Below are 55,033 nucleotides of genomic sequence, written 5' to 3' on the forward strand. Positions count from 1 at the left end.
GCTTCAAGATCATCACCGGCCGCGGGGTGAACGTCCTGCCCGGCTTCCAGACCGCGCGCCGGCTGTCCCTGGACACCCGCGGCGTCAACCTGCAGGTCTCCTGCGTGACCAAGCAGGGCCTGCCGGTCACCGTGCGGGCCGTCGTCATCTACAAGGTCGGGGACGACTTCGCCTCGATCGCCAACGCCGCCCGCCGGTTCCTGGACCAGCAGAAGGGCATGAACGACACGATCCACGAGCTGTTCTCCGGGCACCTGCGCTCGATCGTGGGCGGGCTGACCATCGAGGAGATGATCCACAACCGCGACGCGCTCACCGGCGAGGTGCGCCAGTCGTCGGCGACGGAGATGATCAAGCTCGGGCTGATCGTGGACTCGCTGCAGATCCAGGAGATCGACGACGAGTCGGGCTACATCAACAACCTCGGCAAGCCGCACGCCGCCGCGATCGCCGCGTCGGCCCGCATCGCCGAGGCGCAGCGCGACCAGGAGGCCGCCGAGGTCGAGCAGGTCTCCGCGGCGAAGAAGGCGGCCGCGGTCCGCGAGAGCCAGATCCAGCAGGCCGGTTACCAGGCCGAGGTCGACCAGGCGCGGGCGAAGGCGTCGCAGTCGGGTCCGCTGGCCGAGGCGACCGCGCGCCAGGAGGTCGTCGTCCAGGAGACCCGCGCCGCCGAGCTGGAAGCGGCGCTGGCCGAGCAGCGGCTGCAGTCGCAGGTCCGCAAGCCGGCCGACGCGAAGGCGTACGACACGCGGACGACGGCCGACGCCGCCCGCGACGCTTCGATCGCGAAGGCGCAGGCCGAGGCGAAGGAGACCGAGCTGCGCGCCGCGGCGGACGCGACCCGCGTGAAGACGGCAGCCGAGGCCGAGGCGCAGGCCACGAAGGCCCGCGCGGAGGCGGCGGCCGGGGCGACCCGGGCGACCGGTGAAGCGGAAGCGGCCGCGGCCAAGGCCCGCGGCCTGGCCGACGCGGAGGCCGCGAAGGCGAAGGGTCTCGCCGAAGCGGAGTCGGCCCGGGCGAAGGGCCTCGCCGAGGCCGACGCCATCAAGGCGCGCGCCGCGGCGCTGGCGGAGAACCAGGAAGCCGTCGTCGCGCAGCAGCTGGCCGAGCGCTGGCCGGAGATCGTCGAGGCGGGCGCGAGCGCGTTCGGCAACGTCGACCACATGGTCGTGCTCAACGGCGCCGACGGCATGTCCGACATGTTCGCCAAGGCGCTGTCGCTCGGCGGAACCGGTCTCGGCCTGGCCCGGCAGCTCATGGACGCCATGGGCAAGCCGCCCGAGAAGGAGCTCGACGAAGCCGCGCGGAAGAACGGCGAACTCAAGCTCAGCGACTGAGGAGTCACGGAGCGTACGGCTCTTGTGTCCCGGATCACGGGAAGCAAGAGCCGTACGCCCGATCGGGGGCGGCAATTCGCGTGATGTTGTCCTACCGTGGGCGCATGGTGCCGGACTGCGTGTCGGGGGCCGTCCGATGAGCTTCTTCACCGGCGGTCCTCGTGAGCGTCCCCTGTTCCCCGTCCCGGAGCAGGAGCTGTACGCGTTCAACGGCAGGCACTGGACCGACGCCCCGCGCGAGTACATCGTCCCGGCCGTGCTGCCGCTGGCGCAGCCGCTGGGCCGGTCCGACCGGACCATCGTGGCGCTGCGCTCGGTCGAGGTGTGGCCGCAGGCGTTCACGCTGCGCGTCACGGTCTACTCCCGGGACAGCCTGGTCGACGACCCCGCCGAGGGGCTGATCGACCACCGGCGCAAGCCGGACTACAACGGGCTGCTCTTCGGTGTGCTCTACGCCGACGGCAGCCGGGCGAGCTCCGAGACGGTCTCGGTGCCGTCGGCGTCCGAGCCGGAAGAACCGGTGCTGCGGGCGCAGCCCGTCGGCGGCACGCGCTTCGCCGTCGAGCACGAAGTGTTCCTGTGGCCGCTGCCCCCGGCCGGCCCGCTCAAGCTCGTTGTGCAGTGGACGGACCGGACCATCCCGGAGACCCGGACGACGCTCGACGGCGGCGCGATCCGGGCCGCCGCGAAGGACGCCGCGGAGATCTGGCCCGGGCTCGGCAAGCGGCAGGCGAACGGCCTGCCGGTGCGCCGCGTCGGCAAGCAAGTGGCACTGACCCCCGATTGGGGGACCTCGGTGGTGCGGGCGGAGCAGCCCGAACCCGCCCCGGGTGAGTGAACTCCCGCTGATCTGTGACCCCGGGCACCGCGGCCCGGGGTATCTCGAATGGATGAACGGGGTGAGTAGTTAGCGTCGTGGAAACACTTCGACCACCCGGCCGTCATGTCGGGCTGGTGCAGTGGAATCCCTCCTCCTGACGCACGTGGCCGTGCACACCCGCGAACCAGGGAAGGTCGCTCATGGCAGCCTCGCCGCTCAGCGCACTCGACGTCGCTTTCCTTTGCCTGGAAAGCGAAACCTCCCCGATGCACATGGGGGCGGTGCTCACGTTCACCGCCCGCGGGCCGGTGGACGCCGGTGCGCTCACGGCGATCCTCGCCGAACGGGCGGCGCGGCTGCCGAAGCTGCGCCAGCGGGCGCGCGCGGAACTGTTCCCGCCGGGTTCCGCCAGCTGGACCGAGGACCCGGGATTTGTTGCTGCCGACCACATTCACCACGTCGTGCTCAGTTCGCTGTACGAACCGGACCCCTTGGCGGCGTACGCGTCGCGGTGGATCGCGGAGCCGCTCGACACCGCCCGGCCGCTGTGGGACCTCACCGTCGTGACCGGACTGCCGGACGGCAAGTTCGCGCTGCTGCTCAAGCTGCACCACGCGCTCACCGACGGCGCCGGGGCGTACGCGGTCGCGGCCGGGCTGCTCGACGGCGTCAAGCTGCCGGAGCGGATCCCCGCGCAGCGCCGTCCGGCACCACGCTCCACTTTGGACACGGTGAAGGACGCGCTGGGCACGGTGTGGGACCAGGCGAACGAAACCGCCGGGATCGCCTCGTCGCTCGTGCGGGCCGCGCGGCCGCCGCTGTCCCCGATTTCGGCGCCGACGTCCGCCGAGCGGCGCCTCGGGTTCGTGCGGCTGCCGCTGACCGAGCTGCGCCGGGTGCGCCAGGCCCACGGCGGCACCACGAACGACGTCGTGCTGGCGGTGCTGTCCGGTGCGCTGCGCGAGTGGCTGGTCAACCGCGGCCACCGCGCCGACGGCCGCACGCTGCGCGCGCTGATCCCGGTGAGCGTGCGCGGCCGGGCCGACGGGCAGCTCGGCGGCAACAAGCTCTCCGGCTACCTGTGCGACCTGCCGGTCGGCGAGGACGACCCGGTCGAGCGGCTGCGGGTGGTGCGCCGCGCGATGACCCGCAACAAGGCGGCGGGCCCCAGCCGCGGCGCCGGCGCGCTGCCGCTGCTCGCCGACCGCGTCCCGCCGCTGCTGCACCGGCTGGGCACGCGCACCGCGGGCCTGGCCGCGCCGATGCTGTTCGACCTGGTCATCACCACGGTCCCGGTGCCACCGGCCCGCCTGTCGATCGACGGCGCCCGGCTGGCGGCGATCTACCCGTTCGTGCCGCTGGCCCCGCGCCACGCGGTCGGCATCGCGGTGGCCACCTACCGCGACTCGGTGCACGTCGGCCTCCAGGCCAACGGCAAGGCGGTGCCGGACATCGGCTCGCTGCGCGACGCGGTGCTGAAGTCCGCGGCCCGCCTGCTGGACGCCTCCTGACCGTCAGGGCGTGACGCCCGGCCCGACCACCTCCAGGAACGCCAGTGCCTCCGCCCCGCGGGAGCCGGGCGGCGCGGTGTAGAGCACGAGGTGCTGGTCGTCGCCGGGCAGGTCGAGGGAGTCGCAGTCGACGGTCACCTCTCCCACCACCGGGTGCCGGAAGGTCTTGGTGAGCACCGGCGTCGCCTGCACGTCGTGCCGCTCCCACAGCCGGGCGAAGTCGGCGCTGCCCGCCCGCAGTTCTTCGACCAGCCCGCGCACCGCCGGGTCGGCGGGGTAGCGGGCCAGCGTGGCGCGCAGTTCCATGACGACGGTGAGCCGGAACTCGGCGGCGTCGGAGATCCCGTACGGCGGCTCGGCCGGCCCCAGGAACGCCTTGCGGGCGAGGTTGCGGTGCTCGGGAGCGACGTCGCCGAAGTCCTCCATGAGCGCGGCCGCGAGGGCGTTCCACGCCAGCACCTCGAACGTGGCGGAGATGACGATGGCGGCCGTCTGCGGCAGCCGCCGCAGCAGCGCGAGGATGCTGGGGCGGACCTCCCGGCGGTGCAGGGCACTGCGGACCGGCGCGGTGCCCGCCAGCACGTGCAGGTGCTCGGACTCGGCGTCGGTCAGCCGCAGCGCGCCCGCGATCCCGGCCAGGACCTCGCCCGACGGGCGCGGCGCCCGGCCCTGCTCGAGGCGGACGTAGTACTCGGTGGAGATGTGCGCGAGCACCGCGACCTCTTCCCGGCGCAGTCCCGGCGTTCGACGGCGCGGCCCGGCGGGCAGGCCGACGTCCTGCGGCCGCAGCCGCTCACGACGGCTGCGGAGGAACGCGCCGAGCTCTTGCTTGTCCACCCGTCCAGTATGCGGACGGCGTACCGCCGGATCCTGGTACGGCTTGTGCCTGCCTCCGGCCGCCGCAGCGGGGCAGCGTCGGAACCATGACGAACACCAGCCACCCCGCCCCGATCGGCCTGCTCACCGGCAAGGTCGTGCTCATCACCGGCGCCAGCCGCGGCATCGGCGCGGCTGCCGCCCGCCTCTTCGCCCAGGAAGGCGCCGCCGTCGTGCTGGCCTCGCGTAGCACCGAGCCCCTCGAGCGGATCGCCGCCGAGATCCGCGACGCGGGCGGCACCGCCGACGCCGTCGCGCTGGACCTGGCCGACCCCGCGAGCATCCGGGCCGCCGTCGACCGCGTCGAGCAGCTCCACGGCCGCCTCGACGGGGCGTTCAACAACGGCGCGGCCATCCAGCGGCCCGGTCCGCTGGAGACGACCGCCGAGGAAGAGATCGACGAGCAGTTCGCGGTGAACTTCCGCGCGCACTGGACCGCAATGACCGCCGAAGCCGCGCTCATGCGCCGCGGCGGTGGCGGGGCGATCGTGAACACGTCCAGCATCGGCAGCCGCCGCGCCAACCCCGCCCTGCCCGCCTACGGCGCCATGAAGCGGGCGCTGAACAGCCTCACCGAGACCGCGGCCGTCACCTGGGGCCCGCAGGGCATCCGGGTCAACGGCCTCACGCCCGGCGGCACGGCCACGGACATGATCGACGCGTGGGAAGCCGCGACCCCGGGGATCGTCGAGCAGATCACCGCGTCGATCCCGCTCGGCCGCATGGCCGAGCCCCGCGAGGTCGCCGAGGCGGCCGCGTGGCTGCTCAGCGATCGCGCGGCCATGGTGACCGGCGCGATCGTCCCGGTCGACGGCGGGGCCGGGGCCTAGCCGCGGAGCATCTCCGCGACCAGGAACGCCAGCTCCAGCGACTGCTGCGTGTTCAGCCGCGGGTCGCAGGCGGTCTCGTAGCGGCCCGACAGGTCGACGTCCGAGATCTCCTGCGCCCCGCCCAGGCATTCGGTGACGTCCTCGCCCGTCAGCTCCACGTGGATGCCGCCCGGGTAGGTGCCCAGCTTGTTGTGCACCTCGAAGAAGCCTTGGACCTCGTCGACGATCCGGTCGAAGTGCCGGGTCTTGTAGCCGGTGGACGACTCGTGCGTGTTGCCGTGCATCGGGTCGCACTGCCAGATGACCTTGTGCCCGGACGCCTCGATCTTCTCGACGATCGCCGGCAGCACCTCGCGGACCTTGCCGTTGCCCATCCGGGAGATGAGCGTCAGGCGGCCCGGCTCGGAGCGCGGGTCGAGCCGCTCGACGTATTCCAGCGCCTGGTCCGGCGTGGTCGTCGGGCCGATCTTCAGCCCGATCGGGTTGGCCAGCAGCTCGGCGAACGCGATGTGCGCGCCGTCCAGCTGGCGGGTCCGCTCGCCGATCCAGAGGAAGTGCGAGGACAGGTTGTACAGCTTCGGGTCGGCCGCGTCCGCGTTGTCCAGGCGGAGCATCGACCGCTCGTAGTCGAGCAGCAGCGCCTCGTGGCTGGCGAAGATCTCCGTCGACTGCAGCGACGTGTCGGTGACGCCGCACGCCGACATGAACCGCAGGCCGCGGTCGATCTCGTTGGCCAGTGCCTCGAAGCGCTGCGCCGCCGGCGACGCGGACACGAAGTCCTTGTTCCAGTCGTGCACCTGGTGCAGGTCGGCCATGCCGGCGCCGGTGAGGGCGCGGACCAGGTTCATCGCGGCGCCCGCGTTCGCGTAGGCGCGGATCATCCGGCCCGGGTCCGGCACGCGCAGCTCCGGCTTGGCGACGAGGGAGTTGATGATGTCGCCGCGGTAGACCGGCAGGCCCAGCGCGTCCGTCCCGGCCGAGCGCGGCTTCGCGTACTGGCCCGCGATGCGCCCGACCTTGACCACCGGCAGGCTCGCGCCGTAGGTCAGCACGACGGCCATCTGCAGCAGCGTGCGCAGGTTGGCCCGGATGTGCGGCTCGGTGTTGGACTCGAACGTCTCCGCGCAGTCGCCGCCCTGGAGGAGGAACGCCTCCCCGCGGGCGACCATGGCCAGCCGGTCCTTCAACCGGTCGATCTCGGCCGGCACGGTGATCGGCGGCACGCTCTCGAGCACGCCGCGGACCCGGCGGGTCGCGTCCGGGTCGGGCCACTCCGGCTGCTGCGCGGCCGGGCGGGCCAGCGCGTCGTCCAGCCGCTCCCGCAGACCGGGCGGCAGCGGCGGCAGTTCGGGCAGTGTGTCGACGGGGACGTCCACAGTCCAGTTCACGGACACCAGGATAGGGTTTCGGCCCTTGCGCGCTTCGCCCGGTTCACCGTCCCCAGGTCGTGAGCGGGAAACCGGGCCGGAACCCCGTTTCCCGCCCGCGACCGGCGGTCAGCCGCGCGGGACGAGCCGGACGACCGACCCCGTGCCCTGCGACGTGCCGTTGTCGCTCACGAACACCTCGTCACCCCGCACGGCCAGTCCGGTCGCCGCGGCCAGGCCGTCCGACGCCAGCACCGTCCGGCTGCCGTTCTTCTCCACCCGGGTCAGCACGCCGGGCGACGGCGGCGCCGCGATCCCGTCCCGGGCGAACGTCAAGGCCAGCAGCCTGCCCTCGCGGTCGAACGCCAGGTCGGTCAGCGCCGTGAAGCCGTCGGCGTGGATCTTCGGCGGCTGCCCCGGCACCACGCGCCACACGCGCGCCGCGCCCACCGCGATGCTGCTCAGCTCGGACACGTAGAGCGCGCCGTCGGGACCGACGACGACCGACGTCGGCACGCTCTGCACCGGAATCTGCGTCCCCGGCGGCAGGCCGAGGAACGGCGGCGCGGTGACGAGCTTCGGCGGGAACACCGCGAGCACGCTGATCCGGCCCCGGCCGTCGACGTAGAGCAGGTCGTTGCCCGCCGCGTCGGCGACCGCGAAGCCGTCGCGGTAGCGCGTCATCCCGAACGGGTTCGAGTCGATCACCGGCGTGTCCGGGCTCGCCCCGGCGCCGTGGTCGGGGTTGTTCTTCGCCTCGAACGCGGCGAAGTCCGGGCCGGGCTCGACGTGCGGGCCGAAGGCGAACGACAGCTTCCCGAGCAGCCGCCCGTCCGTGCCGAACGGGTTGGCGCCGGTCGCCGGGTCGATCAGCACGTCGCCGGCCAGCAGGGCCGGAATGCCGTGGACGAACGCGACGTCCGTCGGACCGGCGACGGCGGCTCCGCCGGGCGCGGCCGCGGACGGCAGGCCGGTCAGGATCCGGCGGACCCCGCCGTGGCCGTCGAGCTGCGCCACCGAGCCGCTGAGCCCGAAGCAGGCGGGCCCTTCCGGGCCTTCGACGCACTTGCCGGTGCCGCCCGCGCCGGCTTCGGCGACGTAGAGCCTGCCGTCGTGGACGGTCAGGTGCCGGGGGTTGTTCAACCCGGTGGCGACCGTCTTCAGGCCGCCCTGGCCGGCATCGGCCCCGGGCGCGGCGACGACCACGGCTGCGGCCGACACGGCCACCACCGCGGCCCGCACGAGTCTGGACATGACTTGCCACCTCTCCGCCCGGCTCCGTGATTGATCCACAGTGGACCCTGGAGACCGGGCGGAGTGATTGTGCGCCCCGGCAAGGGGAAAACCGCCAATGAAGACCGGTCGGGTGAACGAGTCCGCCCCATGGGGCAGCGGACATTTTCTCACCGGCAGAAGCGATCCACCGCGGGGAAAACCCCATCCCGCAGATATCCCAGCACGGTGGCGTTCCCGCACGCGTTGTCCCGCGTGAAGACGCCGTGCCCACCCGCGGCGACGGTCACCATCCGCGCCCGGTTTCCGAACGCCGCCCGCGTCTCGCGTGCGCCCGAAAGCGGGGTCGCCGGGTCGCGCTCGTTCTGCACCAGCAGCACGTTCGCCGGCCCCGGACCGCCGACCCGCACCGGGGGTTCGGCCCGCTCGACCGGCCAGAACGCGCACGGGTTCACGTTCGCCGCCGCGGGACCGAACATCGGGTGCCGCGCCCGTTCGCGGTCGACCGCGCGCTGGTAGTAGCCGAGCTGTTCGGGCCAGTCCGAGTCGTTGCAGATCACCTGGAGCTGCAGCGCCGCGTGGTTGTCGCCGTCGAGCGGCCCCGCGGCGACGCGCGCGGTGCCCGCCCACTCGGCGGCGAGCGCGGGGAACGACGCGTCGTCGTAGAACGCGTTCCACGTGTCCGAGCGGAACTCCGGGCCCCGCACGGCGGCCAGCTCGAAGAACTTCGCCGTCACCGCCGCGGGCGTCCGCCCCAGGTGGTAGACGTCGTCACGGGCGGCGGCCCACGCGGCGAAGTCCGGGAACCGGTCGTCGAACCCTTCGGCGAAACGCTGGTTCGCGCGGACGTCGAGGCCGGCCGGGCCGAGGACGCTGTCGAGCACGATCCGGTCGCCGCGGTCCGGGAACATCGACGCGTAGGCGGCGCCGAGGTAACTGCCGTAGGAGACGCCGTAGAAGGAGATCTTGTTCTCCCCCAGCGCTTCACGGATCCGGTCGAGGTCGCGCGCGGTGTTCGCGGTCGTCATGTGCGGGAGCAGGTCCTTTGTGGACGCTTCACCACACTGCTTCGCCACGACCCGCGCTTTCGCCGCGGTGGCAACGACATCCCGGGGACCGTTCGCGTACGGGCCCAGCACGGCGCCGCGCTGCTCGGGCGTCATCGTGCACGTCACGGGCGTGCTGTAGGTGGTGCCACGCGGGTCGAACCCGATGACGTCGTAGGCGTCCGGCAGGCCGGAGCCGCCCATCCGCTGCACCAGTTGCGCGGGCATGGCGAGGCCGGGACTGCCCGGGCCGCCGGGGTTCATCAGCAGGACGCCGCGCCGCTTGCCGGGGACGCCGGCGTGCCGCGAGAGCGTCAGCTCGATGGTGCGCTCCGGGTGCGCGTAGTCGAGCGGCACGCGCAAGGTGGCGCATTCGAGCCCGGCCGTGGGCGACGGCGACATCCCGTAGTCCGGACACGGGCTCGTCCACTTCAGACTCGGCGACGCGTCCGCCGGAGGTGCCGCGAGCAAGGGCAGGAAAGCCAGGAGTACCAAAGATTTCCGCATCCCCCGAGCCTGGCCCGGCGGAGGCGCGCGGACGTCAGCCCAGGGGCCGGACCCGGAGGTCCTCCCCTGGGCTGACCGTGCTCACGCGGCTTGCGCGCGGTTGTACAGGTTCTGCGCGTCGGTGCCGAAGTACGGCCCGAACATGTAGCCCGGCAGGAAGGTGTAGCCGAAGCTGTTCACCGAGGCCTGCACGCCGGTTCCGGTGCCCTCGTTGAACGACAGGAACCACGGCCCGCCGCTGGAGCCGCCGGTCATGTCGCACCGCATGGCGTGGTCCTGCGTCAGCAGGAAGTCGGTGAAGGTGCTGCCGCTGCAGTAGATCAGCTTCGTCCCGTCGTACGGCGAGGCGGCCGGGTAGCCGAAGGTGTACATGCTCTGGTTCTTCGGCTGATTGAAGGCGATACCCTGCGCGCCGACGACGTCGGTGAGCCGCTGCCCGTTGAGCGGGTTCACGACGGCCATGCCGACGTCGTAGTTCATGTCCTCACTGGCTTCCCACTGCGGCGTGGTCAGCGTGGACTTCGCGGCCCACTGGCCGTAGGGCGCGTTCCCGTTGTTGTAGCCGGGTACGAAGACCCATTCGGTGTGCCAGGTGCCCTGGTACTTGACGCAGTGCCCGGCGGTGACGACGACGCTGCCGTTGGCGCTGGTCACGGCGTCGCCGGAGCAGGAGGCCTTCTGCCCGTTGAAGAGGAAGAACACGCGCCCGGCGGTCTGGGTGACCTTGCCGCCGCCGGTCCAGGCACCCCCGCCGTTCGGGATGCTCTGGATGATCGCGCTCTGTCCTTTCGCCACGTCCTTTTGGCTCACGCGCGGCGCTTTGACGAGCTTGTCCATCGGGACGGCCGCCCGCATGGCATCGGGCGTCCAGAAGGGTTTCGGCGCGGCCTGGGCGGGCACGCCGACCAGGGCGAATACGAGGGAGAGGACGGCGGTGACGACCGCGGCCCGGATTGTCGTGTGCTTCAAGACGCCCACCTTCCGCCGAGGTGAATTGCCGCAAAAGCGGCACAGCTACTCGAAAGTAGTTGTCACCTCACGGAGTGCACACCGCCATTCGGCCGTATCCGATACGGCCGAATGGCGGTGCAATGGGCTCAGACGACCGCGAGCGGCAACGCCGTCGGGTGGACCGGGGCCGGGAGGTCCGACGCGCCCGTCAGGTACGTGTCGACCGCGTTGGCCACCGAACGGCCCTCCGCGATCGCCCACACCACCAGCGAAGCGCCGCGGTGGGCGTCGCCGCAGACGAACACGCCCGGGGTTTCCGTCTGCCAGTCCGCGCCGCACGAGAGGGTGCCCCGGCGGGTCAGGGACAGGCCCAGCCCGTCCAGCAGCGGCATCTCCTCGACGCCTTCGAAGCCGATCGCCAGCAGGACCAGGTCCGCCGGCAGGGTCTCGACCTCGTCGGTCACCGGGATGACCTCGCGGCGGCCGGTGGCCGGGTCCTTCTGGACCTTCACCTGCTGCAGTTCGACCGCCTTCACGGCGCCGGAATCATCGCCGACGAAGCGCTTGACCGCCACCGCGAACTTCCGCTCGCCCGCTTCCTCGTGCGCCGGGTACGTGCGCAGGATGTACGGCCACGTCGGCCACGGCGAACGCTCGTCGTCCCTGGTGGACGGCGGGGTCGGGTACTGGTCGAGCTGCGTCACCGAACGCGCGCCCTGGCGGGTGGCCGTGCCGTAGGAGTCCGCGCCCGTGTCGCCGCCGCCGATGATCACCACGTGCTTGCCGCGCGCGTCGATCGCCGGGGGGCCGTCGCCCTCGACGTACTTGTTGGCCGGGACCAGGTGTTCCATCGCCAGGTGGATGCCCGCCAGCTCGCGGCCCGGCGTCGTCGTGTCGTCGCGGCCGCGCAGGGCGCCCACCGCCAGCACCACCGCGTCGTACTGCGCGCGCAGGTCTTCCACCGAGAGGTCGACGCCGACCTCGCAGCCGGTGACGAACCGGGTGCCTTCCTTGCGCAGCTGCGCCAGGCGGCGGTCGAGGACCTTCTTCTCCATCTTGAACTCGGGGATGCCGTAGCGCAGCAGGCCGCCGAGGCGGTCGTCGCGCTCGAACACCGTCACCTCGTGGCCGGCGCGGGTCAGCTGCTGGGCGGCCGCAAGCCCGGCCGGGCCGGAGCCGACGACCGCGACACGGCGGCCACTGGCCACTTCGGACACCTGCGGCTGGACGTAGCCCGCTTCCCAGGACTGGTCGGCGATCGTCTGCTCGACGCGCTTGATCGCCACCGGCCCGCCGGACAGCGGCGAAATCGACAGCACGCAGCCCGCCTCGCACGGCGCCGGGCACAGCTTCCCGGTGAACTCGGGGAAGTTGTTGGTCGCGTGCAGCCGGTCGCTCGCCGCGGCCCAGTCGCCGCGGCGGACCAGGTCGTTCCACTCCGGGATCAGGTTGCCCAGCGGGCAGCCGGAGCCGCCGGAGTGGCAGAACGGGATGCCGCAGTCCATGCAGCGCGACGCCTGCTTGCGCACCTTTTCGTTGCGCTCGGCCGGGTCGACGTCCGCGTAGACCTCGCCCCACGAGGAAAGCCGTTCCTCGTAGGACTTCTTCGGCGGCTCTTCGCGGTCGTACTTCAGGAAACCGGTCGGGTCAGCCACGAGCGGCCTCCATGATCGCCTCGTCGACGTCGCGGCCGGCGGCACGAGCCGCCTTCGCCGCGTCCAGGACCCGCTGGTAGTCGCGCGGCATCACCTTCGTGAACGCCACCGACCGGCGCGGCCAGTCGCCGAGCAGCGAGGCCGCCACCGCGGAGCGGGTGAGATCGTAGTGCTGTTGCACGGTTTTCTTGAGCCAGGCCAGGTCGTCGGCGGTCGGCTTGAGCAGGTCCACCATGTCCTGGTTGACCTTCTTGCGGTCGACGTCGAGCACGAACGCCATGCCGCCGGACATGCCGGCCGCCAGGTTGCGCCCGGTCGGGCCGAGCACCACCGCGCGGCCGCCGGTCATGTACTCGAAGGCGTGGTCGCCGACGCCCTCGGCGACGACCGTGGCGCCGGAGTTGCGGACGCAGAAGCGTTCGCCGACCTGGCCGCGCAGGAAGATCTCGCCGGCGGTGGCGCCGTAGGCGATCGTGTTGCCCGCGATCGTCTGCGCCTCGGCCGCGAAGGTCGCCGCCGGGTCGGGGCGGACCACGATCCGGCCGCCGGACAGGCCCTTGCCGACGTAGTCGTTCGCGTCGCCGACCATGTCGAGGGTGATGCCGCGCGGCAGGAACGCGCCGAGCGACTGGCCCGCCGAGCCGGTGAGCGTGACGTTGATCGTGCCCTCGGGCAGGCCGTCGCCGCCGTAGCGGCGGGTGATCTCCGAGCCGAGCAGCGTGCCGACGGTCCGGTTGACGTTGCGCACCGGCAGCTCGATATTCACGTGGTGCGCGTCTTCCAGCGCCGCCTCGGCGAGCTGGATGAGCGTGCGGTCCAGCGCGTGCTCGAGCCCGTGGTCCTGGCCGCGCGTGCGCCGCTTGGCGCCGCCGTACGGGGTCTCCGACGGCATCTCGAAGATCGGCGCCAGGTCCAAACCGGACGCCTTCCAGTGGTCGACGGCCTCGTCGGTGTTCAGCAGCTCGGCGTGGCCGATGGCCTCGTCGAGCGTGCGGAAGCCCAGCGCCGCCAGGGTTTCCCGGACTTCTTCGGCGACGAACTTGAAGAAGTTGACGACGTGCTCGACCTGGCCGGTGTAGCGCTTGCGGAGCTCGGGGCTCTGCGTGGCGACGCCGACCGGGCAGGTGTCGAGGTGGCAGACGCGCATCATGATGCAGCCCGCGACGACGAGGGGGGCCGTCGCGAAGCCGTACTCCTCGGCGCCGAGCAGCGCCGCGATGACGACGTCGCGCCCGGTCTTCATGGCGCCGTCCACCTGCACGGTGATCCGGTCGCGCAACCCGTTGAGCAGCAACGTCTGCTGGGTCTCGGCGAGGCCGATCTCCCACGGCGTGCCCGCGTGCTTGAGCGAGTTCATCGGGGACGCGCCGGTGCCGCCGTCGTGGCCCGAGATGAGCACGACGTCCGCGTGCGCCTTGGACACGCCCGCCGCGACCGTGCCGACGCCCAGCGAGGACACCAGCTTCACGTGGATGCGGGCGTGCTCGTTGGCGTTCTTGAGGTCGTGGATCAGCTGCGCCAGGTCCTCGATGGAGTAGATGTCGTGGTGTGGCGGCGGGGAAATCAGCCCGACGCCCGGCGTCGAGTGCCGGGTCCGCGCGATCCACGGGTACACCTTGTTCGGCGGCAGCTGGCCGCCTTCGCCGGGCTTCGCGCCCTGCGCCATCTTGATCTGTATGTCGTCGGCGTTGACGAGGTACTCGCTCGTGACGCCGAAGCGGCCCGAAGCGACCTGCTTGATCGCGCTGCGGCGTTCGGGGTCGTAGAGCCGCTCGGGGTCCTCGCCGCCCTCGCCGGTGTTGGACCGGCCGCCGATGCGGTTCATCGCGATGGCCAGGGTTTCGTGTGCCTCGGCCGAAATCGAGCCGTACGACATCGCGCCGGTGTTGAAGCGCTTGAAAATCGCTTCGGCGGGCTCGACCTCGTCCAGCGGTACCGGCTCGCGGACGCCGTCCTTGAACGAGAACAGCCCGCGCAGCGTGCCGCCCTCGCGGTAGAGGCGGTGCACCTCTTCGGTGTACTTGCGGTACACCTCGTCGCGGCCGGTCTTGGACGCGTGCTGCAGCAGGAACACCGTCTCCGGCGTGAACAGGTGCAGCTCGCCCTCGCGGCGGTAGGCGTACTCGCCGCCGGTGTCGAGTCCACGGTGGACCCGATCGGTCGGGTTTTCCGGGTAAGCGCGGCGGTGGCGCACGGCCACCTCTTCGGCCAGCACCTCGAGCCCGACGCCGCCGAGCTTGGACGACGTCCCGGTGAAGTACTCGTCGAGCAGGTCCTGGCTCAGGCCGAGGGATTCGAAGACCTGGGCGGCGGTGTACGCGCCGACCGTGGAGATGCCCATCTTGGACATGATCTTCAGGACGCCCTTGACCAGCGCCTGCACGTAGTTGCGGATCGCCTTGGCCGGCTCGATCCCGGTGACCGCGCCCTGCCCGATCATGTCCTCGATGGTCTCGAAGGCCAGGTACGGGTTGACCGCGGCGGCGCCGTAGCCGAGCAGCAGCGCGATGTGGTGCACCTCGCGCGCGTCACCGGACTCGACGACCAGCGCGACGCGCAGGCGTTCCTTGGTGCGGACCAGGTGGTGGTGCACCGCGGAAACCAGCAGCAGCGACGGGATCGGTGCCATCCGGTGGTCGGAGTCGCGGTCGGACAGCACGAGCGTGCGCGCACCGGCCGCGATCGCCTCGGAGGCCTCCCGCCGCACGCGCTCGATGGCCGACGCCAGCGCCTCGGCGCCGCCGTCCACTTCGTACAGTCCGGAAAGGACACTGCAGGCGAAGCCGGGGAGGTCGCCGTCGTCGTTGATGTGGATGAGCTTGGCCAGCTCGTCGTTGTCGATCACCGGGTACGGCAGCTTCAGGTGGCGACAGGACGCCGGGCCGGGGGCCAGGAGGTTGCGCTCCGGGCCCATGATCCGCGCCATGCAGGTGACCAGCTCTTCGCGGATCGCGTCCAGCGGCGGGTTGGTCACCTGGGCGAAGTTCTGCTTGAAGTAGTCGTAGAGCAGCCGGGATCGCTTCGACAGCACCGCGGGCGGGGTGTCGGAGCCCATCGAGCCGATCGGCTCGGCGCCCTTCTCGGCCATCGGCGCGAGCAGGATCTTGAGCTCTTCTTCGGTGTAGCCGAAGGAAAGCTGGCGGCGCAGCACCGAATCGTGGCTCTGCACGACGTGGTCGCGGTCGGGCAGCTCGGCGATCTGCAGCAGGCCCGCGTGCAGCCACGAGTCGTAGGGCAGCTCGCTCGCCAGCGCGGACTTGACCTCTTCGTCGTCCACGATCCGGCCGGCCTCGGTGTCGACCAGGAACATCCGGCCGGGCTTGAGCCGCCCCTTGGCCACGACGTCCTTCGGGGCCACGTCCAGGACGCCGGCCTCGCTGGCGAGCACGACGCGGTCGTCGGCCGTGCGCCACCAGCGCGCCGGGCGCAGGCCGTTGCGGTCCAGGACCGCGCCGACCAGGGTGCCGTCGGTGAAGGTGACGCAGGCGGGGCCGTCCCACGGCTCCATCAGGCTCGCGTGGAACTGGTAGAACGCGCGGCGCTCGGGCTTCATGGTGGCGTGGTTTTCCCACGCCTCCGGGATCATCATCAGCACGGCGTGCGGCAGCGACCGCCCGCCGAGGTGCAGCAGCTCCAGGACCTCGTCGAACGACGCCGAGTCCGACGCGTCCGGCGAGCAGATCGGGAACAGCCGCGAGAGGTCGCCGTCGAGGACCTCGGACTCCAGCAGCGCCTCGCGCGCCCGCATGCGGTTGCGGTTGCCGCGGATGGTGTTGATCTCGCCGTTGTGGGCCACGAACCGGAACGGGTGCGCCAGCGGCCACGACGGGAAGGTGTTGGTGGAGAAGCGGGAGTGCACCAGCGCGATGGCGCTTTCCAGCCGCTCGTCGCGCAGGTCGGCGAAGAACGCCGGCAGCTGCTCCGGCGTCACCATGCCCTTGTAGACGATCGTCCGCGAAGACAGCGACGGGAAGTACGTGCCGCAGCCGGAGTTCGCGCTTTCGTGCTCGACGCGCTTGCGCAGGCAGAACGCGAGGCGGTCCAGCTCCAGACCCGCTTTTCCGTCCGCCGTCACGAAAAGCATGGCGAAGTGCGGCATGACCGAGCGCGCGGTCGGGCCGATGTCGGCGCGGTCGGCGTCGACCGGCACCTCCCGCCAGCCGAGGACCTCGAGTCCTTCTTCGACGGCGATGCGTTCGGCCAGCTCGACGGCCTTGCGGCGCTGCTCGGCGTCTTCGGGGAGGAACGCGATGCCGGCGGCGTAGGTGTGGTGGCCGCGCTCGTCGGGTTCGGGCAGCGCGAAGCCGGCTTCCGCGCGCAGCAGCACATCGGGCAGCTGCAGCAGGATGCCGGCACCGTCGCCGCTGGTGGGTTCGGCGCCGGCGGCGCCGCGGTGGTCGAGGTTGGTCAGCGCGGCGAGGCCGTCGGTGACGATGCCGTGGGAGCGGCGCCCGCGGATGTCGGCCACCATGGCCACACCGCAGGAGTCCTGTTCGGTCTCCGGATCGTAGAGACCCTGCTTGCCGGGAATGGCGGAGAAGATCATGAAGGGACCTCCTTCGTCGTCTTGTCGTGCGGGGCCGGGCTACCGGCCGGGGAGCGCACGGGACGACGATGGCCCGCTTGTTAGCGCGACTTTAACACCTGGGAAACACGTCAGCATCAATTCAGAGCGCCCCGGACTGCGGCGGACGGTAACGATCTGGCTGCGCGGAACGACGTAGTTCCTGATGGGTTCCCGGTAGTTCGCGGCGCTAAGTATACGTCGTGGAAACTCCGGTCAAGCCTAACGTGACCAGCCCGACCCGGCACGTTCGCGCTGTGTGCGCCGTCACTAGAACGTGTTACATTTCGCCGCATGATCCTTGACCGGTTCAAGCTCACCGACCAGGTCGCCGTCGTCACCGGCGCGGGCCGCGGGATCGGCGCGGCCACCGCCGTGGCCCTCGCCGAAGCGGGCGCCGACGTGGTCATCGCCTCCCGCACCGCCGCCCAGCTCGAGGAAGTGGCCTCGCGCGTCTCCGCGGCGGGCCGCCGCGCGGTCACGGTTCCCGTCGACCTCTCCTCCCCCGAAGCCGCGGCGGCGCTGGCGGCGACGGCGGTGGCGGAGTTCGGGCGCCTCGACCTGGTGGTCAACAACGTCGGCGGCACCTACCCGCGTCCCCTGCTGGAGACCACCGCGGAGTTCCTCGAGGAAGCGTTCCGCTTCAACGTGGCGACCGCGCACGCGCTGACCGCGGCGGCGGCCCCCGCCCTGCTGGAGACCGGCGGCTCGGTCGTCAACATCTCGTCGGTGATGGGCCGGGTCTCGGGCCGCGGCTTCGCGGCGTACGGCACGGCGAAGGCGGCCTTGGCCCACTACACCCGCCTGGCGGCCGCCGACCTGGCCCCGAAGGTCCGGGTGAACGCGATCTCGGTGGGCTCGGTGGCGACGTCGGCCCTGGAGATCGTGGTGGGCAACCCGGAGCTGAAGGCCAAGATGGAGTCCGCCACCCCGCTGAAGCGCATCGGCGAGGCCGAGGACATCGCGGCGACGGTGGTGTTCCTGGCCTCGCGCGCCGGCGGGTACATCACGGGCAAGATCCTCGAGGTCGACGGCGGTCTGCAGACCCCGAACCTGGAGCTGGGCCTGCCCGACCTCGGCTGACCGGAACTGTCGGCCCCGCCCGGTAGCGTGGAAAACGGGGGGCGGCGCCCCGACCCCGCACGTCGGAGCAGGGCCCGGGTACGACGAAGGCCACCGCCGGGCGTCCGGCGATGGCCTTCGGGAAAGCGTCAGCTCTCGTCGGTCTTCTTCGGCTCTTCGGCGGCCGGAGCCTCCTCCGAGGCGGGTTTCTCCGGCGCCGGGGCCTCGGCCGCCACCTTCGCGTGCTCCGGCTCCTCCTCTGCGGCCACCGGGGTCTCGTCCGGACCGGGCGCGTCCTTGCTCACCAGCGTCTCCGGCAGCTCCCGCGGCCCCCGCTTCGCGGCGAGCACGAAGTACACCACGGCGGCCGCGAACAGCAGGATCGACGTCCACACGTTCACCCGCAGGCCGAGGATGTGGTTCGCGGTGTCGGTCCGCATCATCTCGATCCAGCCGCGGCCGACCGTGTACCCGGCGACGTACAGCGCGAACACCCGCCCGTGCCCGAGCTTGAAGCGCCGGTCCGCCCAGACGACCAGCAGCGCGACCAGCAGGTTCCAGATCAGCTCGTACAGGAACGTCGGGTGCACCGGGCTCTCCGGCAGCGGGATGTGCCCGGTCGCGACGCCGTTGAGCAGGTTGTCCGGGTCCTCCGGGTTGAAGCGCTGGTAGACCTCCAGGCCCCACGGCAGGTCGGTGTGCGCGCCGTAGAGCTCCTGGTTGAAGTAGTTGCCGATGCGGCCGATGGCCTGCGCCACGACGATGCCCGGCGCGATCGCGTCCGCCATCGCCGGCAGCGGGATGCCCTTGCGGCGGCAGGCGATGAGCGCGCCCACCGCGCCGAGGGCGATGGCGCCCCAGATGCCGAGGCCGCCGTCCCAGATCGCGAACGCGTTCCAGGGGTTCTTGCCCTCGGTGAAGTACAGCTCGGGGTCGGTGATCACGTGGTACAACCGGCCGCCGACCAGGCCGAACGGCACCGCGAACACCGCGATGTCGATCACCGTGCCCTTGGTCCCGCCGCGGGCCGCCCAGCGCCGCTCGCCCCACCAGATCGCCACGATGATGCCGGCGATGATGCACAGGGCGTACGCGCGGAGCGGGATCGGTCCCAGGTGCCAGACCCCCCGGTCGGGACTGGGGATCGTCGCGAGGTAGGCGCTCATCACGCGGCCACCGTAGCGCTAAGGCGCCGGAGCCTCCAAGGCGGCCAGGTACCCCGCCACCAGCGCGTGCGCGACCTGGGTGACCGCTTCGTCGCGCGGGAGGAAGCGTTCGTCGTGCAGGCTGGGCACGCCCGCGGTGTCGCCGAGGCCGACGAACAGCATCAGCCCGCGGGTCGCGCCGCCGCAGTAGTGGGCGAAATCGTCCGCGCCGAACGACCGGAACTGGTCGTCGACGGCGAAGCCCGCGTGGCTCAGCCAGCGTTGCGCGCCCGCGGCCAGCGCGGCGTCGTTGTCCAGCACCGGCTCGCAGGGGCTGATCTCCAGCTCGGCGGTGCAGCCGTGCGCCCGCGCGGTGCCGTGCACGATGTCCGCGAGGGCTTCCAGCGCGCGGTCGCGGTCCTTGGTGCGCATCAGGCGGAGCGAGCCGAACGCGGTCGCGCTGTTCGGGATGACGTTGGCCGCCGCGCCCGCCTGGATCCGCCCGACCGAGCAGACGGCGCCGAACACCGGGTCGATCCGCCGCGACGCGAGCTGCTGCAGGCTCACGACCAGGTGAGACAGCGCCAGGATCGGGTCGCGCAGCAGGTGCGGGTAGCCGGCGTGGCCGCCCTGCCCGTAGAGGGTCACCTCGAACTCGTCGGTGGAGGCGTTCACCGGGCCGGGCACCGCGGCGACGACGCCGTGCGCAAGCCGCGGCTGGACGTGCGCGCCGATCACCGCGTCGACGCCGTGCTCGGTCAGCACGCCGGACTCGACGACGTCGAGCGCGCCCGGCGGCGACGTCTCCTCCCGCGGCTGCAGCAGCGCCAGGATCGGCCGGGGCACGCCGACGCGCACCGCCGCGCGGCCGACGGCGACCAGCGCGGCGAGGTGGACGTCGTGGCCGCACGCGTGCATCAGCTCGTTGCCCGACGCCCACGGCACGCGGGTGCCCTCCAGCACCGGGAGGGCGTCCAGCTCGGCGCGCAGCGCCACGGCCGGGCCGTCGCCGCCGGGCAGGCGGATCGCGCGGCCGGTCTTGGCGACGCGGACCCCGTCGCCCGCGCCGAGCGCCCCGGCGACCAGACGGGCGGTGTCCTCCTCGTCGCCGGAGCCGCGCGGGTCGGCGTGCACCGCGTGCCGGAGCTCCACGGCGGCGGGCAGTTCGTCGGCGATCGCCCGTGTCCACCGGGCCCACAGATCACTCACACGTGCTCCAAGCGGTAGATCCTCTGCGCGTTCTCACTTCCCACCAAAGCACACAGCCGGACGGCGTCCACTTCGGACACCGCGTCCGCGTCGAGCGCGGCGCGCACGAAGTCGGACAGGCCTTGCCGGAACAGGGCCGTGCCCAGGTGGTACAGCTCGGCCAGGCCGAACGCGTCGGTGGAGAAGAGGACCTTCCCGAACGGCGCGATCTCCAGCAGCTCGGCCAGGACCGCCGGTGCCCGGAACCCCGCGTTGTGCGTGATGAGCCCGGCGTCCACGAACACGTGCTCGAAAACCTGCGCGAGATACGCGGCGTTCCGGTGGTACGGGTAGTTGTGCAGCAGCAGGATCGGCACGCCGCGGTCGCGGGTGGCCCGCAGGAGCCCGGTGAGCAGCAGCGGGTCGCAGCGGTGCAGGTCGACGTCGGAGTCGCCGTAGCCGACGTGGAACTGCACCGGCAGGCCCAGGTCGAGGCCGGTGAAGACGAGGTGCCGGTGCAGCACCTCGTCGGCCAGCCGGGGGCTCCCGGTTCGCAGCCAGCGTCCCGCCGCGGCCGTCACCTCCGACGGCGACGGCCGCTCCCCCGCCAGCTCGAGGCCGACGCGGTAGGCGGCGATCGACTTGAGCCCGACGGCGGTTTTCGCGCGGTTCCCCAGCTCGTCGGCGAAGGCGGCGGCGAACCCTTCCGCGGTGGTCCCGCCGATGACGGACTCGGCGACCTGCTCCAGCCGGACGACGTCGTGCGCGCGGGTGCCCGCGAGCGCGGCGAACTCCGGGGTGGTGGTCAACGCTTCGGGCAGGAACCCGCCGTCCAGGAGGAAGTCGGTGGTGCCGGTGGCGCGCAGGAACCGCCGGGCCACCTCGGCCGCGCCCAGCTCGGCGCGGCGTTCGAGGTAGGCATCGGCGTCCGCGTGCTTCGGCAGGTCGAGCACCGGCGCGCAGCGTTCGCGCACGGCCAGCCCGATCAGCGAGTCGAACAGGCTCGTGCCGAGCGGCGAGGGCGCGTCGGCCTCGGTGAGCATCCCCTCGAAGTCCGCGCGGGCCACGTCCCGGGTGACGACACCGTGGCAGTGGTGGTCCACCAGCGGCAGGTCCGCGACGAACGGGAGCAGGTCGGTCATGCGCCTCCGTCCACGGTGGTCAGCCTCTCCCCCACCCTACGAGCGTAAGCGGGCGCCGACAGCACCAAGATCACCGCGAGCACCAGCACGGCCGCCGCGGCCACCGGGAACCAGCGCGCCGGTCCTTCGGCCGGATACGGCACCACGTTGACGTAGACGGTGTAGCCGAGCACGGCGAGCGCGCCGAGGGGGAACACCAGGTGCCACCCCGGCACGCGCATGCGGCGCTTCACGAACAGCAGCAGGATCGCGCCCGCGGTCGTGAGCAGGTAGATCACCAGCAGGATCAGCGTGCCGATCGAGCCCGACCAGGCGAACGTGTCCGCCGCGGTGGCGCCGAAGAACAGCGCGCACACCAGGATGATCAGCGCCGCCGCGCCGGTCACCGCGCCGACCGCGACCACCGGGGTGCCGCGGCTCGACGTCCGGCCGATGCCGCGGCCGCCGACGGCGTCGCGCCCCAGGGCGTAGAGCAGCCGCGAACCGCCGACGACGCAGGCGAGGCAGCAGCCGAACGCGCTGATCGCGGCCCCCACGCTGATCACGTCGCCGACCCACGCGCCCGCGTAGCGGCTGCCGAGATCGCCGAGCAGGGACGGCGAGTCGTGGAACGCGGCCGCGTCCGTGCCGAACGCCATCATCTCGACGGCGGTGACCACGACGAAGTAGCCGCCGCCGAAGATCGCCGTGCCGAGGATCGCGCGCGGGATGTTGCGCTTCGGGTCGTGCGTCTCCTCGCCGAGCGTGGCGGCGGCTTCGAAGCCGGCGAAGGACAGGAAGCCGAACACCGCGCCGAGGAACACCCCGGACAGCCCGGTTTCCGGGACGAAGACGTCGAGCGTGAACCGGGCGCCACCGGGCGCGCTCCCGGCCAGCAGGCGCACCAGGATCACCACCGTGACCAGCAGGATCACCGCGATCGTGGCGCCTTCGACGGCGAGCAGCGTGCTCGTGCCGCGGCGCGCGGGCAGCACCGCCAGGAGCCAGGCGCCGGCGAGCGCGACGGCGGTGAGCACGAACGGGCCCCAGGACGGCGGGTCCGGCCAGATCCCCGTCTGCGTCAGGAAAGCCGTGCCCAGGGTGCCCGCCGCCGAGCTCGTGACGACGGCGTAGAAGGTGTACGTGCCGAGGAGGCCGATGCCGGAGACGACGCCCGCGCGCGGGCCGAGGGTGGCGCCGACGAAGGCGTACACCGAACCGGCGTGCTGGTAGTGCCGGCAGAGCTTGACGAAACCGTAGGCGACCAGCAGCACGCCGACCGCGGAGAGCAGGAAGGCGAGGGGGACGGCGCGGCCGGCGGCGGCCGCGGTCTGCTGGGGGTTGATGTTGGCGGCCATGCTGGGCGCCATCAACGCCACGGACAGGCCGACGGCCTGCCAGACGGAGAGGGAGCGGCGCAGCCCTGGACGGGTTTCGACGGTGTCTGACACGATCTCCACCTCTTTCCTCGAAGCACTCAGTGAACATCGACGGGAGCCGAATGAGCCAGCTCGATCGGGCAGAACTCGCGCAGCAGGGCGCGATCCGGGCCGACGGCCTGCGCGCGGCCGGCGTGGAGCTGGTCGCGCTGACCTTCGTGGACAACAGCGGCATCGCCCGGGTGAAGGCCGTCCCGGTGGACCGGCTGTGGTCGGCGGCGGCCTGGGGCGTCGGCGCGTCGAACTCGTTCGACTTCTTCCTGGCCACCGACGACATCGCGGGCGGCACGTACTCGCGCGGCCCGGTCGGCGACCTGCGGCTGCACCCGGACCTCGACGCGCTCGTGCCGCTGGCGGCCCAGCCGGGCTGGGCGTGGGCGCCGGTCCGGAAGTACGACACCGAAGGCGAGCCGCACCCGCAGGACGCGCGGGCACTGGCCGCGGCGGCGACGGCCGAGCTGGCCGCGCAGGGCTACCGGGCGCGGCTGGCGTTCGAGCTCGAATGGGTGATCACCGCGGCGGACGCGCCGGACGACCCGCGCTCGGCCACGGCGGGCCCGGCCTACGGCTACGCGCGGCTTTCCTCGCAGGCGGCCTACCTGCGCACGCTGGTGTCCACGTTGTCCGCGCAAGGCGTTGCGGTGGAACAGATCCACCCGGAATACGCGGCCGGGCAGTTCGAGCTGTCGGTGGCGGCGGACGACCCGGTGCGCGCGGCCGACATCGCGGTGCTGACGCGGGAGACGATCCGGACGGTCAGCGAGCGGCACGGGCTGCGGGCCTCGTTCACGCCGAAGTTCGAACCGGGCGGCGTCGGCAACGGCGGCCACGTCCACCTGAGCATCTGGGACGGCGACCGCAACCTGTGCGCCGGCGGCGACGGTCCGTTCGGGCTGACGCGGACCGCGGAGGCGTTCGGCGCCGGGATCTTCGGCCGGCTGCCGGCCCTGCTGGCGATCGGCGCGCCGTCGGTGGTGAGCTACCTGCGGCTGGAACCGCACCACTGGGCGGGCGTGTTCAGCGCGTGGGGCCTGGAAAACCGCGAGGCGCCGCTGCGGCTGGTGCAGGGCCCGGCCGGGCAGCGCGACCGGACGGCGAACTTCGAGGTCAAGTGCTTCGACCTGACGGCGAACCCGTACCTGGTGGTGGCGGCGCTGCTGTTCGCGGGCCTGGCGGGCGTTTCCGCTGTTGCGACTCTCCCGGAACCGGTGGACGTCGACCCGGGAACGCTCGAGTCGGCGACCCGGCTCCCGACGTCGCTGGCCGAGGCGGTCACGGCGTTCGAGGCGGACTCGGCGCTGACGACGGCGTTCGGCCCGGAGCTGGCGACGACGCTGATGGACGTGCGCCGCGGCGAGATCGACCGGCTCGGTGCGCTGCCGCCGGAGGAGCTGTGCGCCGTGATGCGGTACCTACATTGACGCCTTCACCTCGTCGCGCAGCTGCGGCAGCTTGGCGTACAGGCGCTCGCCGGGGCACTCGGTGTTGTAGAAGTCGCGGTGGCCCTTGATCTCGTCCGGGGAAATGCCGTACTGGCGGCAGATGTAGGCGCAGAAGACGACGAGCGACGCCCACTGCGCTTCGGGCGGCTCGACGCTGGTGTAGGTGCCTTCGTTTTCGATGCCGATGGCGTTGGTGTTCTGCCCGGGGCAGTGCGCGCCCTGGATCATGGTGGTCCGGCCGCGCAACGCGTCGAGGCTGCCGTGCCGCCCCTCGAGCCGGTACCCACCGCGGCTGACGGTGAAGTGCTGGCCGGTGTCGGACCAGCCGTTGTTGTCCATGTGGTCGTGCTGGTCGTCCCGGGCGACCTGGAAGGCGTGGGCGAGCGAGTAGTCGGTGCTGTTGGGACAGGCGATGTGGTGGATGAGGATGCGGTTCGCCGGGTGGTCGAGGGTGGTGAGGGTGTCGGCCGGGGGCCGGGCACCCCACTCGGCGCAGCTGTAGATCCGGGGTTCGGTCTGCGCTTCCGCCGTATTGGCGAGCAGGAGCCCGGCCCCGCCCGCGACGGCGACGCCGGCCGCGCCGCGGAGGAAGGTGCGCCGCGGGAGTCGTCCTGAGTCGAAGTCCATGCCGCGGAGCTTGATCGAGCCGCGTACAGCTTTCGTACAAAGCGGGTCAGAGACGGAGGGTGGCCTCGAAGGGGCGGGTGAGGTGGAGTTCGCCGTCCTCGCTCTTGGCGATGGGTTCGTACTCGCCGCCCTGGAACTCGAAGAGGGTCGCGGTGTTCTGTTCTCCCGGCTCGACCAGGAGGTAGAACGGAATCAGTGCCTCCGCGTAGACCGTCCGCTTGAGGATCCGGTCCTGCACCTTGGTCGATGGCGAGACGATTTCCGCGGCCAGGAGGACATCACTCGCCGCGTAGGCGAGGGTGTCAGCCCCGGGACGGTTGAGGATCACCAGGTCCGGGACCATCAGCCGCTGACCTTCGAGGCGTACGTTCACGCCCGGCAGCAACTCCGCACCGTCAGGGAGCGCAGGCCCCAAGGCGAATTGGAGCTTCCCGAGTAGCCGCTGGTGCTCCAGCCCCGGCCACGGGCTCACGAGGAGTACCCCGTCAACGAGTTCGGTCCGGTGAAGCAGGGTTTGCTCCTCGGGCAGGGCGAGGACGTCGTCGACTGTCCAACCGTCCGGTCGTGGCGGCATCAAGAACGCGTTGGGGATCGTCACACGAGGAGTATGCGGACGGCCACCGACAGTTCTGGATCAGGTGAGGGCGTCACGCGGGTGCGACAGCCAGCTCCTCCGCCCCGCTGTACAGCCGGATCTTGAACCGGATGTGGTCCTGGTGCTCCTGCAACCGCGAGATCTGCCCCGCCACCCGCCGTTCGTGCTCGCGCAAGACCTCCACTCGCTCCTTGCGGGTCGCCTCGCCGGAGCGCAGCAGCTCCACGAACCGCAGCATCTCCGCCACCGGCATGCCCGTGTACCGCAGGCAGCGCAGGAGCTGCAGGAACTCCACGTCCTGGTCGGTGAACACGCGCCGCCCGCCTGCCGTGCGGCCGACGTGGTGGAGCAGGCCGATGCGCTCGTAGTACCGCAGGGTGTCGATGGTGAAGCCGGTCTTTTCGGTCACCTGAGCCGGGGTGTAGGACGTCACCGATCCAGCGTGACACCTGGAGCGCACTCCAGGTCAAGCGGTGGCGACCGCCCGGCGCACGCCTTCGGCCAGCTCCGCGGACAACGCACGCACGCCGGATGGGCCCTCGGCCGCCGCCGTGACCAGGGCGGAGCCCACGATCACCGCGTCCGCGAACGAGGCCACCTCGGCCGCTTGGTCGCCGGAACGGACGCCGAGGCCGACGCCGATCGGGAGCGACGTGTGGGCTCGCGTGCGGCGGACCAGGTCCTCCGCGCCCGCGCCGACCTGGTCGCGCGCGCCCGTCACGCCCATCACCGCGGTCGCGTAGATGAAGCCCGACGACGCGGCCGCCGTCAACGCGAGGCGCTCCTCCGACGACGAGGGCGCCACCAGGAACGTCCGGTCCAGGCCGTGCTCCTTCGAAGCCGTCATCCACGAAGCGGCTTCGTCCGGGATCAGGTCCGGCGTGATCAGGCCGAGCCCGCCCGCCGCCGCGAGGTCGCGCGCGAAGCGGTCCACGCCGTAGCGGTTGACCGGGTTCCAGTACGTCATCACGACCGCGCGGCCGCCGCGCGAAGCCACCGACTCGACGACCTCGAAGACGTGCTTGAGGCGGAAGCCGTTGTCCAGCGCGGTCACCGAAGCGGCCTGGATGGTCGGGCCGTCCATCACCGGGTCCGAGTACGGGACGCCGACCTCGATCAGGTCCGCGCCGCCGTCGACGCACGCCGCGATGAGGTCCTTCGAACCCCCGACCGTCGGGAAGCCCGCCGGGAGGTAGCCGACCAGCGCGGCCCGGCCCTCCGCGCGCGTCGTCGCGAAGAGGTCGTCCAGCCCGCTCACTCGCCCACCAACCCGAACCACTTCGCCGCCGTGTCCATGTCCTTGTCGCCGCGGCCCGACAGGTTGACCACGATCAGGCCCTCCGGCCCCAGCTCGCGGCCCAGCACCAGCGCGCCGGCCAGCGCGTGCGCCGACTCGATCGCCGGGATGATGCCCTCGGTGCGCGAGAGCAGCTTGAACGCGTCCATCGCCTCGGCGTCGGTGACCGGCCGGTACTCGGCGCGGCCGGTGTCCTTGAGCCACGCGTGCTCCGGGCCGACGCCCGGGTAGTCCAGCCCGGCCGAGATCGAGTGCGACTCGACCGTCTGGCCGTCCTCGTCCTGCAGCAGGTACGTCATCGCGCCGTGCAGGTTGCCCGGGGTGCCCTTCGTGAGCGTCGCGCCGTGGCGGTTGCCCTCGATGCCCTCGCCGCCCGGCTCCAGGCCGACCAGCCGCACGGACGGGTCGTCGTAGAAGCCGGAGAAGATGCCGATCGCGTTCGACCCGCCGCCGACGCACGCCGCGACGACGTCGGGCAGGCGGCCGGCCTGCTCGAGGATCTGCTCGCGGGCCTCGGTGCCGATGACGTGGTGGAAGTTGCGCACCATCGTCGGGAACGGGGCCGGGCCGGCGGCCGTGCCGAACAGGTAGTGCGTGGTGTCGGCGTTGGTCACCCAGTCGCGCAGCGCCTCGTTGATCGCGTCCTTGAGCGTCCGCGAACCGGTCTTGACCGGGATGACCTCGGCGCCGAGCAGCCGCATGCGGGCCACGTTCAGCGCCTGGCGCTCGGTGTCGACCTCGCCCATGTAGACGACGCAGTCGAGGTCGAGCAGCGCGCACGCGGTGGCCGTCGCGACGCCGTGCTGGCCCGCGCCGGTCTCGGCGATGACGCGCTTCTTGCCCATCCGCTTGGTGAGCAGCGCCTGGCCCAGCACGTTGTTGATCTTGTGGGAGCCGGTGTGGTTCAGGTCTTCGCGCTTGAGGAAGACCCGCGCGCCGCCGGCGTGCTCGCCGAAGCGCTTGGCCTCGGTGAGCAGCGACGGGCGGCCCGCGTAGTCCTTCAGCAGGCGGTTGAACTCGTTCAGGAAGTCCGGGTCGTGGCGGGCCTTGTCGTACTCGGTGGCGACCTCGTCGACGACGCCGATCAGCGCCTCCGGCATGAACCTGCCGCCGTACGGGCCGTAGTAGCCGCGCTCGTCCGGGTCGTGCTTGTCGTGCTCTTCGGTCACCGCGACGGCCTCGGGCAGGCGGGGTGCGAGCCGGCGGTGACCAGCTTGACCAGGGAGCCCTTCGGGTCGCCCGACGCGACGAGCCCCTCGCCGACCAGCACCGCGTCGGCGCCGTGGCCGGCGTAGGACATCAGGTCGCCCGGCCCGCGGACGCCCGACTCGGCGACCTTGTAGACGTCCATCGGCAGGCCCGGGGCCAGCCGCGAGAAGACGTCCCGGTCCACCTCGAGGGTGTGCAGGTTGCGCGCGTTGACGCCGATGACCTTGGCGCCCGCCTCGAGGGCCTTGTCGGCCTCCTCGGCGTTGTGGATCTCCACCAGCGCGGTCATGCCGAGCGACTCGACGCGGTCGAGCAGCGCGACGAGCGCGTTCTGCTCCAGCGCGGCGACGATCAGCAGCACCATGTCGGCGCCGTGCAGGCGGGCTTCGTGCACCTGGTAGGGGCTGACGATGAAGTCCTTGCGCAGGATGGGGATGTCCACCGCGGCGCGGACCGCGTCGAGGTCGGCCAGCGACCCGCCGAAGCGGCGCTGCTCGGTCAGCACGCTGATCACCCGCGCGCCGCCGTCTTCGTAGTCCTTCGCCAGTGCGGCCGGGTCGGGGATGTCGGCCAGCTCGCCCTTGGAGGGGCTGCGCCGCTTCACCTCGGCGATCACGCCGATGCCGGACTCGCGCAGCGCGGACATCACGTCGCGGGGCGCCGGGGCGGCGGCCGCGCGGATCTTCAGTTCGTCGAACGGCAGCGCGGATTCCCGCACGGCGAGGTCTTCCCGCACGCCGGCGACGATGTCTTCGAGCACGCTCACCGGGCGCCCCCGCCCTGGCACGTACTCACGGATTCACTCGCAAGGTCGCTCACAAAAACCTTCCCCTTCCCGCCGAAACGATGCTAACCCCCGCATCTGGAGCGCTCGGTTCCGGGTGCGTGCGTTACTCCGAATGCCTGCCGCGGACGTCCGTGGGATCCTCGCCTTCCGACAGGGCTTCCCACAGCTCGGCGTCCGGATCGCGGGTCTTCTTCCGCGTCGCCGGAGCCGCGTACTTGGCGCCCAGCCGCGCCGCCTTGCCCGCGCCCTTGACGGCTGCCAACCCGCCCGCGGCGACGAGAATTCCCCCCAGCACGGCCAACCCGCGCCCGATCAGCATCTGGGACACCGGCAGCCCGGCCGCGTAGCCGGTGAAACGGACGCCGTCGATCCCGGTCCAGACCGCGGCCAGCCCGGCCAGCGCGAGCACGACGCCGAGGACGCGCCGCGCCCAGCCGCCGGTCGCGATGACGCCGGCCACCCCGGCCAGCGCGAGCAGGGCCAGCGGCACCAGCGCGGTCGCCTGCTGCTCGCCGGTTTCGCGGTGGAGCACCGTGCCGCGCACGCCGCCGTCGCGGAATTCGGCGAACCACGTCAGCCGTGACGCACCCCACAGCGCGAGCGCGCCGAGCAGCAGCCCGGTGACGATCATCCACAGTGGACGGCGGGACGGCTTGGCCGGCTCAGACATGGGCGGAGTCCGCGGCCGGGTCGAGGGTGCCCGCCGCGACCATCGTCTGCGCGGCGGCGACCGCCGAGAGCACGGTCCTGGCCTTGTTCAGCGATTCGGTGTCCTCGTAGTCCGGCACCGAGTCGGCGACCACCCCGCCCCCGGCCTGCACGTGCGCGATGCCGTCCTTGACCAGCGCGGTGCGGATCGCGATCGCGGTGTCGGCGTCGCCGGCGAAGTCGAGGTAGCCGACGACCCCGCCGTAGAGCGCGCGGCGGACCGGTTCCAGCTCCTCGATCAGCTGCATGGCGCGGACCTTCGGCGCGCCGGACAGCGTCCCGGCCGGGAAGCACGCCGTGACCGCGTCGAAGGCCGTCTTGCCTTCGGCCAGCTCGCCGGTGACGGTGGACACGATGTGCATGACGTGGCTGTAGCGCTCGATCTGGAAGAAGTCGACGACGCGCACGGTGCCCGGCTTGCAGACCTTGCCGAGGTCGTTGCGGCCGAGGTCGACGAGCATCAGGTGCTCGGCACGCTCCTTCTCGTCGGCCAGGAGGTCCTTGGCCAGCTGCGCGTCCTCTTCCGGGTCGGCGCCGCGCCAGCGGGTGCCCGCGATCGGGTGCGTGGTCGCGCGCCCGTCCCGCACGGTGACGAGGGATTCGGGGCTGGAGCCGACGATGTCGAAGCCTTCGAGCCGCAGCAGGTACATGTACGGGCTCGGGTTGGACGTCCGGAGCACGCGGTAGATGTCGAGCGCGTCGGCGGCGGTCGGGATCTCGAACCGTTGCGACGGCACGATCTGGAACGCTTCGCCGGCCTTGATCGCTTCGACGGCCTTTTCGACCGCGGCGTGGAAGTCCGCTTTGGACCGCTTCCGGGTGAACTCCGGCACGGGCCGGTCGAACGCGGCGACGGTGGCGGGCGCGGGCACCTGCAGCTGCTCGGTCATCGCGCTCAGCCGGGCGACGGCGTCGTCGTAGGCCGCGTCCACGCGCTCGGGCGAGTCGTCCCAGTTGACGGCGTTCGCGATCAGCGTGACCGTGCCCTCGTGGTGGTCGAACGCCGCGAGGTCGGTGGCCAGGAGCATGGTCAGCTCGGGGATGTCGAGGTCGCGCTCGGCCAGCTCGGGCAGCCGTTCCAGCCAGCGCACGGAGTCGTAGCCGATGTAGCCGACCATGCCGCCGGTCAGCGGCGGCAATCCGGGCAGGGCCTCGGTGTGCAACGCTTCGATCGTTTCGCGCAGCACGGTGAGCGGGTTTCCTTCGCTCGGCAGGCCGACCGGCGGCGTGCCGGTCCAGACCGCTTCGCCGTCGCGCACGGTCAGCGCGGCCGGGCTGCGCACGCCGATGAACGACCAGCGCGTCCAGGAGGCGCCGTTCTCGGCCGATTCGAAGAGGAACGTGCCCGGCCGGTCGGCGGCGAGCTTGCGGTACACCCCGATCGGCGTCTCGCCGTCGGCGAGGACCCGGCGCACGACCGGGATCACGCGGCGGCTCTCGGCGAGGGCGCGGAAGTCCTCGCGGGACGGGCTGACCGAGCCGGGACCGGTCGAACCGGCGGAAGCGCTGACCATGGGCTCATTGTGCCGCCCCGGGCAGATCCGGCGACGGCGGGGCCACAATTCAATGAATGTTGAATTGTGGCCGGGCGTCGGTCATGATGGAGCCGTGAGCACCGCCGACAACACCGACACTACTTCCCGCCGCCGCGGCCGGCGGCCCGCCGGCCAGGACACCCGCACGGCACTGGTCGAGGCCGCGCGGGCGGTGTTCGCCGAGAGCGGCTACGACGGCGCGACGGTGCGCGCGATCGCCACCCGCGCCGGCGTCGACGCGGCGATGGTCAACCACTGGTTCGGCAGCAAGGAAGGCCTGTTCGCGAAAGCCGTGCTCCAGCTGCCCTTCGACCCCCTGGAGCTGCAGGGGGAAATCCGCCGCGGCCCGGACGCCGAAATCGGCGAGCGCATCGTCCGCACCTTCCTCACCCGCTGGGACGGCGCGGGCGGCGACGTCTTCCAGGCACTGGTCCGCAGCATCACCGGCCACGAGCAGGCCGGCCAGGTCCTGCGGAGCTTCTTCCAGAACTTCTTCACCGGGCTGATCACCTCGATCGGCTCGGACCGGATCCCGCTGCGCACGGCGCTCTGCGCGTCCCAGCTGGTCGGCATGGGCATGATCCGGTACGTGGCGAAGTTCGAACCCCTGGTGACGGCGGAGGTCGACACCCTCGTGGCCGCGGTGGCGCCGACGGTGCAGCGCTACATCACCGGCGAGATCGACTAGGCCCGTTCCCGGATCGCGTGGACGGCCAGGACGTACGGGCCGTTCTCCATCCCCACGACCATCGACCTGCCCCAGCCGCCGACCCAGCCCTGCTTGTTCTTCCAGCCGGCCGACGGCGACAGGCGGAGGAGCGCCCAGGAGCGGCGGAGCGCGACCACCGACCCGTCGCGGAATTCCGAGTCCAGCTTCACCTGCTCGTCGCTCACGCGGGCCCGTCGCCACCCGGTGCGCTCGACGGCCCGGAGCCGGCGCCGCCAGCCGGCCGCCAGCCCGATCGAGAACGGCAGGCCGAACAGGGCGACCAGTATCGGAACCATGCCGAGGCTGAGCTGGGAATCGTCTTCGTTCGATTCGTCCGCGGTGCGCACGCGCGCGGGGTCGGCCGGGTCGTAGATGACGATCACCTCCTCGCCGACCCGGTAGTCGCGGTCCGAATCCCGGACGAGGACGTCGGTCCGGTTGCCGTGGCTCACCTCGATGTACGTCGTGCCTCTGCTGTGGCGCACGCTGACGACCTCGCCGATCTCGTGGAAGCCGGTGTGGAGCAGGTCCTCGGCGGCCGCGGAGACCAGGGCGACCTGGGTGAACCCGGCCGCGAACACCACCGCCCAGCCCACGGCGAAGCCCGTCGCGCGGCGGTAAGCCCGGCGCATGCGGGCGTTCAGCACCGGGTGGTCACCGTCGGCGGGATCCGCCGCGGGCAGCCACCGGCCGAAGTTCCGGACGACGGCCGTTGCGCCGCGGTCCACGACCCGCAGCCGGTACCAGCCGACGGCGGCGAACGCGAGGCCACCGACCAGGAGGAGCGCATTGCTCAGCAGATCGTCGTCGCCGGAGACGAGCGAGTACACCGTGGCCGCGGCGCCAAGCCCGGCGACAACCGAAAAGCCGGCGGCGATGACCACCCAGAATGCCCGCATGGAGTGATGTTAGGGCCGTCGACCTGCGTGAACGCTGCGAGAAACGGCACAGGACGGCGCGTCAACCAGGCGGCCTTCCCGTGCGTGTAAGGGAACGGGGTCAGCGGGCGAGCAGGAGCGCGAGCAGCGCCAGCGCGGCCGGCAGCACCTGCACGAACAGGATCCGCTTGCTGGCCGTCGCCGCGCCGTAGAGGCCCGCGATGATGACGCACACGAGGCCGTACAGCTTGAGCTGGAAGCCCGTGGGGTCGCTCGCGATCAGGCCCCACACCAGCGCGAGCGCCAGGAAACCGTTGTACAGCCCTTGGTTCGCGGCGAGCGTCTTGCTCTCTTCCGCGAACTCCTTCGTGGTGCCGAAGGCGGCGCGGGCGCGCGGGGTGGTCCAGAGGAACATCTCCAGGACGACGATGTAGACGTGGATCAGGGCGACCAGCCCGACCAGGACGTCGGCGGCGATTGTCACGCGTGCTCTTTCTCGTCGGCGAGGAGCAGGCGCTCTTCGGTGTCGAAACAGGTGTGCGTGCCGGTGTGACAGGCGGGGCCGGTCTGGTCGACGCGCAGCAGCACCGTATCGCCGTCGCAGTCGATGCGCACCTCGCGAACGTGCTGGTAGTGGCCGGACGTCTCGCCCTTGACCCACAGCTTCCGCCGGCTGCGCGACCAGTACGTGCCGCGGCGGGTGGCCAGGGTCGCGGCGAGGGCGTCGTCGTTCATCCAGGCCATCATCAGCACGTCGGAGGTGGCGTGCTCGACGACGACCGCGGCGATCAGGCCGTCGGCGTTGCGCTTGAGGCGCGCCGAGACGGCCGCGTCCAGGCTCATGCTTGCGCTCCCACAATGTGCCGCTTGAGCGGCATCGAGTTCAACAGGACGAACGCGTAGCCGTAGCCCGCGAAGGAGAGGCCGGAGAACAGCTTGTTCCACCACAGTTCCGCGGCCAGCAGCAGGAAGGCGTGCAGCAGCGCGAACACCACGGTGACGACCAGGCCGCCGATGCGCGCGCTCCCGAGCTTCAGCACGAGCCCGGTGGTGACGACGCCGCCGAGGATCAGCGCGAGCGCGGGCACCCGGTAGATGGCCAGGCCCGACCCGGCGCCGAGCACCGGGATCAGGTCGAGCAGCGCCCACGCCACCGGCAGCCCGACCAGCAGGGCGGCGGTGACCTTCACCTCGACGGGTGCCTGCCAGGACTTCACCGGACCTCGACCCCGCCTTCGCGCAGCGCGTTCTTGACGTCGCCGATCTTCAGCTGTCCGAAGTGGAACACGCTGGCCGCGAGCACCGCGTCCGCGCCGGTCCGCACCGCGGGCAGGAAGTGCTCGAGCGCGCCCGCTCCCCCGCTGGCGATCACCGGGACCCGCACGGCCTTGCGGACCAGCTCGATGAGCTCGAGGTCGAAGCCGTTCTTGGTGCCGTCGGCGTCCATGGAGTTGAGCAGGATCTCGCCGACCCCGAGCTCTTCGCCGCGCGCGGCCCACTCGACGGCGTCGATCCCGGTGCCGCGGCGGCCGCCGTGGGTGGTGACCTCGAAGCCGGACGAGGTCGGCTCGCCGCCTTCGGGAACGCGGCGCGCGTCGACGGACAGCACGATGCACTGCGCGCCGAACCGGCGGGAGGCTTCGTGGAGGAACTCCGGCCGGGCGATGGCGGCGGTGTTGATGCTCACCTTGTCCGCGCCCGTGCGCAGGAGCCGGTTGACGTCGTCGTTGCTGCGGACGCCGCCGCCGACGGTGAGCGGGATGAAGACCTGCTCGGCGGTGCGGCGGACCACGTCGTAGGTGGTTTCGCGGTCGCCGGAGGACGCCGTGACGTCGAGGAACGTCAGCTCGTCGGCCCCTTCGGCGTCGTAACGCCGGGCCAGCTCGACCGGGTCGCCGGCGTCGCGGAGGCCGGCGAAGTTGACGCCCTTCACGACCCGGCCCGCGTCGACGTCGAGACAGGGGATCACCCGCACCGCGACAGACATGCGCACCAGCGTAGTCAAGGGGGCTCTAAGCTCTGCCAATGGCACGGGCGGGACGGCGGCCGGGGCAGACGGAGACGCGCGAGAAGATCCTCGACGCGGCCCGCCACCGGTTCGCCGAGCTGGGCTACGACGGCGCGACGGTCCGCGGGATCGCCGCCGACGCCGGCGTCAACGCGGCCCTGCTGCACCACTTCTTCGGCAGCAAGCAGGCCCTTTTCGCGGCGGCGATGAACCTCCCGGTCGACCCGGCGTCCCTGGTCCCGGCCATCCTGGCGGGCCCGCGCGCGGGCGTCGGCGAACGCCTGGTGCGCGCTTTCCTCGCGGTGTGGGCGGCCCCGGAAGGGCGCACGCCGTTCATCGCGATGCTGCGCGCGGCGGCCACCAACGAGCAGGTCGCGCTGATGATGCGCCAGTTCATCGAGCGCACGGTGCTGGCCGAGGTGGCACGGGCGCTGGCGGTCCCGAAGATCCGCGTGACCGGGATCGCGGCGCAGATGATGGGCGTCGCGCTGCTGCGGTACGTGATCAAGCTGCCCCCGCTGGCCGAGGCGGACGACGAGGAGATCGTCGCGCTGCTGGCCCCGGTGGCCCAGTACTACCTGGATTCCCGGGACGGTGTCGAAACCCGCCAGGCGCCTTCGTAGTCAGGGTGAGAGTCCCCTTCGACCGAGGAGCGCACCATGACCGCGACCTACACCTTCGACGTCTTCATGAGCCTCGACGGCTTCGGTTCCCACACCGGCGACTGGGGCGGCTACTGGGGCAAGCAGGGCCCCGAGCTGCTCGCGCACCGCCTCGAGCTGTACCGCGAGGACCAGCGGATGGTTTTCGGGGCGGCCACGCACCGGCTGAACGAGCAGATGCTGTCGGTGGACCCGGCGGCGCTCGACCCGTGGGTGACCCGGATGCGGGACCTGCCGGCGACGGTGGTGTCGGCCACGCTCGACGGCCCGCTCGGCTGGCCGGACGCGACCGTCGTGGCCGGTGACGCCGTCGAGGTCGTCACCCGGCTGAAGGAGGAGTCGCCGGTGCCGCTGCGCTCGCACGGGAGCCTGTCGCTCAACCGGGCGCTGCTGGCGGCGGGCCTGGTGGACCGCGTCCAGGTGACGGTGTTCCCGGTACTCACCGGGCGGACGGGCGAGCGGCCCGTCTTCGAAGGCGTGCCGGACCTCGACCTGGACCTGCTGGAGAGCCGGACGCTCGACGGCCGGACCCAGGAGCTGATCTACCGCCCGACGCTGCACGAGTGAGCCTGGCATCCGGCGTTCACGTACCGGACACCCGATTCGTCTAGTTTCCGCGCGTGCGCAGACTTCTCCCGGCGGCCGTGGCCGCCGTCTCCCTGCTGTCCGCCGTTCCCGCTTCCGCCGCGTCCCGTGATCCCTCGCCGGTCGCCCAGACGCAGGCCTTCGTCGACGATTCCTCGGCCTCCCCGGCGAACGCCGATGCCGACGACCCGGCCATCTGGGTCCACCCGAACGACCCTTCGCGCAGCGTGGTGCTGGGAACGCTCAAGGAGGGCGGGCTCGCCGCGTTCGACCTGGACGCGCGGACGCTGCAGCTCATCCCGGCCGGGCCCGGCGGGCGGTTCAACAACGTCGACGTCGTCGGGGACCTCGCCGTCGTCAGCGACCGGGGCCGGGACCTCGTCCGGGTGTACCGGATCGATCCGCGGGGCGCCGCCGCCGGGGCGGACCTCCTGCGGGACGTCACCGATCCGAACGCCCCGCGCGTGTTCCCGCAGTCCGATGTGGACGAACAGCGGACCGCGTACGGCCTCGCCGCGGGGCGCGACCCGCGCACCGGCGTCCGGTGGGTGGCGGTGACCCGGCGGCACGAGACGCGGGTGGCACTGCTGAAGCTGGTCGACCGGCCGGACGGCACCGTCGGCACCACGCCGCTGGCGACCGTCGACCTGCCGTCGTCGTTCCGGCTGCCGGACGGCATGACGTGGTCGCCCTGCGAGGAACCCGGCGAAGGGCCGCAGCTGGAGGGGTCGGTGTTCGACGGCCGCGTGCTCTACACCGCCCAGGAGGACGTCGGGATCTGGCGGATCCCGCTGACGTCCGCCGGGTTCGGGCGGCCCGAGCTGGTCGACCGCGTGCGCTCCTACGGCGTCCCGCAGCGCTGGGACGCCGAAACGGAGGAATGCGTCCCGGACGGCGCCGACCCCGGGTTCGGCGGCCGGTGGCTGGAAGCCGACGCCGAAGGGCTGGCGGTGGCGGACGGCACGCTGTTCGCGTCCAGCCAGGGCGACTCGCGGTTCGTCGTCTACGGCCACCGCACGCGCGACCTCCGGATCGTCGCGGGCCGCGGCACGGACTCGGTCGAGCACTCCGACGGCTCGGCGATCACGACCGCATCGCTCGGCCGCCGTTTCCCGCACGGTCTCCTGGTGGTCCACGACGGCGAGCGCCGTCCGTCGGCGGGCGACCTCCCGACCACGGGCTTCGCTTTCGTCCGGTTGGAAGACGTCATCCCCCGGTAACCAGCACCTGAACACCGGATTTCGACCGTCACCGCTGTCCGGTATTTGTCATGTTATCGGCCGCGGTGATTTTTTACCGCGGCCGATAATGCACAACTGGCCACTGATGGCGGTATCTACGGGATCGATTCTGCGTAGGTTCACGGCATGCCGCGCCTTCATTCCGCGCTCGTTGTCCTGCTCTTGGCCGCCTCCGTTGTTCCCGTTTTCACCGTCGCCACAGCCGCCGTCGCCGAGTCCGCGACGGGTGCCGTGTGCGACCACCAGCCCGCGCTCTACGCCCAGGCGCCGCCGGGTGCCGTACCCGTCGACCTGGCCGTCGAGGGCGACTTGAGCGTCAAGACGCAGGCGTCGCCGCCGGGGACCACCTTCTGGCTGCCACCCGGCACGCACCGGCTGGCGGCCGACCAGTACGGGCAGGTCATCCCCAAGGACGGCGACGTCTACCTCGGTGCCCCCGGCGCCGTGCTCGACGGCCGCGGCGTCAACCGGGCCGCGTTCACCCAGCAGGCCAAGGACGTCGTCATCCGCGGCCTCACCATCCAGAACTTCGTCGCGCCGCAGGACCAGGGCGTCGTCAACCACGACTCCGGCGCGCACTGGGTCATCGAGAACACCACCATCCAGCGCAACACCGGCGCCGCGCTGATGGCCGGCGTCCGGCAGGAGGTCCGGGCCAGCTGCCTGCGCGACAACGGGCAGTACGGGATGAACGCCTACCGCCCCGACAACACGATCACCGGGCTGCTCGTCGAGGGCAACGAAATCACCGGGAACAACGTCGACGACTGGGAAACGCGCAACCCCGGCTGCGGCTGCAGCGGCGGAATGAAGTTCTGGGCCGTGAACGGCGCCGACGTCCGCGGCAACTGGATCCACCACAACCACGGCGCCGGCCTGTGGGCGGACACCAATGACAACGATTTCCTGATCGAAGACAACGTCATCGAAGACAACGACGCGGAAGCGATCTTCTACGAGATCAGCTACAACGTCGTGATCCGCCACAACGCCATCCGCCGCAACAACGTGGTCGCGGGCAGCCGGCGCGCGTCCCGCGGCGACAACTTCCCGTCCGCGTCGGTCTACATCTCCGAATCCGGCGGCGAACCCCGCGTGCCGGCCCGCACCGACGTCCTCGACATCTACGGCAACTCCTTCGAGGACAACTGGTCCGGCATCACGCTGTGGGAGAACGCCGACCGCTTCTGCAACAGCCCGGCGAACACCTCGACCGCGAGCTGCACCAAGCTCGTCGCGGACCGGACGCAGTGCGCCGCACCGGGCATCGATTCCGCGCCGCTGTTCGACGACTGCCGCTGGAAGACCCAGCGGGTCGAGATCCATTCGAACACCTTCCGCTTCGATCCCGCCCGGCCCGGCTGCCTCAGCCTGTGCGGCCGGATGGCGGTGCTGTCGAACTACGGCACCTACCCGTCGTGGTCCCCGTACCGGGGCACGCTGGTGCAGGACGCGATCACCCGCGACCAGGACAACTACTGGTACAGCAATGACTACTTCGGCCCGTGGACGTTCGTCGCCGGCGACACCTCCCGCACCCTCACCCCGGCGCAGTGGCAGAACGAGCCCTGGAACCAGGACGACTGCGCCTCCTTCGACGGCGTGACACCGAACTGCTGACCGGTCACCAGAAGAAGATCCGGGGGCTCACCCGCGGCGGTGGCGCGATCCGCGGCACCCGGGCGATCTCCGGGGGTACGGTGAACCGGTCCGGCAGGGTGTAGCTGTACCTCCCCGGGTCGTAGGAGTACGGCAGCCGGAAGTAGTCCGGTGGTGGCAGGCGCAGGGCCGGGATCTCCGGGAGCGTCAAGCGCAACCGGCCCGACGGGTCGAGTGTCGGGGGCACGGTCCGGGACTGGATCACCTCCGTCACCTTCTGGTCGAGCTGGCCCGGCGCGGCCCGCAGCGTCGACACCGACGCCTGGAACGCGCGGGCCGTCTCCTCGGCGCGGGGTGCCGCGGCCGCCGCCGGGCGGCTCACGTCGGTCCGGTCGACCAGGCCCGCCGCCTCGCGGTCGACCGCCGCGGCGAAGTCGCGCGGGCTTCGCAAGGCGATCTCGGCCAGGCGGTCGTAGAGCGGGCTCAGCTTGTCCTGCAGGGTCTTGTCGCCGCCTCGGCGAACGCCTGCACCAGCGGTTCCAGGATCGGGATCGCGTCCGTGACCGGCTTCGTCACCGCCAGGATCCGTTCGGTGGCGACCTTCTCCACCTGGAGGGTCACCTTCTTGCGGCTGTCGGCCACCAGGTCGATCCCCGGCTCGGCCGGCCGGGCGCCCACGGCCGTCTGGGCCGCCGCCACCTGCTCGGGCGTGATGTCGGGTGGTGCCTCGCGCGGCCGCGCGCCGTCGACCCGCAGCTCGGGTGCGAGCGCGTCGGCCCGCTGCCGGCCCAGGGTCTCGGCGCGGACGGCCTCGTCCACCGCCGGCACCCCCACGTCGTAGCCCGACTTGGCGCTCTCGGCACTGCTGCGCGCGGCTTCGGTCAAGCCCGCCAATTCCGTGCGGCGGACGGCGAGCGCGTCGCGGTACGCCTGCGGCAACGCCGCTTCGACCTTGCCGTACAGCTTCCCCGCCACCCGCTGCGTCAGGTCGGCCTCGATCTTCCGGGTCACGTCGGCGTAGCCCTGCTGCGCGATCTTGAACTTCACCTGCAGGTCGGTGGCCGGCACGCCGAGCTGCATGCCGAACAGCGACAGCGACGCCAGCGTCGCGAGCCCGGCGGCCGCGGGCCCGCTGTACTTCGTGTAGAAGTCGGCGGCCCGGCCGAGCCCGGCCGCCGCGTGCCCGCGCCAGCCCTCCGGGCGGCGCGCGAGCAGCAGGCACGTCAGCAGGTAGACGCCGATCAGCGCGGCGAACACCGAGAACTCGCTCAGCTTCAGGTTCTCGGAGAAGAACCGCGACACCGCCTCGAAGAACCGTTGCAGGGAGATGAGCCAGCCCGTGCTCGACGTGTCGGCGAACCACCGCAGGTACGCCGAGAGCGCCAGGTACGCCGTCGAGGCCACCCCGACCGGCACGAGGTACAGCACCCCGAACGCGGCCAAGTGGTACCGCAACCCCGAACCGCCGCCCGCAAACCGCCGCGTGTACCGGCGGCAGCCCGCGACGAGCGCCCAGACCCCGCCCGTGAACAACGCGAACGGCCCGATCGCGACGGCGGCCACGAGCACCGCCACGGCGGCCGATCCCGCCGCTGCCTTCCCCCTCGTCATCGCCCCTCCTCCGGGTCTTTTTCCTCCCGCAACCAGGAAAGCACGGGCCACCGACAGGTTTGCCCGGACGGCCGGGCCACGCCGGGGAAACCGGGAACGCACCGGAGCCACCGGCCACCCGGACCGGTGAACGCCGAGGCCGTCGCCGCCAGCGGACACCCCCGGTAAGACGCCCATTGTGACCGCGGCCACGCCCGGCTGGGCCGAACCGGTGAACTCGCCGGAAAAAACTTTTCGCCCGCGTGCATCAGCCCGGCCCCCTCGCGCGTCCAAGGGGAGAACGGAAGGGACGCGTGTGAGCTTCGAAGAGTTCGTCGCGGAGCGGCTGGACGGCCTGCTCCGCTACGCCACCGTCCTGACGAACGACCCGCACCTGGCGCAGGACATCGTCCAGGACGTGCTGCTGCGCGCCCAGCAGCGGTGGGACGGCATCGACGCCCCGCCGTCCTACGTGCGGCGGATGATCACCAACGAATACCTCTCATGGCGACGGCGGGCCGTGCGGCGGATGGTGCCGAGCAGCCACGACGTCCTCGACGCGCTCGGCCCGCCCGAAGCCGACCCGGCCACCGCCTACGACGAGCGGGACGCGATGCTCGGCCTGCTCGCCACGCTGCCCCGCAAGCAGCGCGCGGCGATCGTGCTGCGGTACTACGAGAACTACTCCGACGCCGAGATCGCCGCGGTCCTGCGCTGCGGCGCGTCGACCGTGCGCAGCCAGATTTCCCGCGCGCTGGCCACCCTGCGCCAGGCGCCGCACCCCGCGGTACTCACCACCGGAGCTGGAGAATGACCCGCAGCGAGCACGACACCGAGACGCTGATCCGGGAGAGCCTGGACCGGCTCGCCGCCCGCGCCCCGGACGGCCGGGCGGTGCGGGACGCGCTGGCGCGCGCCGGGCGGCAGCGGCGGCCGGCGACGAAGCTCGCCCTGGTCGCCGCGGCGGTGGTCGTGCTGGTCGCCGGGGTCTTCGTGGGCACGCGGGCCCTCACCACGACCGACCTCGACCCGGCCGCCGGGCGTCCGGTCCTCGGCTACAGCCCGGGCTGGCTGCCGGACGGCTTCACCGAGCAGTACCGCGAAGGCGGCCCCGGGACCGCACCGCAGGTCCGGCGGTGGTTCGCCGGCCCCGCGGAGGTCACGCTGTCGGTCTACTCGACCGCCGACCCCGAGTGGTCGCAGACCGAGCTGCGGATCGCGTCGATCCGCGACCAGGTCCTGGTGGGCGGCCGCGTCGCCATGGTCACCGGCGACACCGGGACGGCCGCGCTGGTCACCTGGCTCGCCGACGCCGACCACGTCCTGACCACGCGCGTGCGCGGGGTCCCGGACGCCCGCGTGGTGGCCCTGCGGATCGCCCAGAGCGTCACCGCCGCGCCCGTCGGCGTCCGCGGTGAGCTGCGCTTCGGCCCGCTACCGCCGGGACTGACCGAGCGTTCGGCCGCGGTCGGGGGCACCGGTCCGGACGACGCGCGCACCGAGCTGACCGCCGCCGATCCGGCGCAGCCGTCGGAGCCCGCCGTCCGCGTCACGGCGAGGGCGGTTTCCCCCGTCCTCGACGGCGCCGAGCCCGTCACCGTCCGCGGCGGCGAGGGGTTCGACCTGTCGGGCGCGATCGCCGTCCGGCTGCCGTCCGGGCGCTGGCTGACGGTGTCGGGCCCGCGGCCGGAAAGCGAGCTGATCGCCGTCGCGAACGGCCTCCAGCTCGACCCCGCGCCCGACTACCGCTGGCTCGGCCGGGCTACCAGCTGACCATCGGGAACCAGATGATCCCGAGCCTGCCGAGCACGCGGACGTCCCAGTACAGCAACGTGAACGTGCCGCCGACGAGCAGCGCGGCCCCGGTCACCGCGGCGATCCGGGACGGTTTCGCGGCGAACCAGCGCTGCAGCCGTCCGCGCGTGGCGTAGGTCAGGACCAGGAACAGCACCGCCATCACGACGATGTTGCCGATCGACTGCAGCGCGAACGCGGCCGCGCCGTAGAAGACGTTGTGCTGCTCGGCGGCGCTGCGGAACATGATCCGGAACAGCGGGTACGGCCGCCCGATGAGGAACCCGCCGATGAGCGCGCCCATCAGGACGTGCGGCGCCGCCGGGTGCCGCCGGGTGAACGCGGCGAAGGGGTTGCGGAGGATGCCGAGCGCGACCAGGCCCATCAGCAGGAAGACCAGGCCGACGACGCCGAACGCGACCATCGACTGGATGCTGCGCGGGGACAGGCCCTTGGCCGTCGCGGTGGAGAACTGCGGCATGCTCGTGCCGACGAGCGCGACGATCACGCCGTAGGCGATCGACACGGTGAGCATGCCCGCGGCGATCCAGCCGAGCGGCTTGAACGGGCTGCGCTTCTCACTCGCCTGCCCGCCCACCAGCGGCGCGACCGCCCCGAAAGCGGCGATGTTGCAGGCGGTGAACGACCCGGCGAGACCGGAGACGAACGCGAACAGCGTGCCGGCGAGTGCCCCGCTGATCGGGGTCGCTTTCGCGTCGTAGCCGAGGATCCCGTTGGCGACGCTGTCCCCGATCACGGAGTCGACGAAGGGCGCCGACCAGATGGCCGTCAGCCCGAAGCCGGCGAGGATCGCGACGACGGCGATCGCGACGCGGCGGGTGGGGTAAGGCCCCTCTCCGAAGAAGCCTGCTTGGGGATGGACCGGGACTTGCTGGGTGACGGCCATCGACACTTCCCTCCAGTACGCGGGTACGACCCGACCGGGAAATCGTCGCAAATCATGTGCTTGAAGCGCTTCTGCCGACCTGCTCCATCGTGTTGCGCCGGGTGCCCCCTTGACGGCCGCTTCTCATCGCGCGCAGAATTAAACGCATGACTAATTCTGCGCTGGCGGTCACCGGGCTCCGCGTCCGGCGCGGGGACCGGCTCGTGGTGCGGGACGTGGGCTTCGAGGTGCCGCGCGGCGTCGTCACCGGGCTGCTCGGCCCGAGCGGCTGCGGCAAGACCACGCTGATGCGCGCGATCGTCGGCGTCCAGATCGTCGAGAGCGGCACGGTCACCGTTCTCGGCCTGCCCGCCGGCAGCCCGCCGCTGCGGCGGCGGATCGGCTACGCCACGCAGAACCCCGCGATCTACGCGGATCTGACCGTCCGGGAGGCGCTGAAGTACTTCGCCGCGGTGCTGCGCGCGCCGGTGTCCGATGTGGACCGGGTGATCGGCGAAGTCGGGCTGGCCGAGCACGCCGGGCAGCTGGTCGGTGCGCTGTCGGGCGGCCAGCACAGCCGCGCGAACCTCGCCGTCGCGCTGCTCGGCGAACCGGAACTGCTGGTGCTCGACGAGCCGACCGTCGGGCTCGACCCGTTGCTACGCGACGAATTGTGGGCCCTGTTCCGTCGGCTCGCCGACGGCGGCGCGACACTGCTCGTGTCCAGCCACGTCATGGACGAAGCGGCGCGCTGCGACCGGCTCCTGCTCATGCGCGAAGGCGTCCTCCTCGCCGACGAAGCACCGCTCGCCCTGCGCGAGCGCACCGGGGCCGCCGACCTCGAAGGCGCGTTCCTGAACCTCGTGCGGGCCGCGTCGTGAACCCCGCGCTGACGCTGGCCACCACCCGGCGCATCCTGACCCAGCTGCGGCACGACCCGCGGACCGTGGTGATGCTGATCCTGGTGCCGACGCTGCTCATGGTGCTGCTGCGGTACGTGTTCAACTCGGCGGCCGTCTTCAGCCGCGTCGCGCCCGCGCTGCTCGGGGTGTTCCCGTTCCTGATCATGTTCCTCATCGCGTCGATCACGACGTTGCGGGAACGGACCACGGCCACCCTCGAGCGCCTGATGACCCTCCCCATCGGACGGCTGGACCTGCTTTTCGGCTACGCGCTGGCGTTCGGCGCGATCGCCGTCGTGCAGGTCTCGCTCGCCGCCGGCGTCGCGCTCTGGTGGCTCGGCCTCGACCTGGCCGGTTCCGTCGGGATGCTGCTGCTGATCGCGGTCCTCGACGCGCTGCTCGGCATGGCGCTGGGGCTGTTCGTAAGCGCCTTCGCCCGCACGGAATTCCAGGCCATCCAGTTCATGCCGGTGTTCGTGCTGCCGCAGATCCTGCTGTGCGGGCTGTTCGTCCCGCGCGAGGACATGGGCTGGCTGCTGCGGTGGCTCTCCGACGTGATGCCGCTGTCGTACGCGGTCGAGGCGCTGACCCGCGTCACCACGGCCGGCACGATCGACGTGGTGATCCTGCGGAACCTCGTGGTCGTCGCGTGCTGCGCGCTGCTCGCCCTGGTCCTCGGCGCGGCGACGCTGCGGCGCCGGACGCCGTGACTACCGTGGTCGCATGGCATCCGAAACGGACCGGCTCGCGGCCGAGCGCTACGTCGTCCTGACCACGTTCCGGCGCGACGGGCGCGCGGTGCCGACCCCGATCTGGGTGGCGGGCGACGCCGGCGAGCTCGTGCTGTGGTCGGAGCGGAAGGCGGGCAAGGTCAAGCGCATCCGCAACAGCGGGCGGGTGGAGGTCCAGGCCTGCGACCTGCGCGGGCAGAAGACGCACGGCGCCGTCGCCACCGGTCAGGCGCGGCTGCTCGACCTCGCCGAAACCGAGCGGGTCCGCAAGGCGATCGCGCGCAAGTACGGCCTCGTCGGGCGCGTCACGATGTTCTTCTCCAAGCTGCGCGGCCCGGCCGACCGGACGGTCGGGATCGCCGTCAAGCTGGACGACTGAAGCTGCGGAACCCGCGCCGCAGGTAGTTCGGCAGCGCGTTCGGGTGGTCGAGCGTCGAGGTGTGCAGCCAGACGCGGCGCACCCCCGGCGACGTCCAGGCGTCGGCGACGACGAGGGTGAGCGCGTACCCGCCGAGCCCCTTGCCGACGAACTCCGGGAGCAGCCCGAACGTGGTGATCTCGACGTCGCCGTCGTCCTGGGACTCGAAATCGGCGGCGCCGGCGACCTCGCCGCGGTACTCGATCAGCCGGTACTGCCGGCCTGGTTCGGCGAGCCACCGCGCCCAATCGGCGTCCGAACGGGACGCGCTGGGCCACCGGTACGGCGTGCCGATGCGGACGTGCAGCTCGCGGATCAGCGGCCCGGGCTCGGCGGCTCGCAGCGTGACGCCGTCGACGAGCGGAGCCGGGTTGAGCTGCTCCGCGGCGGTCATTTCGAGCTGGGTGACGATCTCCTCCACCGCGGCACCCTACGGGGCGGGGACGGTGCTGTCAGCCGCTTTTCGGCCCACCGCGGCGGCCCGCAGCGCGGCCCCCATGGCGGCCGAGTCGTGGTCGGGTCCGCATCCCTCCACGATGACCAGATCACCCGGGATGTGGTCCGCGCGCAGCCGCAGGATCGCCTGGTAGGCGGGCGAGGCGTACCACGCGTGCGCCGCGGCGGCGCTCGGGAACCCGATGAGCACGAGGCCGCCCGGCCAGTCGCCTTCCATCACCTCGACGGGAGCGCCGTGCACGAGGAACTCGCCACCGTAGGGGTCGAGCGTCGCCTGGATGCGCTCGAGGTACTGGAAGACCTCTTCGGACAGCTCGGCGGGCGGGCGCAGGTGGGCGAGTCCGTAGGCGGTCATGGCGGTCCTTTCGTTGTCCTGAAAGGAATACTCGCCCGCCCGCGGCGTGGAGTCGATTACGCCGGAGGTAACGACGGCTGCCCGGCGAGCAGGCGGTCCACGAGTGCCTCGACGAGGTCGTGGCGCTGCGCGTCGGTGAACAACCCGGGCAGCGTCAGCCGTTCCATGATCAGCCAGTTCAGCGCGAGCCACAGCAGCACGACCGTCGTGCCGTCGCCGGGCAGGCCGGACTTTTCGTGGTACTCGACGTTGAAGTCGACGTCCTCGCGGATGCGGCGGGTGAGCACGTCCCGCAGCTCCGGCCGCCGGGTGGCTTCCAGCCGCAGTTCCAGCAGGGCGAGGAACCCGGTGGGGAACGCGGCGACGCGGTCCACGAGCCCGTGCATCAGCTCGGCGACGCGGGCCCGGTCGCGTGCCCCGGTCAGCCCGTCCGCGATGACGGCTTCGTCGACGAGCCGTTCGTAGACGCGTTCACCGGCGTGCTTGAGGATCTCGTCGCGGCCGGCGAAGTAGTTGGACGCCGTGCCGACCGGGACGCCGGCCTGCTGGTCGACCGCGCGGAAGGTGAGCCCCCGCGCGCCTTCGCGGGCGAGGACGTCGATGGCGGCGTCGAGCAGGGCCGCGCGCCGTTCGGGGTTGCGTCGCACCATGAGACTCTCCCGGCGTAGGACTCCGGGTAAAGTACTACAGCTGGAGTGCCAACGGGTGCGGCTAGACCTCCGCGACCGCGGCCAGCGCCTCCGGCAGCGTGAACGCGCCCGCGTACAGCGCCTTCCCCACGATCGACCCCTCGACCCCGTCCGAAGCCAGCCCGGCCAGCGCGACCAGGTCGGCCACGCTCGACACCCCGCCCGAAGCGATCACCGGCGCGTCCGTGCGCGCGACGACGTCGCGCAGCAGCTCGAGGTTCGGGCCGCGCAGCGTGCCGTCCTTGCTCACGTCCGTGACGACGTAGCGGGACGCGCCGTCGCGGTCGAGGCGCTCCAGGACCTCCCACAGGTCGCCGCCGTCGGAGGTCCAGCCGCGGGCCGAGAGGCGGTGGCCGGCCTCGGTGATGCGCACGTCGAGGCCGATCGCGACGCGGTCGCCGTACTCGCCGATCACGCGCGCGGTCCACGCCGGGTCTTCGAGCGCGGCGGTGCCGAGGTTGACGCGGCGGGCGCCGGTGGCCAGCGCGGCCTTCAGCGACGCGTCGTCGCGGATGCCGCCGGAGAGCTCCACCTGGACGTCGAGCTTGCCGACGACCTCGGCGAGCAGCTCGCGGTTGCTGCCCTTGCCGAACGCGGCGTCGAGGTCGACGAGGTGGATCCACTCGGCGCCGTCGCGCTGCCAGGCGAGCGCCGCCTCCAGCGGGCTGCCGTAGGAGGTCTCGGTGCCGGCCTCGCCCTGGACGAGTCGCACGGCCTGGCCATCGGCCACATCAACGGCGGGAAGCAGCGTGAAAGTCACGCCGGTAACTCTAGGGCGGAGACCCGGGTCACCCGGTCAGAGGGTCGCCAGCCAGTTGCGCAGCAGCTGAGCGCCCGCGTCGCCGGACTTCTCCGGGTGGAACTGGGTGGCCCACAGCGGCCCGTTCTCGACCGCGGCGACGAAGTCCTCGCCGTGGTTGGCCCAGGTGACCTTCGGCTCCTGGCCGGCCAGGCCGTCGAGCTCCCACTTGCGGGCGGCGTAGGAGTGGACGAAGTAGAACCGCTCGTCCGGGTCGAGGCCGGCGAACAGCTGCGAGTCCGCGGGCGCGCGCACGGTGTTCCAGCCCATGTGCGGCAGGACGTCGGCGTTGAGCCGGTCGACGACACCCGGCCACTCCCCCGTGCCCTCGGTCTCCTCGCCGTGCTCGACCCCGCGGGAGAAGAGGATCTGCATGCCGACGCAGATGCCGAGCACGGGGCGGCCGCCGGCGAGGCGCTTGCCGATGATCCGGTGGCCCTTGACCTCCAGCAGCCCCGCCATGCAGGCCGAGTACGCGCCGACGCCGGGCACGACCAGGCCGTCGGCCTCGATCGCGGCATGCGGGTCGGCGGTGACCTCGACGTCGGCCCCGGCGCGCGCGACGGCGCGTTCGGCGGAGCGGAGGTTGCCGGAACCGTAGTCGAGGATCACCACACGAGACACGCCACCCAGCGTAGCCGGAGGCCTCAGCGCCGCTCGAACGAATAGACGTCGGTCACGGTGTTGCACGGCGACGGCGGGACGACCTCGACGCGCAGCACGCCGGCGTCGTAGTCGACGCCCTCCGGGGTGAAGGTGCCGGTACACGTGCTGACCAGCGGAACCTGGCCGATTTCCCGCACCTTCGCCGTGATGTCGTGGCCGTTGAGCGGGTGCGGGAGGTCGATCTGCAGGAGCTGCAGGTTCGTCGGGTACAGGTCGTTGTACGGGTCGCTGGTCGCGCAGACCAGGCGGGTCGGGGTGACGAAGTCGCAGCCCTGGGCACTGCGGATGTGGTGGTCGAGGTGGACGCGGGCGGCGACGGGGAGGTCGCCGGCGGTCTTGGGGCCGCGGGGGTTGAGGAACGGCGTCGGCGAGACGTAGAGGCGGTCGATCTCGCCGAGCGGGCCCGAGACCAGCCACTGACCGTCGGGCGTGGCCGCGACCTGGGCGTTCGCGTTGGCCGCCGGCTCGTCCGGCGCGAGCGGGTGGACGAACTCCGTCGTGCTGCCGTCGGGCCGGGTGACCAGGTACATCTTCCTGGCCGGCGTGGGGTTCACCGTGTCCTGGTAGACGTCGAAGACGTAGCCGCGCAGCGAGTCCGGGTCGCCGACGTGGCCCCAGCCCTCGTCCTTGAGCGGCTGCGGGATGGTCGCGCCGTTGCGGTAGACGAGTTCGGGCGCGTGGCCGGGCAGGCGCAGCGTGGTGAGGCCCTCGCCGCTGATCCGGTTCTCGGCGGTCGTGTGACCGGCCTGGCGCCAGCCGGCTTCGTGAGCCCCGGCGACGCCGGTGGCGGTGAGCAGGGCGGCGGTGGTGAGGGCGAACAGACTGGCCGCGCGCATGGGCGCTCCTCGGGAGTAGAGGCCTTGGCGGCGGCGACGCGATTCTGCCATGGCGGGCGACGGGCCGGAAGAAACTCGCGCGGCGACGTTTTGCCGTCCCGCCGACTGGGTATCAACTCACCCGATCGTGTGGGTTCCGCCCCGCGCGACCGGACGCCAGGGAGGCGAGGATGGCCGAGGACGACGTGCTGTCGCAGCTGCTGAAAGCCTGGCGCGACGACATCGACAGCGTGCCCTTCCCGCAGTTCAGCGAGCTGCTCATCCCCCGGCAGCAGACGCGCCAGCGCGCCGCTTCGCAAGCATCTGTCGCGCGCGTGACGAACGCCACTCGGGGAACAGACGCCTGACTGTGGTTTCCTGCGAGGGCCGCACCGACGCGTCCCCCGGGAGTCCTCATGAGCAGCAGCACCCCTGATCCGCACGACTTCCTCGACCTCGACGCCGGGCTCGCCGAGGAGGAGCGCGCCATCCGCGACGCCGTGCGCGCGTACGCGAAGGACAACCTGCTCGACCACGTCGCCGACTGGTACGAAACGGGCGCGCTCCCGGCCGCTGAGCTGGCCAAAGGCTTCGGGTCGCTGGGCCTGCTCGGCATGCACCTGGAGGGCTACGGCTGCGCCGGCACCAGCGCGGTCGCGTACGGCATCGCGTGCCGCGAGCTCGAGGCCGTCGACTCCGGGCTGCGGAGCTTCGTGTCGGTGCAGGGCTCACTCGCGATGTACGCGATCCACAAGTGGGGCAGCGAAGAGCACCGTCAGGAGTGGCTGCCGCGGATGGCGACCGGCGACGCGCTGGGCTGCTTCGGGCTGACCGAGCCGGACGCGGGCAGCGACCCGGGCTCGATGCGGACGCGCGCGGTGCGCGACGGCTCCGACTGGGTGCTGTCGGGCACGAAGATGTGGATCACCAACGGGACCGTCGCCGACGTCGCGGTCGTCTGGGCGCAGACCGACGACGGCGTCCGCGGCTTCGTGGTCCCGACGTCGACGCCGGGCTTCACCGCGAACGAGGTCAAGCACAAGCTGTCGCTGCGGGCGTCGCTGACGGCGGAACTGGTGCTGGACGGCGTGCGGCTGCCGGACTCGGCCGCCTTCCCCGAGGTCCGCGGGCTGCGCGGGCCGCTGTCCTGCCTGAACGAAGCCCGCTACGGCATCCTCTTCGGCGTCGTCGGCGCGGCGCGCGCCTGCTACGAAGCCGCGCTGGAGTACACGCTTTCGCGCGAGCAGTTCGGCAAGCCGCTGGCCGGGTTCCAGCTGACCCAGCGCAAGCTCGCCGACCTGCTCGTCGACGTCAACCGCGCCGGGCTGGTGGCGCTGCAGATCGGGCGGCTCAAGGACGCCGGGACGCTGCACCACAACCACGTCAGCTTCGGGAAGATGGCGAACGTCCGGTCGGCCCTCGACGCGGCGCGGACGGCCCGCTCGATGCTCGGCGCCAACGGGATTTCGCTGGAGTACCCGGTGATGCGGCACATGGCGAACCTCGAGACGGTGCTGACCTACGAAGGCACCGAGGAGATGCACGCGCTGTCACTCGGTCAGGCGATCACGGGACTCCCCGCCTTCCGCTGATCCGGTTTTTGTCGGTGGTGGCCGCTAGCTTCGGCGGCATGACCTTCACCGACTTCGAAACCGTCATCGAGCTCCGGCGCTACACCCTGCACCCGGGCCGGCGTGACGAGCTGATCGAGCTGTTCGAGCGCGAGTTCGTCGAGCCGCAGGAGGCCGCGGGCGCGCACTTGTTCGGCCTGTTCCGCGAGCGCGCGTCACCGGACAAGTTCGTGTGGGTGCGCGGTTTCCGCTCCATGGAAGAACGCAAAGCGGCGCTCGAGGAGTTCTACTTCGGCCCGGTCTGGAAGGAGCACCGGGAGGCGGCGAACGCGACGATGATCGACTCGGACGACGTCCTGCTGCTGCGCCCGGTCCGGCGCGGGCTTTCGGCGCCACCACCGGGTTCGGGCCTGCACGTGGCGATCTCCCCGCCTGCTTCGCCACCGGATTCCGCGTTCGCGGCGTTCGAAACCGAGGCGTCCGAGAACACGTTCCCGCGGTTGCCGGTCCGCGCGGACGGCCCGTTTTCGGTGTGGTTCAGCCGGACGCCGCTCGGCGCGGAGACAGAACTGGAACTGGAGGCGACCGCGCGCTCACTCATCCGCTGAGAGGAGTTCGAGAAGCCCGGCCGGGTAAAGGACCTTGCCGCCGTCACGGAAGTCCGCGAAGTCGACCCAGCGCGCGGTGGCGGGTTCGTCGATGATCTTCATCTCTTCAACCTCGTAGAAGGCGGGGTCGGTGAACGCGGCGTCGTAGAGGAAGGCGATCTCGTGGCCGGGATTCTCCTGCCAGGTAAAGATGTTCTCGAGCACGCCGACCCGCTTGCCGACGAGGAGCTCGGCGCCGAGCTCCTCGACGAACTCCCGCCGGAGGGCGTCCTCGGCACGCTCGCCGAACTCGATCCCGCCGCCGAGCGGCCGGCAGAACGTCTCGCCCTTGACGTCGTCGTGCCCTTCGAAGACGAGCAGCGCGTCGCCGCGCCACACGAGCCCGAGCGCGAGCGGCCTGATCCTGAACACCATGGGGCCACGCTAGCGGCCCCCGCTACCCCTGGAGGAAATCTTTGACCGACAACGCCAGTGATCCCGCGTCGAGACCGTGGGCCAGGTCGTGGTCCGCGATGCCGCCGTAGGTCCGGACTTCGGTGTCCCGGCGGACCCCGAGCGACCGCAACCGGTGCGGCACGTCGGAAAGCGCCTCCGCGACCCAGTGCGCGGACGTCCCGGCCAGGTACGGCTCGACCAGCACCACCTCCGGCGAGGCGGCCAAGGCGGCCGCGCGCAGGCCCGCGGCGTCGAACGGGCGGATCGTCGAGGCGTAGAGCACCGTGACGTCGAGGCCCGCCGTCGCGCGCAGGACGCGGTCCAGCACCGGCCCGACGGCCACGACCACTCCGCGCGAGCCCGCGCGCAGGCGCGTGAAGCCGACGCCGAGGTGCGGCGACGCGTTCTCCTGGGCCGAAAGGCGCAGGTAGATCCGGCCGTCACCGGGGATCGACTCGAGCAGCAGCCGGCGCGCCTCGTCCGGGTGACCCGGCACGTGCACGGTCCAGCCCGGCAGCGAATCGATCAGCGCGACGTCGCCCGGGGACTGGTGGGTGCGCCCGGCCGTCGACATGTCGTAGGAGGCGCCGTAGGAGACCAGGACTCCCCCGGCCTCCTGGTGGGAGAAGTCGAGCTTGATCTGCTCGAAGGCGCGCTCCACCAGGAACGACGGGAACGTGTGCACGATCGGCCGCAGGCCGGCGAGCGCCAGCCCGGCGCCCGCGCTGACCAGCAGCTGCTCGCGGATGCCGACGTTGATCACCCGGTCCGGGTGCCGCCGGGCGGCGCCCGCAAGCTGGGCGGCCGAAATGTCGGCCAGCACGACGGCGACGTCCGGGTCCGCGTCGAGGATCTCTTCGGTGGTGCTCAGGAACACTTCGCGCATCGACGGCATGGTCAGCCCTTCGGTTCGACGACGGCGACCACCGCGAGCGGGCGGCCGGGGTGGGCGGTGGTGAAGGCGTCGTAGAGCGCGTCGTGGTCGCGGCCGGGCACCGTGCGGGTCTCCCAGCCTTCGACGGCGAAGCGGCGGGCGATGCCGCCCGGCCAACCGCGCGTCGAGGACTGGTTGTCGATCACCACCGCGGTGAGGTTCTCCAGGCCGGCGCGGGCCGCGACGACGATCGCCTCGTGGTTGGAGCCCTCGTCGAGCTCGGCGTCGCCGACGAGCGTCACGACCTTCGGCCCGGTCAGGCCGCGAGCGCGCAGGCCGAGCGCGGTGCCGAACGCGATGGGGAGGCCGTGGCCGAGGGACCCGCTGGAGATCTCGACGCCGGGGACCCGGCGCCGGTCGGGGTGGTGGCCGAGCCGCGACACCGGGTCGGACCAGGTCGGGAGTTCGGCTTCGTCGAGGAAGCCCTTGGCGGTGAGCACGGCGTAGTACGCCATCGGGCCGTGCCCTTTGGACAGCAGGAAACGGTCGCGATCGGGCTCGCGGAAGTTTTCGGGCGTGACGTCGAGGACGCGGTCGTAGAGCACCCACAGGACGTCCACAGTGGACTCCGCGGCGGCGCTGTGCTTGTCGTCACCGGTCATCAGCGAGATCAGCCGCGGCAAGTCGGCGTAGCCCGGTTCGGTCGCAGTGGTCATGAGCCGACCATGCAACCTCGACTAAACTCGAAGTCAAGGATAGCCTGAGCAGGTGACGAGGCTCGCTGAACATCTCAGCATCGGACAGGTGGCGGAACGCAGCGGGGTGCCGCACACGGCATTGCGGTTCTACGAGGAGAAGGGGCTGATCAGCTCGGAGCGCTCCGCGGGCAACCAGCGGCGCTACCCGCGCTCGGTGCTGCGCCGGATCGCGTTCATCCGCGCCGCGCAACGGGTCGGGCTTTCCCTGGAGGACATCAGTTCCGCGCTGGCGACCCTGCCCGAGGACCACGCCCCGACGAAGGCGGACTGGGCGAGGCTGTCGCGCGACTGGCAGCAGGAGCTCGACGCGCGGATCGATGCGCTGCAACGCCTTCGAGACCGCCTGACCGGCTGCGTCGGCTGCGGCTGCCTTTCCCTGCGCAGCTGCGCGCTCTACAACAACGACGACGAGCTGGCCCGCTATGGCCCGGGCGCGAGCAAACTGCGTCCGGCGGTCGAGGGCGGCATTTAACCGCTTGCCCCCGGCGGGATCCTGGGGAGGAAATGAACGAAAAGCACTTGATCCGCATCTCGAAACGGCTGGCCCGGCACCTGCGCCACGATCCCGCCGGCCTCGGCCTCACCCTCACCCCGGACGGCTGGGTGAACGTCGAAACCCTCCTCCGCGCCCTGCGCGCACACGGGTTCGCGGTCACCCGCGAACAGCTCGGCGAAGTCGTCGAGCAGAACAACAAGCGCCGCTTCGCGTTCGACGAAACGGGCACCCGCATCCGCGCGAGCCAGGGCCACAGCGTGGCGGTCGACCTGGGCCTGCCGGACGCGGACCCGCCGGCCGTGCTGTACCACGGCACGGTGTCGAAGTTCCTCGACGCGATCTTCCACGAGGGCCTGCGCCCGATGAACCGCCACGCGGTCCACCTTTCGGCCACGACGGACACGGCTCGCACCGTAGCGGCCCGCCGCGGAAAGCCGGTCGTCCTCCGGGCCGACGCGAAGGCGATGGCGGAGGCGGGCCACGTGTTCCAGGTGAGCGCGAACGGCGTCTGGCTCACCGCGACGGTCCCGCCGGACTACCTCACGCGCCTCGCCTGACCACCACGGGCACCGGAGTCCGGCGGCGCGGGCGCCCGAGCAGCCGCCGGCCCACGTCCAGCAGCTCCGTGCGCAACTCGTCGTCGCCCAGGCCGGCCAGGTCCGGGGAGCCGCCCGCCATCGCGATGCCCGTCAGCGTGACCATCGCGTTGACGCGCGCCGTCGCGTCCGGGTCGGGACCGGCCAAAATGCCGAGGAGAGCTTGGCCGAACCCCTCCATCCCGCCGTGCGCCGACTTCTCGATCGCGCGGATGAGGCCCGGGTCGCTCGAAAACAGCGCCACCAGCGCGCGGTGGCGGATCACCAGGTCGATGAACCCCTCCAGCAGCAGGTCCACCTGCGCACCCCGCCGCTTCTGGGCGGCCGCGCGCAGCACCAGGTCGTCCAGGTCCCGCACGCCGGGCTCGGCGACCGCTTCGGTGATCTCCGCTTTCGTCTTGAAGTGGTAGTAGACGGCGGCCTTGGTGATCCCCAGCGCGTCGGCGATCATCTGCAGCGACGTGCCCTCGACACCGTGTTCGGTGAACAAGCGCAGCGCGGTCTGCAGCAGTCGGGTCCGGGTGTCCTCGGCCGGGCCGGCGGTCATTCTTCCTCCTCAGCGAGCCGTCGGAGCGTACGTCACTCCCTGTCGATCGGCAAACTCACTTACTTGCCGATCGACAGGGACAAACCTTGCTGTTCGGCAAGTCACATACTTGCCGATCGGCTTGGACCCCCCCTTGCCGATCGGCTAGCTTGGAAAGGAACCTGATGGAGTGAACCGAGCCCGTCCGGGCGAAACGGAGCTGACTCGTGGCGACCTTCCTGTACCGGCTCGGCCGGTTGTCCTTCCGGCGGCGAGCGCTGGTCGCCGCCGTCTGGGCGGCCGTCCTCGTGGCGCTCGGGCTGGGTGCCCTGACGCTCTCGGGCCAGCTGTCGAACTCGGTGACGATCCCCGGCACCGAGTCGCAGCGGGCGATCGACCAGCTGACCGAGAAGTTCCCGCAGGCCAACGCCGGTGGCGCGACCGCTCGCGTGGTGATCGAGGCCCCGACCGGGACCACGGTGACCGACGCGAAGGGCAAGGCCGCCGTCGAGTCGCTGGTCACGCAGCTGAAGA

Annotated in this window: 59 protein-coding genes (2 of these 59 running past the window's edge); 22 read left to right on the plus strand and 37 right to left on the minus strand. The window is 71.8% G+C overall.

What is annotated here, in order from left to right; all coding sequences use genetic code 11:
* From H4696_RS21800 to H4696_RS21810, 3 genes are all read left to right on the plus strand, one after another.
* Positions 1-1,337, plus strand: the 3' portion of a protein-coding gene (locus H4696_RS21800; protein WP_086864701.1) for an SPFH domain-containing protein. The gene continues 169 nt to the left of window position 1, outside the view; the window shows 1,337 of its 1,506 coding nt (coding positions 170-1,506); its start codon lies off the left edge, out of view; it ends in the stop codon at positions 1,335-1,337.
* Between the two features lie 136 nt (positions 1,338-1,473).
* Positions 1,474-2,175, plus strand: a complete 702-nt coding sequence (locus H4696_RS21805) for a hypothetical protein (RefSeq protein ID WP_086864702.1) — start codon at positions 1,474-1,476, stop codon at positions 2,173-2,175.
* Positions 2,176-2,357: 182 nt separating this feature from the next.
* Complete coding sequence (locus tag H4696_RS21810) at positions 2,358-3,668, plus strand: wax ester/triacylglycerol synthase family O-acyltransferase (protein WP_086864703.1); 1,311 nt, start codon at positions 2,358-2,360, stop codon at positions 3,666-3,668.
* 3 nt (positions 3,669-3,671) lie between these two features.
* Here the strand turns inward: H4696_RS21810 and H4696_RS21815 are convergent, their stop codons facing one another.
* A complete protein-coding gene (locus tag H4696_RS21815; protein WP_086864704.1) occupies positions 3,672-4,505 on the minus strand; it encodes a helix-turn-helix transcriptional regulator in 834 nt (277 codons plus the stop codon).
* Between the two features lie 86 nt (positions 4,506-4,591).
* On the opposite strand from H4696_RS21815, the gene H4696_RS21820 reads away from it, so the two are divergent.
* Positions 4,592-5,374 carry an SDR family NAD(P)-dependent oxidoreductase gene (locus H4696_RS21820; protein WP_086864705.1) on the plus strand — a complete coding sequence of 261 codons (783 nt, stop codon included), beginning with the start codon at positions 4,592-4,594 and terminating at the stop codon, positions 5,372-5,374.
* On the opposite strand, the gene H4696_RS21825 is transcribed toward H4696_RS21820, so the two are convergent.
* The 6 genes from H4696_RS21825 to gltB all read right to left on the minus strand — a co-directional run bounded on the left by H4696_RS21825 (position 5,371) and on the right by gltB (position 16,679).
* Entirely contained in the window at positions 5,371-6,762 is a 1,392-nt protein-coding gene (locus H4696_RS21825) for a class II 3-deoxy-7-phosphoheptulonate synthase (protein WP_338078696.1), read from the minus strand. The genes H4696_RS21820 and H4696_RS21825 overlap by 4 nt on opposite strands.
* 108 nt (positions 6,763-6,870) lie before the next feature.
* The gene (locus H4696_RS21830; RefSeq protein WP_143265374.1) at positions 6,871-7,995 is read right to left on the minus strand and encodes a ScyD/ScyE family protein; all 1,125 of its coding nucleotides are present in this window, start codon (positions 7,993-7,995) and stop codon (positions 6,871-6,873) included.
* A gap of 149 nt (positions 7,996-8,144) precedes the next feature.
* Positions 8,145-9,527: an alpha/beta hydrolase gene (locus H4696_RS21835; protein ID WP_086864370.1), complete on the minus strand. Its 1,383-nt coding sequence runs from the start codon at positions 9,525-9,527 to the stop codon at positions 8,145-8,147.
* A gap of 81 nt (positions 9,528-9,608) precedes the next feature.
* On the minus strand, positions 9,609-10,496 hold the full coding sequence (locus tag H4696_RS21840) for a trypsin-like serine peptidase (protein ID WP_086864373.1): 888 nt from the start codon (positions 10,494-10,496) through the stop codon (positions 9,609-9,611).
* A gap of 128 nt (positions 10,497-10,624) precedes the next feature.
* Entirely contained in the window at positions 10,625-12,133 is a 1,509-nt protein-coding gene (locus H4696_RS21845; protein WP_086864371.1) for a glutamate synthase subunit beta, read from the minus strand.
* The gene (gltB, locus tag H4696_RS21850) at positions 12,126-16,679 is read right to left on the minus strand and encodes a glutamate synthase large subunit (protein ID WP_192782468.1); all 4,554 of its coding nucleotides are present in this window, start codon (positions 16,677-16,679) and stop codon (positions 12,126-12,128) included. Before gltB ends, H4696_RS21845 begins: the two co-directional genes overlap by 8 nt.
* 312 nt (positions 16,680-16,991) lie before the next feature.
* On the opposite strand from gltB, the gene H4696_RS21855 reads away from it, so the two are divergent.
* Positions 16,992-17,780, plus strand: coding sequence for an SDR family oxidoreductase (locus H4696_RS21855; RefSeq protein WP_086856533.1), 789 nt, complete (start codon positions 16,992-16,994; stop codon positions 17,778-17,780).
* 128 nt (positions 17,781-17,908) lie between these two features.
* Here H4696_RS21855 and lgt read toward each other — a convergent pair whose 3' ends face one another.
* The 4 genes from lgt to H4696_RS21875 are packed head-to-tail and all read right to left on the minus strand — an operon-like array spanning position 17,909 to position 22,664.
* Entirely contained in the window at positions 17,909-18,925 is a 1,017-nt protein-coding gene (gene lgt, locus H4696_RS21860; RefSeq protein ID WP_192782469.1) for a prolipoprotein diacylglyceryl transferase, read from the minus strand.
* Between the two features lie 18 nt (positions 18,926-18,943).
* Positions 18,944-20,113 carry a M20 metallopeptidase family protein gene (locus H4696_RS21865; protein ID WP_086856535.1) on the minus strand — a complete coding sequence of 390 codons (1,170 nt, stop codon included), beginning with the start codon at positions 20,111-20,113 and terminating at the stop codon, positions 18,944-18,946.
* On the minus strand, positions 20,110-21,234 hold the full coding sequence (locus H4696_RS21870; protein WP_086856536.1) for an amidohydrolase family protein: 1,125 nt from the start codon (positions 21,232-21,234) through the stop codon (positions 20,110-20,112). Before H4696_RS21870 ends, H4696_RS21865 begins: the two co-directional genes overlap by 4 nt.
* Positions 21,231-22,664 (minus strand): APC family permease, encoded by a 1,434-nt coding sequence (locus H4696_RS21875; protein WP_249026851.1) that lies wholly within the window; start codon positions 22,662-22,664, stop codon positions 21,231-21,233. The genes H4696_RS21870 and H4696_RS21875 overlap by 4 nt, the downstream gene beginning before the upstream one ends.
* Positions 22,665-22,714: 50 nt before the next feature.
* On the opposite strand from H4696_RS21875, the gene H4696_RS21880 reads away from it, so the two are divergent.
* Positions 22,715-24,073 carry a type I glutamate--ammonia ligase gene (locus H4696_RS21880; RefSeq protein WP_192782470.1) on the plus strand — a complete coding sequence of 453 codons (1,359 nt, stop codon included), beginning with the start codon at positions 22,715-22,717 and terminating at the stop codon, positions 24,071-24,073.
* Here H4696_RS21880 and H4696_RS21885 read toward each other — a convergent pair.
* From H4696_RS21885 to H4696_RS21920, 8 genes are all read right to left on the minus strand, one after another.
* Complete coding sequence (locus H4696_RS21885) at positions 24,065-24,721, minus strand: peptidoglycan recognition protein family protein (RefSeq protein WP_086856539.1); 657 nt, start codon at positions 24,719-24,721, stop codon at positions 24,065-24,067. The two genes, H4696_RS21880 and H4696_RS21885, sit on opposite strands and share 9 nt — an antisense overlap.
* Positions 24,722-24,767: 46 nt before the next feature.
* Positions 24,768-25,319, minus strand: coding sequence for a Uma2 family endonuclease (locus H4696_RS21890; protein ID WP_249026852.1), 552 nt, complete (start codon positions 25,317-25,319; stop codon positions 24,768-24,770).
* Positions 25,320-25,368: 49 nt separating this feature from the next.
* Positions 25,369-25,749, minus strand: coding sequence for a MerR family transcriptional regulator (locus H4696_RS21895; RefSeq protein ID WP_086856540.1), 381 nt, complete (start codon positions 25,747-25,749; stop codon positions 25,369-25,371).
* Positions 25,750-25,782: 33 nt separating this feature from the next.
* On the minus strand, positions 25,783-26,574 hold the full coding sequence (gene trpA / locus H4696_RS21900) for a tryptophan synthase subunit alpha (protein ID WP_086856541.1): 792 nt from the start codon (positions 26,572-26,574) through the stop codon (positions 25,783-25,785).
* Positions 26,571-27,782 carry a tryptophan synthase subunit beta gene (trpB, locus tag H4696_RS21905; RefSeq protein WP_086856542.1) on the minus strand — a complete coding sequence of 404 codons (1,212 nt, stop codon included), beginning with the start codon at positions 27,780-27,782 and terminating at the stop codon, positions 26,571-26,573. The genes trpA and trpB overlap by 4 nt, the downstream gene beginning before the upstream one ends.
* The gene (gene trpC / locus H4696_RS21910) at positions 27,779-28,588 is read right to left on the minus strand and encodes an indole-3-glycerol phosphate synthase TrpC (RefSeq protein ID WP_086856543.1); all 810 of its coding nucleotides are present in this window, start codon (positions 28,586-28,588) and stop codon (positions 27,779-27,781) included. The genes trpB and trpC overlap by 4 nt, the downstream gene beginning before the upstream one ends.
* Positions 28,589-28,712: 124 nt before the next feature.
* Complete coding sequence (locus H4696_RS21915; RefSeq protein WP_420831507.1) at positions 28,713-29,279, minus strand: Trp biosynthesis-associated membrane protein; 567 nt, start codon at positions 29,277-29,279, stop codon at positions 28,713-28,715.
* The gene (locus tag H4696_RS21920) at positions 29,272-30,831 is read right to left on the minus strand and encodes an anthranilate synthase component I (protein ID WP_086856545.1); all 1,560 of its coding nucleotides are present in this window, start codon (positions 30,829-30,831) and stop codon (positions 29,272-29,274) included. The genes H4696_RS21915 and H4696_RS21920 overlap by 8 nt, the downstream gene beginning before the upstream one ends.
* A 94-nt stretch (positions 30,832-30,925) precedes the next feature.
* Between H4696_RS21920 and H4696_RS21925 the strand changes: the two genes are divergently transcribed.
* Entirely contained in the window at positions 30,926-31,540 is a 615-nt protein-coding gene (locus H4696_RS21925) for a TetR/AcrR family transcriptional regulator (RefSeq protein ID WP_249026853.1), read from the plus strand.
* Here H4696_RS21925 and H4696_RS21930 read toward each other — a convergent pair.
* The 5 genes from H4696_RS21930 to hisF form a co-directional block, all read right to left on the minus strand.
* Positions 31,537-32,460 (minus strand): DUF3592 domain-containing protein, encoded by a 924-nt coding sequence (locus H4696_RS21930; RefSeq protein WP_086856547.1) that lies wholly within the window; start codon positions 32,458-32,460, stop codon positions 31,537-31,539. The genes H4696_RS21925 and H4696_RS21930 overlap by 4 nt on opposite strands.
* Positions 32,461-32,560: 100 nt before the next feature.
* Positions 32,561-32,923, minus strand: coding sequence for a DUF1304 domain-containing protein (locus H4696_RS21935; RefSeq protein WP_086856548.1), 363 nt, complete (start codon positions 32,921-32,923; stop codon positions 32,561-32,563).
* Positions 32,920-33,282 (minus strand): phosphoribosyl-AMP cyclohydrolase, encoded by a 363-nt coding sequence (gene hisI / locus H4696_RS21940; RefSeq protein WP_086856549.1) that lies wholly within the window; start codon positions 33,280-33,282, stop codon positions 32,920-32,922. Before hisI ends, H4696_RS21935 begins: the two co-directional genes overlap by 4 nt.
* The gene (locus H4696_RS21945; protein WP_086856550.1) at positions 33,279-33,656 is read right to left on the minus strand and encodes a hypothetical protein; all 378 of its coding nucleotides are present in this window, start codon (positions 33,654-33,656) and stop codon (positions 33,279-33,281) included. Before H4696_RS21945 ends, hisI begins: the two co-directional genes overlap by 4 nt.
* Positions 33,653-34,426 carry an imidazole glycerol phosphate synthase subunit HisF gene (gene hisF / locus H4696_RS21950; protein WP_086856551.1) on the minus strand — a complete coding sequence of 258 codons (774 nt, stop codon included), beginning with the start codon at positions 34,424-34,426 and terminating at the stop codon, positions 33,653-33,655. The genes H4696_RS21945 and hisF overlap by 4 nt, the downstream gene beginning before the upstream one ends.
* Before the next feature lie 38 nt (positions 34,427-34,464).
* On the opposite strand from hisF, the gene H4696_RS21955 reads away from it, so the two are divergent.
* The 4 genes from H4696_RS21955 to H4696_RS21970 all read left to right on the plus strand — a co-directional run bounded on the left by H4696_RS21955 (position 34,465) and on the right by H4696_RS21970 (position 38,555).
* The gene (locus tag H4696_RS21955; protein ID WP_086856552.1) at positions 34,465-35,070 is read left to right on the plus strand and encodes a TetR/AcrR family transcriptional regulator; all 606 of its coding nucleotides are present in this window, start codon (positions 34,465-34,467) and stop codon (positions 35,068-35,070) included.
* A 36-nt stretch (positions 35,071-35,106) separates the two neighbouring features.
* Positions 35,107-35,676 (plus strand): dihydrofolate reductase family protein, encoded by a 570-nt coding sequence (locus H4696_RS21960; protein WP_086856553.1) that lies wholly within the window; start codon positions 35,107-35,109, stop codon positions 35,674-35,676.
* 53 nt (positions 35,677-35,729) lie between these two features.
* Positions 35,730-36,914 carry a phytase gene (locus tag H4696_RS21965; protein ID WP_086856554.1) on the plus strand — a complete coding sequence of 395 codons (1,185 nt, stop codon included), beginning with the start codon at positions 35,730-35,732 and terminating at the stop codon, positions 36,912-36,914.
* A 147-nt stretch (positions 36,915-37,061) separates the two neighbouring features.
* The gene (locus tag H4696_RS21970) at positions 37,062-38,555 is read left to right on the plus strand and encodes a right-handed parallel beta-helix repeat-containing protein (protein WP_086856555.1); all 1,494 of its coding nucleotides are present in this window, start codon (positions 37,062-37,064) and stop codon (positions 38,553-38,555) included.
* A 4-nt stretch (positions 38,556-38,559) separates the two neighbouring features.
* Here H4696_RS21970 and H4696_RS21975 read toward each other — a convergent pair whose 3' ends face one another.
* Positions 38,560-38,985 carry a hypothetical protein gene (locus H4696_RS21975; protein WP_086856556.1) on the minus strand — a complete coding sequence of 142 codons (426 nt, stop codon included), beginning with the start codon at positions 38,983-38,985 and terminating at the stop codon, positions 38,560-38,562.
* A 32-nt stretch (positions 38,986-39,017) separates the two neighbouring features.
* On the minus strand, positions 39,018-40,145 hold the full coding sequence (locus H4696_RS21980) for a hypothetical protein (protein WP_143264924.1): 1,128 nt from the start codon (positions 40,143-40,145) through the stop codon (positions 39,018-39,020).
* Between the two features lie 295 nt (positions 40,146-40,440).
* On the opposite strand from H4696_RS21980, the gene H4696_RS21985 reads away from it, so the two are divergent.
* Together H4696_RS21985 and H4696_RS21990 are read left to right on the plus strand one after the other, a co-directional pair.
* On the plus strand, positions 40,441-40,938 hold the full coding sequence (locus tag H4696_RS21985) for a SigE family RNA polymerase sigma factor (protein WP_086856558.1): 498 nt from the start codon (positions 40,441-40,443) through the stop codon (positions 40,936-40,938).
* A complete protein-coding gene (locus H4696_RS21990; RefSeq protein ID WP_086856559.1) occupies positions 40,935-41,897 on the plus strand; it encodes a hypothetical protein in 963 nt (320 codons plus the stop codon). Before H4696_RS21985 ends, H4696_RS21990 begins: the two co-directional genes overlap by 4 nt.
* Here the strand turns inward: H4696_RS21990 and H4696_RS21995 are convergent.
* Positions 41,887-42,825 carry a hypothetical protein gene (locus H4696_RS21995; protein ID WP_086856560.1) on the minus strand — a complete coding sequence of 313 codons (939 nt, stop codon included), beginning with the start codon at positions 42,823-42,825 and terminating at the stop codon, positions 41,887-41,889. The genes H4696_RS21990 and H4696_RS21995 overlap by 11 nt on opposite strands.
* 146 nt (positions 42,826-42,971) lie before the next feature.
* On the opposite strand from H4696_RS21995, the gene H4696_RS22000 reads away from it, so the two are divergent.
* Genes H4696_RS22000 through H4696_RS22010 form a run of 3 tightly spaced genes read left to right on the plus strand, consistent with a single transcriptional unit; the run spans position 42,972 to position 44,816 of the window.
* The gene (locus H4696_RS22000) at positions 42,972-43,685 is read left to right on the plus strand and encodes an ABC transporter ATP-binding protein (protein ID WP_086856561.1); all 714 of its coding nucleotides are present in this window, start codon (positions 42,972-42,974) and stop codon (positions 43,683-43,685) included.
* Complete coding sequence (locus tag H4696_RS22005) at positions 43,682-44,416, plus strand: ABC transporter permease (protein WP_086856562.1); 735 nt, start codon at positions 43,682-43,684, stop codon at positions 44,414-44,416. Before H4696_RS22000 ends, H4696_RS22005 begins: the two co-directional genes overlap by 4 nt.
* Positions 44,417-44,429: 13 nt before the next feature.
* On the plus strand, positions 44,430-44,816 hold the full coding sequence (locus H4696_RS22010) for a PPOX class F420-dependent oxidoreductase (RefSeq protein ID WP_086856563.1): 387 nt from the start codon (positions 44,430-44,432) through the stop codon (positions 44,814-44,816).
* Here H4696_RS22010 and H4696_RS22015 read toward each other — a convergent pair.
* The 6 genes from H4696_RS22015 to H4696_RS22040 form a co-directional block, all read right to left on the minus strand.
* Positions 44,800-45,276, minus strand: a complete 477-nt coding sequence (locus tag H4696_RS22015) for a GNAT family N-acetyltransferase (protein ID WP_086856564.1) — start codon at positions 45,274-45,276, stop codon at positions 44,800-44,802. The two genes, H4696_RS22010 and H4696_RS22015, sit on opposite strands and share 17 nt — an antisense overlap.
* 9 nt (positions 45,277-45,285) lie before the next feature.
* Positions 45,286-45,666, minus strand: a complete 381-nt coding sequence (locus tag H4696_RS22020) for a DUF1330 domain-containing protein (RefSeq protein WP_086856565.1) — start codon at positions 45,664-45,666, stop codon at positions 45,286-45,288.
* Positions 45,667-45,722: 56 nt separating this feature from the next.
* The gene (locus H4696_RS22025; protein WP_086856566.1) at positions 45,723-46,316 is read right to left on the minus strand and encodes a TetR/AcrR family transcriptional regulator; all 594 of its coding nucleotides are present in this window, start codon (positions 46,314-46,316) and stop codon (positions 45,723-45,725) included.
* A gap of 61 nt (positions 46,317-46,377) precedes the next feature.
* On the minus strand, positions 46,378-47,115 hold the full coding sequence (gene priA / locus H4696_RS22030; RefSeq protein ID WP_086856567.1) for a bifunctional 1-(5-phosphoribosyl)-5-((5-phosphoribosylamino)methylideneamino)imidazole-4-carboxamide isomerase/phosphoribosylanthranilate isomerase PriA: 738 nt from the start codon (positions 47,113-47,115) through the stop codon (positions 46,378-46,380).
* A 36-nt stretch (positions 47,116-47,151) separates the two neighbouring features.
* Positions 47,152-47,769: an imidazole glycerol phosphate synthase subunit HisH gene (gene hisH, locus H4696_RS22035; RefSeq protein ID WP_086856568.1), complete on the minus strand. Its 618-nt coding sequence runs from the start codon at positions 47,767-47,769 to the stop codon at positions 47,152-47,154.
* A gap of 32 nt (positions 47,770-47,801) precedes the next feature.
* Positions 47,802-48,656 carry a hypothetical protein gene (locus H4696_RS22040; protein ID WP_192782471.1) on the minus strand — a complete coding sequence of 285 codons (855 nt, stop codon included), beginning with the start codon at positions 48,654-48,656 and terminating at the stop codon, positions 47,802-47,804.
* A 170-nt stretch (positions 48,657-48,826) separates the two neighbouring features.
* Here H4696_RS22040 and H4696_RS22045 point away from each other — a divergent pair, with 170 nt between their 5' ends.
* The 3 genes from H4696_RS22045 to H4696_RS22055 are packed head-to-tail and all read left to right on the plus strand — an operon-like array spanning position 48,827 to position 50,814.
* Positions 48,827-49,003 (plus strand): hypothetical protein, encoded by a 177-nt coding sequence (locus H4696_RS22045; RefSeq protein WP_169734825.1) that lies wholly within the window; start codon positions 48,827-48,829, stop codon positions 49,001-49,003.
* Between the two features lie 48 nt (positions 49,004-49,051).
* Positions 49,052-50,227, plus strand: a complete 1,176-nt coding sequence (locus H4696_RS22050) for an acyl-CoA dehydrogenase family protein (RefSeq protein ID WP_086856570.1) — start codon at positions 49,052-49,054, stop codon at positions 50,225-50,227.
* A 38-nt stretch (positions 50,228-50,265) separates the two neighbouring features.
* Positions 50,266-50,814 carry an NIPSNAP family protein gene (locus H4696_RS22055; RefSeq protein WP_192782472.1) on the plus strand — a complete coding sequence of 183 codons (549 nt, stop codon included), beginning with the start codon at positions 50,266-50,268 and terminating at the stop codon, positions 50,812-50,814.
* Here the strand turns inward: H4696_RS22055 and H4696_RS22060 are convergent.
* The 3 genes from H4696_RS22060 to H4696_RS22070 are packed head-to-tail and all read right to left on the minus strand — an operon-like array spanning position 50,800 to position 52,839.
* Positions 50,800-51,228, minus strand: a complete 429-nt coding sequence (locus H4696_RS22060) for an NUDIX hydrolase (protein ID WP_086856572.1) — start codon at positions 51,226-51,228, stop codon at positions 50,800-50,802. The two genes, H4696_RS22055 and H4696_RS22060, sit on opposite strands and share 15 nt — an antisense overlap.
* A gap of 22 nt (positions 51,229-51,250) precedes the next feature.
* Positions 51,251-52,144 (minus strand): transketolase family protein, encoded by an 894-nt coding sequence (locus H4696_RS22065; protein WP_086856573.1) that lies wholly within the window; start codon positions 52,142-52,144, stop codon positions 51,251-51,253.
* 2 nt (positions 52,145-52,146) lie between these two features.
* Complete coding sequence (locus H4696_RS22070; RefSeq protein ID WP_086856574.1) at positions 52,147-52,839, minus strand: thiamine pyrophosphate-dependent enzyme; 693 nt, start codon at positions 52,837-52,839, stop codon at positions 52,147-52,149.
* Between the two features lie 52 nt (positions 52,840-52,891).
* Here H4696_RS22070 and soxR point away from each other — a divergent pair, with 52 nt between their 5' ends.
* Both soxR and H4696_RS22080 read left to right on the plus strand, forming a co-directional pair.
* Entirely contained in the window at positions 52,892-53,353 is a 462-nt protein-coding gene (gene soxR, locus H4696_RS22075; RefSeq protein WP_086856575.1) for a redox-sensitive transcriptional activator SoxR, read from the plus strand.
* A gap of 32 nt (positions 53,354-53,385) precedes the next feature.
* Complete coding sequence (locus tag H4696_RS22080) at positions 53,386-53,934, plus strand: RNA 2'-phosphotransferase (protein WP_169734826.1); 549 nt, start codon at positions 53,386-53,388, stop codon at positions 53,932-53,934.
* Here the strand turns inward: H4696_RS22080 and H4696_RS22085 are convergent.
* Positions 53,918-54,520: a TetR/AcrR family transcriptional regulator gene (locus tag H4696_RS22085; RefSeq protein ID WP_086856576.1), complete on the minus strand. Its 603-nt coding sequence runs from the start codon at positions 54,518-54,520 to the stop codon at positions 53,918-53,920. The two genes, H4696_RS22080 and H4696_RS22085, sit on opposite strands and share 17 nt — an antisense overlap.
* A 206-nt stretch (positions 54,521-54,726) precedes the next feature.
* Between H4696_RS22085 and H4696_RS22090 the strand changes: the two genes are divergently transcribed.
* On the plus strand, positions 54,727-55,033 hold the beginning of the coding sequence (locus H4696_RS22090; protein ID WP_192782473.1) for an MMPL family transporter. Its footprint extends 1,880 nt past the window's final position; only the first 307 of its 2,187 coding nucleotides appear in the window; its start codon is at positions 54,727-54,729; the stop codon falls past the right edge of the window.

Origin of the sequence: Amycolatopsis lexingtonensis, assembly GCF_014873755.1 — a bacterium.
GTDB classification, from domain to species: Bacteria; Actinomycetota; Actinomycetes; order Mycobacteriales; family Pseudonocardiaceae; genus Amycolatopsis; species Amycolatopsis lexingtonensis.

Bases quoted from the DNA above. Each gene is read 5' to 3' on its own strand.
- H4696_RS21805 (WP_086864702.1), top strand. From the start codon at position 1,474: ATGAGCTTCTTCACCGGCGGTCCTCGTGAGCGTCCCCTGTTCCCCGTC.
- H4696_RS21810 (WP_086864703.1), top strand. From the start codon at position 2,358: ATGGCAGCCTCGCCGCTCAGCGCACTCGACGTCGCTTTCCTTTGCCTG.
- H4696_RS21820 (WP_086864705.1), top strand. From the start codon at position 4,592: ATGACGAACACCAGCCACCCCGCCCCGATCGGCCTGCTCACCGGCAAG.
- H4696_RS21830 (WP_143265374.1), bottom strand. From the start codon at position 7,995: ATGTCCAGACTCGTGCGGGCCGCGGTGGTGGCCGTGTCGGCCGCAGCC.
- H4696_RS21835 (WP_086864370.1), bottom strand. From the start codon at position 9,527: ATGCGGAAATCTTTGGTACTCCTGGCTTTCCTGCCCTTGCTCGCGGCA.
- gltB (WP_192782468.1), bottom strand. From the start codon at position 16,679: ATGATCTTCTCCGCCATTCCCGGCAAGCAGGGTCTCTACGATCCGGAG.
- H4696_RS21855 (WP_086856533.1), top strand. From the start codon at position 16,992: ATGATCCTTGACCGGTTCAAGCTCACCGACCAGGTCGCCGTCGTCACC.
- lgt (WP_192782469.1), bottom strand. From the start codon at position 18,925: ATGAGCGCCTACCTCGCGACGATCCCCAGTCCCGACCGGGGGGTCTGG.
- H4696_RS21870 (WP_086856536.1), bottom strand. From the start codon at position 21,234: ATGACCGACCTGCTCCCGTTCGTCGCGGACCTGCCGCTGGTGGACCAC.
- H4696_RS21880 (WP_192782470.1), top strand. From the start codon at position 22,715: ATGAGCCAGCTCGATCGGGCAGAACTCGCGCAGCAGGGCGCGATCCGG.
- H4696_RS21885 (WP_086856539.1), bottom strand. From the start codon at position 24,721: ATGGACTTCGACTCAGGACGACTCCCGCGGCGCACCTTCCTCCGCGGC.
- H4696_RS21915 (WP_420831507.1), bottom strand. From the start codon at position 29,279: ATGTCTGAGCCGGCCAAGCCGTCCCGCCGTCCACTGTGGATGATCGTC.
- H4696_RS21920 (WP_086856545.1), bottom strand. From the start codon at position 30,831: ATGGTCAGCGCTTCCGCCGGTTCGACCGGTCCCGGCTCGGTCAGCCCG.
- H4696_RS21930 (WP_086856547.1), bottom strand. From the start codon at position 32,460: ATGCGGGCATTCTGGGTGGTCATCGCCGCCGGCTTTTCGGTTGTCGCC.
- hisI (WP_086856549.1), bottom strand. From the start codon at position 33,282: ATGAGCCTGGACGCGGCCGTCTCGGCGCGCCTCAAGCGCAACGCCGAC.
- hisF (WP_086856551.1), bottom strand. From the start codon at position 34,426: ATGTCTGTCGCGGTGCGGGTGATCCCCTGTCTCGACGTCGACGCGGGC.
- H4696_RS21955 (WP_086856552.1), top strand. From the start codon at position 34,465: ATGGCACGGGCGGGACGGCGGCCGGGGCAGACGGAGACGCGCGAGAAG.
- H4696_RS21960 (WP_086856553.1), top strand. From the start codon at position 35,107: ATGACCGCGACCTACACCTTCGACGTCTTCATGAGCCTCGACGGCTTC.
- H4696_RS21970 (WP_086856555.1), top strand. From the start codon at position 37,062: ATGCCGCGCCTTCATTCCGCGCTCGTTGTCCTGCTCTTGGCCGCCTCC.
- H4696_RS21980 (WP_143264924.1), bottom strand. From the start codon at position 40,145: ATGACGAGGGGGAAGGCAGCGGCGGGATCGGCCGCCGTGGCGGTGCTC.
- H4696_RS21990 (WP_086856559.1), top strand. From the start codon at position 40,935: ATGACCCGCAGCGAGCACGACACCGAGACGCTGATCCGGGAGAGCCTG.
- H4696_RS21995 (WP_086856560.1), bottom strand. From the start codon at position 42,825: ATGGCCGTCACCCAGCAAGTCCCGGTCCATCCCCAAGCAGGCTTCTTC.
- H4696_RS22000 (WP_086856561.1), top strand. From the start codon at position 42,972: ATGACTAATTCTGCGCTGGCGGTCACCGGGCTCCGCGTCCGGCGCGGG.
- H4696_RS22010 (WP_086856563.1), top strand. From the start codon at position 44,430: ATGGCATCCGAAACGGACCGGCTCGCGGCCGAGCGCTACGTCGTCCTG.
- H4696_RS22020 (WP_086856565.1), bottom strand. From the start codon at position 45,666: ATGACCGCCTACGGACTCGCCCACCTGCGCCCGCCCGCCGAGCTGTCC.
- H4696_RS22025 (WP_086856566.1), bottom strand. From the start codon at position 46,316: ATGGTGCGACGCAACCCCGAACGGCGCGCGGCCCTGCTCGACGCCGCC.
- H4696_RS22040 (WP_192782471.1), bottom strand. From the start codon at position 48,656: ATGCGCGCGGCCAGTCTGTTCGCCCTCACCACCGCCGCCCTGCTCACC.
- H4696_RS22045 (WP_169734825.1), top strand. From the start codon at position 48,827: ATGGCCGAGGACGACGTGCTGTCGCAGCTGCTGAAAGCCTGGCGCGAC.
- H4696_RS22050 (WP_086856570.1), top strand. From the start codon at position 49,052: ATGAGCAGCAGCACCCCTGATCCGCACGACTTCCTCGACCTCGACGCC.
- H4696_RS22055 (WP_192782472.1), top strand. From the start codon at position 50,266: ATGACCTTCACCGACTTCGAAACCGTCATCGAGCTCCGGCGCTACACC.
- H4696_RS22060 (WP_086856572.1), bottom strand. From the start codon at position 51,228: ATGGTGTTCAGGATCAGGCCGCTCGCGCTCGGGCTCGTGTGGCGCGGC.
- H4696_RS22065 (WP_086856573.1), bottom strand. From the start codon at position 52,144: ATGCCGTCGATGCGCGAAGTGTTCCTGAGCACCACCGAAGAGATCCTC.
- H4696_RS22070 (WP_086856574.1), bottom strand. From the start codon at position 52,839: ATGACCACTGCGACCGAACCGGGCTACGCCGACTTGCCGCGGCTGATC.
- H4696_RS22080 (WP_169734826.1), top strand. From the start codon at position 53,386: ATGAACGAAAAGCACTTGATCCGCATCTCGAAACGGCTGGCCCGGCAC.
- H4696_RS22085 (WP_086856576.1), bottom strand. From the start codon at position 54,520: ATGACCGCCGGCCCGGCCGAGGACACCCGGACCCGACTGCTGCAGACC.